This is a genomic window from Leptospira jelokensis, assembly GCF_004769635.1.
In the GTDB taxonomy this organism is placed as follows: domain Bacteria; phylum Spirochaetota; class Leptospiria; order Leptospirales; family Leptospiraceae; genus Leptospira_A; species Leptospira_A jelokensis.
On record NZ_RQGH01000011.1, the window covers coordinates 5,001 to 62,671 of the forward strand.

Below are 57,671 nucleotides of genomic sequence, written 5' to 3' on the forward strand. Positions count from 1 at the left end.
ACTTCTGTGGTTAAGTGAGACATACTTTCTGTATTTTCGACGGCTATATTTGAAATTGAGACTGCAACACCGGATATTTCTTCGATCGAAGCAGATACTTCTTCCGTTGCAGCGGATTGAGATTGCAGATTAAGTGCAAAATCGGAGGTAATTTGCTTCATCGCATTCGATTCTAGTGACAAATGACCGGCTGCAGATTTAATATGGTGAATCAATTCACTTTGAGCCTGAATCATTCTTTCGAATATTTGAAAGAATTCGGCGAGAATGTCTGACTTTTTGTATTGGATATGAACTTGGAAATTGCCCATGCCAACTTCCTTAAACGCTTCTTCTAATTTTGAGAAAATCGTTGTTATCCAATTGCTTTGAATGAGGCCAACTCCAATACTAATCGGTATGATGATGATTAAGGAAAATAGGATTTGAAGTAAAAGATGAACCTTCCATGAGTTTGCAAGGTAAAAAGTGAATAGCGAAACAACGGAACATAATATCCCGAAGCCCAGAAAAATAATGAGAAAGTAAATTCGAATTCGATTCCGCATACGATTGCGATATCTTACCAAAAACCAGAAGGATTAGGCGAGTAAAAAAAACCTATTTCGCTGCATTCATCCCAAATTTCTTTTTTTGATTCCGCTAAAAATTTTTGAGAAATGAAAACATTCAAATCTGGGATCACAGTAAAAAATTTACAAAATCTCCAAACATCTCTTCAACCTCCTACTGCATGATGCAACATATTGGTGATCGAGCTAACTTGTTACATTGTATCTGTAACTTGATTGCAAATAGCATTGACCACATCGTAACTTCGGAAGAAGTTTTTCCACAACCAAGTCCCCATATACAGAATCAATTCCAGTTATACGAGACAGAGCAAATTACTTGTAGTGAGTTCACTTAGGTAAGCTCAGTGCGAGTATCGAACTATGGGAATCTAGTTGGCGCAAGTGGCGACTAAATTTCTTTCTGAAGAGTTCCGTCCCCCGCCCAGATTAGGGAAGACGGGAGTGGCTCGAGGGCTCTGCAAAATCCCTTACTAAAAATCTCCCTTATCTAAAGTTGTTCCAACTTCTGTAATTTATCGCCCATCCATATCAGCTTTTGTTTTGACAATGTTTAAGGTTGATGTGTAGATTTTGGCAGAGTGAACCTTCTGCATCAAAAATTCATCGCAGCTATCCTGAATTTCTTTTTCCCTCCTTGGGGTTTTTATTTTTTAAATGACCGTTTCTATTTTTGGCGAAGCCTTCCCTTCTCATTACTTTATGGAGTTTTTGTTTCAAGCATTGCCTTTCTTTCCGTCCAAGTTTTCTCCGGAAAGGCAACGATTGTGATTCTAATATTTTTTGTTTTTTTCTGGAATATCTCTTGGGTTCGTTTAACTCTCTTTTCTTTTGATAAAAACCTTCAGTCGCAAGCCAAACAATTCCCAAATTCAATATGGTTTCTTCCGTTTATGATAATTTTGATTTTTTCAGTGCGATTTTTACTGAGGGAAAAATTAGAAAATTTGATTGCAAAGCCTATGATTGTATCAACGCACTCAATGGAGCCCAACATAAACTATAATGACATTGTTATAATGACTGAAATGTTTAATGAAACAAATCTAGAAAGAGGGGACATTGTTTCCTACCAATATGAAGAAGAAAATTATATTTCTCGTATCATTGGGATGCCAGGAGAAACGATAAAAATGTTTTCTTATTGGGATTATTTGTCAACTTATCAAGATTATAAGAATGGAGAGGAATTCTATAAGAAAAAGATCGGAACCAATGATTTCTCGGATTGGAAGGGCTATGGTATTTCATTATTCCATGAAAAGATAGGTAATAAAAATGTCTTAATCTTCGATAGCTACAGAAATCAAATTTTTGAGCCAAATGAAAATATAACCATTGGTTTGTATCAGTATTTTGTTTTGGGGGATGATCGAAGTTCTGATTCAAAAAGAAAGAATTCATCTGGCTTGATTGAAGATTCAATGATTAAGGAGAAGTTTCTATTTTCACTTATTTCCAATGACGCTCGAATGGAAGGAATTGTGATCTGTGAGAGTGATACAGATGTTATATGTAATTTCAAACGATACCTTCAGTCTTTTTTATTTTTAAGTAAGAGATGGTTGTTCGTTGGTTATGATAATAAAAATGAAATCGTAATCGAGGATTTTGATCAGATTAGGAAGGATCCAGCTACTATGGTGGTTGAGGATTTGCCAAAGAAAGGGAATATACCTACCAATGAAAGATTTTGTGTTCTAAGCCAGAATGGACTACGGTTACGAAAAGAACCGAATTTAGAGTCAGAGAAAATCGAGTTGATACCCTTCGAAGAAGAGTTACTCGTAACCAAACAGAAGGAAGAAAAAATCACTGTCGATGGGAAAGAAGGAAGTTGGGTGCAAGTCACTTACAAAGATAAGGTAGGTTGGGTATTTAATGGTTATTTGGATTGGCATTGCCACAAGCACCAAGATGTTAATCGTTCTAAAATTGATGAATGGGATGTGATTGGAGTTTGGCACACAGAGGAAAATAGAAATCATTACCTAAATTTGAAAGCAGATGGTCGATTTTTCGCAAGATTGTTTGGTGGTTGTGACAATGATGGATGCACGGTTTCTGAATTTTCGGGATTTTGGAAGATCAATGATCATTATGTGATTTTAAAATCAGATGGTGGCCCAACAAGCCTTCGGACCTATATTTATTGGATTGAAGAGGGCGTATTATGGACCGACATAGAGCACCATGGATTAAAAGAAAACTATGATAATGACATTGTGCCTATGTTCGTCAAAGAACGGTAAAGCTCTCTTTCGATTTGGGATACCAGAATTAAAAACCTAACTAAAGTTTGTCATTTAAAATGAATTCATGTTAGGATCTACAACTTTTTTTGTGGGATTTCTGACGAGTGTCCATGGGAATTTATCTCTCCTCTTCCTTTTACATTTCCATTCCCTCATCTAACGTATACTATATGTGAAAAATCGTATCATTTTTTAGGGCATTCGATTTTAATACTTATTTTTATCCAGAGGAATAGAAAATCAATTTACAAGCAGAATCTACCAATGTTAGGTTGCCATTATGTTTAGAATCAAATATTTCACCTTATTTACAGTGTTCTTTCTTTTGAGTCAGTGTAAATCACTTCAAACTCAAGATCCATTTTACAACTCGCCAACTCAGGTAAATTTATCGAGTGATTTTAAGATCAACTTGGTTGAATTAGGTTTCTATCGCAAAATCGGCGAAGATTGGTGGGGTGAAGATTTTTATGTGGCTACGTTTGAAGTAACAAACCTAACAAAAAACTTTCGATTTTTTAATATCTGTGAAGAAAAATTATCGGAACCTTATTTCGAAATTTCTGCAAAACGATCTAGTTTCGGTCGTTATTATGAAACTTCGCCCGCGCGATTTGAGAAATCAGATTTTGTGAATGGATTTCCCGAAATGAAGTTACTCGTCGAGATTACAAATCCTGAACTTGTTCCTCGGGCTACGTATGCTGGCAAAGCTGTTTTTCCCAAAGTGAATGGAAATACGTATGCTGCTGCAATGACTGCTTGCCATTATGGAATCCCAATGTCAAGGGATACAGATGCTGGCAATACCAAAACAGGATGGATCGGTCAAAATGGAGGGAAAGGTACGATCCGAGCAATTTATTCCGTTCCGGCTGGCGCTCGTTTGCTTAGGTTTGAACAACAGAAATATTTTACAGCAAATTTAGAAAGGTTTGAAAAACAAAAATAGAATCTGAATTGTTAGTAGTCCAACATTCAACTGAATGAAAGGCTACTAACTTTGATTATACTTTAGATTCGAAAATTCAAAATCTCTTTTATTTTGCGATGGGAACTGAGGACCACTCTGTTCCTTCCAAATCTAACTTAGTTTCTTTTTCGATTTCTGCTTTTAATTCTGGTGTTTGCACAATTTCTTTAAATCCAGAATAACCAGAAGTATCAGGTGTGCCGCCACCAAGCAATGCCGATGCGATCGCTCCCGCTACTTTGATACCCAAACTGGTTTTAAAACTACCAACGATGGATTCACCTACATTGTCCATATCTGGATCTTGTTCCAGTGGCGTTCCGTTGAATTCGATTCTGTACTTTCCTAACACTAAAACTTGATTTGGTTTCACAGTGAATTTTGATTTTTCAAGATTCGCTCGGTCAAACACGTGATAAAAATTGGCTTCAGGTTGGTTTTGGTTTCCTTTTTGGTGGATATGGGCACCAGCAAAGGCATAATCACCTGGCTCGATATTCAGATAATACAATCGAGATTGGGATGCGAAATTTGACTCCATTAACTTGAGTTCGCTGATTTTCTTTTTAGTTTTGTCAAATTTTACAAGCCAAACCCTTTGGGCACTTTGGTCTCCAAATAATAGTTTGGGAACTCCCATTTCAAATACGATAGCGGAAGATTTATTTGGATAGTTTGGTAAAATATCCGGTTTCGATCTGCAATTGAATATTGTAGCTGCAAGGGCAAGTGTAATTAAGATTCTCATTTGTTTCCTGTTTTTGGATTTTTATGATAAAATAATCTAATGGAAGTTAAATTGTCAACGAAAATATAGTTTGGTTATCGTAACTACAATTCACAGTGTATAATTTTTCTCGGAAACTACCTGGTTTCTTCCCTTTTTCTTTGCTTCATATAAATATTGGTCAGCAATGTTGATGATTGATTCGGGATTTTCTTCTTTTGAGCGGAGTAGGGAAATTCCAACACTTGTAGAACAATTCAGCTGTTTGTCTTTAAGAGAAAACGAAAGGGAATGGAACGTCTTACGAATTTTTTCCGCTACGACAATCGCGCCTTCTAAATCGGTGTTCGGTAGAAGAACGAGGAATTCTTCTCCACCCCATCGGGAAGGAAAATCTTGTTTTCGTAAAGATGATTTTAGAACTTTTGCAAATTCTACTAATACGAGATCACCGATTTCGTGCCCATAGGTATCATTGATGGATTTAAATAAATCTAAATCAAATAACAAAAATGCAATGGGATATGGATTTGAACTGCGGTGTTGCCTCGCCATTTCGATTTCCAAATTTGAAAAGAAAGATCTGCGATTGGAAATTCCTGTTAATGGGTCTGTCATCGCAATGGCCAATAATTTTTCGTTTACATCTGTTAACGAAGAAAACAATTTTGAGACAATTTGATTAACGATGAATGCACTTCCACCTAACAATAGAGATGAGATGAATATACTTAGTAAGGTTGGTTTTACAGGCGGCATGATGATGTTTACTAAAGGTAAAATTTCATAATAAACCAAAAATCCCATCGAGCTGAAGAGAACTGTTGCTAAAAATGCATTGTAGATACCATAGTTCCTATCTAGTGACATACTGCTAAGAGCGATGGATCCTAAGTAACCTAAGATAAAAAATGAAGTGATATGCCCTGTGCCATAAGCGAGGACGGTTAGCCAAATTAAATCAAATGTAGCCGGTACATACCCACTCCACCATACATCTTTTTCGATTAAAATATCAAAATGGATCAAAAGGAACCAAACACTTGAAAAAAACAAGTGTACGAGTCCAATGCCAACAATCCAGGGCAATTGAAATGAATAAAAGATAAGTACCATGATAAGGGTATAAATACATCGTGCTAAGTTAGCAGTTTGGAATTTTTCTGTTTCAGAAGTATTGGAAATTGATTTGGAACTGATTGTTAGATTGAGTTCTGGATTTTGTTTCATGGAATTAGGAGGACCATTTTTTTCCCATCGTCCATGTTAAGGACAAATACTCATTTGGAATTAGGGGAATTTGGGAAGTTAGATTCAGGATAAAAATATGCCCCACGACACTGAAGGAAAGGTGAAACAGGAAAGGGTGTCAACCAATTAAATGAAAGAGTAGTTTTAGAGTTGATCCTTTCCTTCGCAATTGGGAGTTCCAAACCTAAGGCAATTAGAAATGGACAACTGTTGAGGAATCACTAAAATTCTTGAATCAGTGGTTCAAATTTTTTAATACTTTCCCCTCCATAATGAAAAACGATAAATGATTTTTGGAAAAACGAAATCCAACACAACGTTTACCTAAATGATAAAAAAAGGGAACCCCTCTGCTCAATCGTTCTTCCATGTTAGGTGATATCGCCAAAATTTGTTCCCTTAATTTTGATAATACTTTTTTTTCCTTCTCTGGTAATTGATTTAAGTATCGCTCGACTTCGTTTGTATCTTTCATTGTTCGATTTTTATTATGAAAGAGAAATTTAAATTGGAGATTTTCTCATGATGGATTGGTTTTACCAAATGTAACTCTTTTTAAAAAATGCCAATCGATGATCAGGACAAGCAGAGAAACGATGGATAGTCCCAGTGCCCAAAAGAAAGATAAATAATCAGAAAGCACACCAAATCCAGGGATTCCTGGTTGAGCATTTCTGATTGCTGGCAAAACGAGAACTAGTAAGGCAAATAGGAATAATTCAGAAACATGTATTTCTTTTTGGTACAATAAGATTCGCGTTGTAATCAATATCGTAATCAATCCAATACAGAACATTGTCACCATGATGAAGACAGAGACAAATTGGTTGCTTTTTGTTCGTTCCACTTGGATGATGCGGTCTACATTCCCTGTGGATCGATCGACCCAAAAATCTTCTACTGGTTTATCAAAAAATTCCAGTTTATAACTGGCAATAGGTGATTGCATATTAAATACAATTGGGATTCCCATGTAATCTATTTCAGATGTTTTTTTGAAAAATCCCAAACTAATCGTGGATTGGAATTGATCAAAGGGATAGTCAGTAATCGTTCCAACTAAAGGTAAAGTGATTAAAATTTTACGGATTGGTTGCTTGGCTTTGAAGTTAAACTCTTCATTGCTACTGTAAGAAATTAATCTGAGATCTTCTTTCGGTGTGTCGGACCTTCGGTTGAAACTCAAATCCTCAGCCAAATAAATTCTTAACTCGACCTTCGCTTCCCTTTTGTCAATTTCAACAGATCTTACATCAGCATGGATTACGGAAGTTTTTACATGATCGATATCGACGTCCGTAAAAGATGCAAAGTCTGATTTATCTTTTATAAAATACCGTACGCTTGCAATGTAACTTCCAGTAATTAGAATTAAAATTAAAAAAATTAATTGGAATCGGTTAGATGAAACTAAACTTCTAAGCGAATTCATGATAAATTTGTCCATGCTAAGGATACTAATGTGAAAAGTGCTAAGAAGAAAATGAATCCGTAAAAGTAAATTTGAAACGTATACAAACGGATAATGCCTTCAAAAGATTTGATTAAATCTTCAAGTGTTAGGATTTCCTTACCTGAAGCTAATTTGAAAAGAAGTGATACCCTGACAGTAAGGTAACCTAAAATGATCTGCAATAATCCTTCAAAAATGTTCCCGTAATTGTCTTTGATCGTAACTAGTCCACCGATTAAGTAAATGACACCTAAAACAATTAGAATTTTCCCAAATAAACTCATCCTAGATGAGAGTTTATGCAGGATACGGTTAATATTGATTTCAGTTGTTTGTTGTTCCATTATTCTTTTTCCTTTTCTAATCTTTTACATGCTTGCACAAGTCCTTGTCCATTATTGCAAGCCAAGTCTAAATATTTGATTCCTTCATTTCGATCTCCTAAAAGTAGATTTGCCCGACCAATGGAATAAGAGTTTTGGTGGGAAACTACCATGTCTTTTTGTTGTGCATAAACTTCACTGTTTTCAGCCTCTAAGTGGTATTCCCTTGCTTTTTCGTAATTCCCTGCCAGTAAATAACTATCTCCAAGGTAAGATAACAACCGATATGTGGGTGTAAACTTTTCCTTACAACTCTCTAATAACTTGGTTCCTTTGACGGAATCTTCGTAGTAGGCATAATTAAATCCATACTCTATACAATAATCCAAACTATCTGGTTCCTTTTTGGCAGCTAATTCAAAACTTTTCAACATTTTGGGTGTAAGACTTTCCTTCCATTGGTCATAGTAACTCAATCCCAAAACGTAATCATATAAACCGATGTCACTTTTCTTTTGAGATAATTCGGTAGTTAACTTTTCAATTCTTTTCAGTTGGTCGCGACGGTATGAGGGGGAGTGGACCCAATACTCAAACAAACTATGTTTTGAAAGGATGTTATCTCCTTTTTCATGAGTTTCTAAACTCCTTTGGATCAAAGTAAATGCTTCGCTATCCAATGCAAATTTTGAATCAGGAAAATTGTTTGAATTTCTTAACTTCACTAAGGCTAAGCCGATAAAACATTCTTCACGATCGGACTGAAGTGAGATACAAGTTTTATAGGATTCCTCTGCGTTTGCGTAATCATTCGCATACAAACGCAAATTCCCTTCTAAAATAAAAAATTCCGCATTCCTTGGGTCTGAATTAAAGGAAGTATTTTCCATTCCAATCGCAATGTTATAATAATTGAGAGCCTTATCATATTTCTCATTCCAGATTTTTGAATATAAGTTGTAATCATTTTCCCAGAACTTAAATACCAATTCATCTAACTGGAATATGTCGTGGCCCATCCGTATATGAGATTCAAAAATTTTATTTTGAAATGGAAAATTTCCTGTTACATCGTTTTCAAATCCTTTTGTAAAGTATTGGATTGCAAGTTCGGGATTATTTTCTGTATCTAAATAAAATAGTCCAAGTTCCCAATTTTCTCGGACCAAACTTGGGGTGTTTTCAATTTGTTTGATGAGCTTTGATTCATATGATTTTTTTTGGAGGTAAATTCCTAAATCTTTTGCCCATCCAATTTTATCAAATACGCCAAACGAATGTTTGAGATCCAAATTCCCTAAACTCAAAAAAACGAGTATAAAAGCAAAGATTGCCTCTGAAATAAGAATCCGTATGTGTTTGTATTCTTTACTTAGAATTTTGAGTCCTAGTTTCATTTTTATCTCCTAATATCCTATGATTGTTTCGGCGTTCACTTCTTCCACTTTCCCAAATGATTTCATCATTTGGCGATTGATCTTTTTGGAATCACCTATCAATGAAATTTGAAACACACCAGAGGCACTTATGTTTTTGGTAAAGTTTAGAAAATCTTTCCAATTTTTGTTTTGAATGGATTCAAAAACCAAACGATCTAAATCTTCTTTGATGTTTAATCTCTGGGATCGAATGTATTCATCGATTAAGTACTTGTCTGATTTCGAAATCGTATTTGCTGCATTGATCATAGATAGTTTTGCTTCTTCAAATCGTTTTTCTGAAATGGATTCTAAACGTAGACTTTCCTTGGAATCTGATAAACAACTTTGTAATTTATCTACTTGGCAAGATAAACTCGCCATCCAGAGGATCGGATCGGTATGCGAGTCAGGGAAATCCAAAAAAAGATTTGCAGCGTAGGCATTTCCAGTCTGTTCACGCATTGCCATAAAATAAGGAGAAGCCAATCCATCATACAACGCATTGAATAAACCAATGTATGGAAAAGTATTTTTATCTTTTATGTCTATGGTTGCAAAATAATTTAACTCTGCATGTGGCCTTTTCCGATTGAGTACATAAAAGGTAGTTTCTTTGTTTGGTCTAAATTTCTTTTTTGAAAGGTTTGTGGGATCAATTGGCTTTATTTTATGGAGGTATTCGTTGAAGATACTATTTTCTAAAGTATCAAAGTTCATGTTCCCATAATAAGTGATTTTTGCTTTGTATTTAAGTAAGTCACCTAGTAAGTTGACTGCTTCTGAGGATTTAAAGGATTTTAAATCCTTGGGTGTGGCATAAAAGTAACGAAGGTTGTTTTTTCCATACAATGCATACTGGTGCAAAGCTAAATCGAGAGAAAACTCATCTTCTTTATGATTCTCTAATCGAACTATGTAATCACTCACTACATTTTCCCAAACTTCTTTGGAGGAGTTAACGGATTTGATCGAATGTTCTAATAATCGGAAAGAAGAAAGGAATTGTTCGTCTTCTCCTTCCATTGTGATTTCAAGTGTTTCTCCGTTTGTTAAGATAGATAAGGAGCTTCCTAGTAGGTAAAATTTTGTCGATAAGGCATTTGCGGTGTATAAATCAGTTCCTAGATGTTTCCAGTAATCGATTGAGATATCTAAGTAAGGGCTGATCCAGGCTCCTTTTTCGATGATCATTTTAAATTTAAATAATGAATTTTCTTTGTTCTTTTGGTATATAAATTGGTTTCCGTTTGGATAGGTTTTTGAAACAATTTGTTCGAAGTCCGCAAAGCTTGGAGACAATGAATGAGATGGTTCTGTAGAAAATTCCCTTTTGAATTTTGATTCCTCTTCTTTGCTAAATTCTAATTTTGAAATCAGAGGTTTATCGATAAAAGCATAATTCTCTTTCCCTTGTTTGGTTTCAATTGACACTATATTATTGTTCACATAGGTTTTTACAAACTCACTCAGATCGTCTTTTGTGATTTGGTTTAAAGATTCAAATTTTTTTTGTAGGTCTTGGTAATTCCAATTTGAGAGAAACATTTCAGACATCTCATGGATTCGGAATCCATTATGATCTTTGTATTTGATATGATTGAGTTTTTCGTTTTTTTGAATGGATTGGACTTGTTCATCCGTAAAATCTTTTGTTTCAATTTTTTTGAATGCCGCTAAGATTTCTAATTTTGTTTCATCAAGGGATTTGATTTTACTTGGTTCAATCCAAATATTGAGGATGAGGTAGTCTTTCCATTCCGTAATCGTGGTGGAAACAGAACTTACTTTCTGACTGTAGTACAAACTTTCATCCAGAAGTCCATTATGACCATTGGAAAGTAATAATGATAAAATATTGAGTTCAGATAACAATTTGGGTGAAGTTTTAGGAAGTTTGATTCCGAAGAGATAAATTTTCTTTTTAGATGGAACCCAAATCGTATTTTTAGATTCTTGTGGTTTATGTTCAGGGATTTGAAGTTTTGATTTCGTTTCTTTGGATGGCATACTACCAAAGGTTATTTTGATTTCATCCATCACTTCCTTTGGATTCAAATTTCCAGACATACAAATAGCCATTTTGGAAGGTGCATAGTTCTCTTGGAAAAATTGGTGGATTTTTTTTAGAGAAGGGTTCTTCAAATCCTCATCTTTTCCAATGGGTGTTTTTACACCATAGGGGTGATTGGGAAACATGATTTCGTGGTATTGTTTGAATAAATTAGAACGAAAATCCATAACTCGTAAATTTCGTTCTTCAAAAACCGATTCCAGTTCGGTATGGAAGGTTCGGAACACTGGGTCTCGGAATCGTTCCCACTCTAATTGAATGAAATTTTTGATTTGGTTTGCGGGAACTGTTGCAACATAGAATGTCCGATCATTGGAAGTGAACGCATTGGAATCTGTGATTCCCATTTTACTTTGTAATCTCGAAAATTCATTGGGTATGACAAACTGGCTCGCTTCAAACGATAGTTTGTCGATTTGTTCATAAATCTGTTTTCGTTTGCCTTTCTCTTTTGTTTGGCGATAAGTTTCGTATAAGGATTCAATCTGTTCTAAGTAGGGTTTTTCTTTTGAAAAATCACTGGTTCCTATTTTACTTGTTCCTTTAAACATCAAATGTTCTAAATAATGTGCAAGGCCAGTTGCATCCTCTGGATCATCTGCGGAGCCTGCATTGATGAGGATTGAAGTTTGTACTACTGGTTGTTTGGGATTTACACTTAAGTAAACGGACAATCCATTTTCTAGATGATACTCTTCAACGGGGAATGGTTCCGAAAAAAGTGAAACCAAGCTGTTGCAGTGGAGTTGCAATACTGACAAAGGTAAGATGAAGAGTCGAAATTTACTGAAACGGGAAATCATTTAGATATCAAAAATCTTCCCGCCGTTGATTTTCTTGCAAGAAAAAACTAGTGATTGACCATTTAACATATCGTTTATTTTAAATGCTGTTAGGGGAAAAATATGAGTTATGACGAAAATCTGAAAGGATTAAAAGGTTGGTTGGTTTTGGTAGGGATTGGGCTTGTCATTTTTCCGATCCGTTTGGGATACCTTTCTGGTCCTTTGTTTTATAATATGTTCACAGATGGAAGTTTTGAGTATTTGACAACACCTGGAACTGAATCATACCACCCTCTATGGAAACCACTTTTGTTTTTTGAAGCATCCTATAATGCGCTTCTATTGATCGCAAGTTTAGTGTTGTTGTTTTTGTTTGTGTCGAAACATTATTTATTTCCAAAAGGATACGCTTTGTTTTTGTTTTTACCAGTGGTGATTTTACCTTTGGACCTTTGGCTTGCATCACTCATTCCAATGGGAGATGATCCATTGGACCCTTCTACGCTTAAGGAAATGGTTCGTTCTGTGGTAGCCGCTTTGATATGGATTCCTTATATGTTCCTTTCCAAACGTGTGAAAGCCACATTCGTGGAAGGTAAATCGCAAACAGGTTCGATGGATTCAGAGCAAACCACAAACTAAATCAGTTTCTGTATCACAATTTACACTCCATCCTTTTTCATTTAAGGATGAGTGTGGACGTTTTCTTCGGAAAAAATAGCGAACAAGCATGTAGGGATTACGACAAATGCATTGATCCCTCCATGTAGATAGTGCATTATGATTTGCAAGTTATTGTGGTCTACATCAAACAAAGAAAATTCTTTTCCAACTGCGATGCAAAGTGAAAAGAGAATGGAAAAAAAATGAATCCATAAAAAGAATTTTGAGATACTCCGCTTCGGTTTTAAAACTTTTAAAATATAAAGTGCAATAACTGGGAAAAGGACCATATACCCAATCACACCAATTTTTTTAAAGGGTCCGGATTGATCGATTCCAATCGCTATCACAAGGAATAAACTTAAAACAAGTCCCACAAAGACGGTAAGAATTTGCAATTTACTATTTTTGATCGCAAGAGAACAGATCCCTGATAAAAATAACCATCCTATAAAACAACCATGAATGCTTGCGTAAAAACTCCAGGTTTTGTTGTAACCTAATAAGTATAAATCATTTGTGCCACATACAAACCATGTTGCTGAAACCAAACTAAATAGAAATGGAACGAGTCCTAACCAGTGTTTGTTTCGTAAAATATCTTTTTTATGGATTTTGAAATAGAGAAAGAATCCAAAGCTAGAATAGAATAACCATAAAACGGAAACTTGTGGCAATATTCCCCAAACGGAAAGGAAAACGGAAACAATGGCAGGGTAATAGATTTGTTTGTATATTTTTGAGTTTTTTAAAAAGAAATAATTGCTTACGTAAGGAGAAATCGTATAACCAAAACAAAGAACGATGGATAGATAGTCGATTGTTCCTAACATATGTTCTCCCAATGGACAAAAATCCGATTCAAACACAAGAAATATTTAGTTTCCATTCTTTCGGTCTGCCATTTTATCAAATCCCTTTTTATTTGTTTGGAAAACGAAGGTATAATAAAATAAAAGGGTTAGTCCACTCCGAATTTTTAATTCCTATGTCACTTGGATTGCCTTTGTTTTCCTGGAAACGTTACAAGATTTCCGGATTGGTTTTATTTGCTCTTTGGCAAACAGAAGAAGACTTAAATCAATTTCTATTGTCAAAAGAATCGAAATGGATGCAATGGGGATGGCACGTACGTTTACGAATGATTAGACGGTGGGGGAAAATCCAAGAACTTGCGGAAGCAACTGTGTTTGGACGTAATTCAAATCCCGATCAAACAACAGTATCAATCACACTTGCGCGATTGAAACTAACTGAACTCCTTAGGTTCACGAAATGGGGAAAACCTGTGGAATCCCAAATACAAAACCATCCAGGAAAACAAATGGCATTGGCTGCCTTTCGTCCTCCCAGGCATTTTTTGACCTTCAGCATATGGAAAACAGAAGCTGACATTGAGCAAATGGTGAATGGAAACGATCCTATAAGAGACGGGATAAAACACAGAGATGCCATGGCAGAACGGAAGAGAAAGGATTTTCACTTTGAGTTTACGACACTTCGATTCGAAATGTTAGGTGGTAATGGATTGGAACTGGGTATCAATTCAAAATCTGTTTAGAAATTTCAAGGATGGTTCAACTCATTTCAACTAAATGGTTTTCTTTATGGGCCATCGGAAACACAACGAACATAATCAAATGAGGATTTTGTTTGGCTTGAAATGGCAAGACCTGTACAGTAATTGATAAACCAACCATCTGTTAAACTAAAGGCACTGCCTGTCCAATAACGACAAACTTTTGAAGCATCGTAAGGGAATAAATCTGTATTAATTTTAAATCCACTAGAACTGCAACTACTTCCGTTATCATCGGAAATTGTAGTAGGACTGTTGGCACAAAATAAAGTAAGTTTCATTTCATTTTTTGTAGCAGGTCGCCATGATCTTCCAGCAAGTGTTAGACCATTACAGTAAGACCAAATCCCACTTGTTCCAAGACCGTTCAGTTGAAGGGTACCAGGGTCATTACAAGAATTATCGTTAGCACTACAAAAGCGAAGCGTACTTGGAATTGCAGGTGAACATGTATTTGATGAATTTTCCCAAATTTGACCTGATGCACATTTAGCAAAAAAAAGATTTGTAGACGAATACACTTGGCTTCCAAATGTTCCTGCATTTCCTTGAAATCGAATTGTTCCGTCATTCATATCCGTAAAATTTCCCCAAGGATAGATCACTTGAATCCCTACCGAGACGCTCCCTCGAGACCGTTCGGATTCTACCAATATGAAAGGGGTCACAAATTGTGTAACCAATGACTTTTCTTTGGTCTCAGTTGATTGGAAAATATGGTAATACAAAGGGGAACAATGGTAGAACATTAGAAGCAAACTGGTAAATACGATTCGAATTTTTTTGTGCATACTTGCTAACATTGATGGATCCAATCCAAAATTTGAATTTCTGAATTCCAGTCGATTGTTACCGATGGAAATCCTCGTACCCATATTCTATATCACTGAATTCCGAGAATCATAATTTGATTTGTAGCACCTCCTTAAACAGGGGGTTTTTGTTCGAAAGCCATTGGAATCAAATTTTGCTTAGAAAAGATAATTTAAAAATAAAATTAATTTACTTGTTAAGGATTCACATGTATTTCAGTTCTATATTTGCATTTATTTCAGATTTAGGAATTGATTTTGAATTTTAAAGTTTTAGTTTCCATTCTACTATTTTCAGTTTTGATTCAGCCCATAAGTGCCACAAATATCCTGTTGCGAAATGGGGAAACTATCAAAGGTAAGGTGGTAAGCCAAGATGACCTAACCATACAAATAGTTCCAGATGGCGGTAGTCCCAAATATTTAAAAAAATCAGAAGTGCTAAAAGTCGTTTATAAAGAAGTGTCTGAAATGGAATTGAAAAACATTCGATTGGAGGAAGAAAAGAAAATTAGATCTGCTAACAAACAGTCACCTTCAAAGGAAAATGAGAAATTTGCCAATACATCCGAAAAGAATCTCCAAACAATTACTTTAAATCTAAATCAAACTCAAATTTGTGAACCATATTCGATGAATTCCCAATGGTATTGGTTGTATGGAAATTTTAGAATGACCACAGAAGAAGATTGGAACCAAATCTTACCAAAAGATGGACGATCCGTAAAAATGAAGCAAACTTCAACTTGGAAAGATACACTCATCACCATTTTCATAGGATCTTTAACCTCTATAACACGACGGACTACACTTGTTGAGGTTTGTGATTCAATGAATTAATTGAGTCGGCAAAATTTCAAAGGAACATTTGGGAACAAAAACAAATGGCTTGTTTCTGTTCCCAAATGATTGATTATTTCTTTTTATACTCTAACAGAACCACCTTCGACTTGTATTCCTTGGATCGGACGAATTTAAGTTGCTGATCCGATTGAATGGAATCAAATAAGGGCACGCCTTTGGCTATGACCATAGGATTTACTTTAACGAACAAACGATCAATTTCGTGATGTTCCCAAAGCAATCCAGCAAGTTTTCCACCACCACACAAATAAATATTCCCTTTGTTTTTCTCTTCGCGTAACAGTTGCAAGGTAGACTTTATTTCCGTTGTCCGGAGGATATTGATGTTTTCTCCGAAATGGTTTTTTACCAAATGGTCACTGACTAAATAGTGGTCCATCCATGGGTATGCTTTTTCCCCAGGGGTCAGACCAAAATTGAATCCATATTCGTATGTTTTTTTGCCCATCAGAACATCCGAATATTGGAGTAAATCGTTTTTATATTCAGTTGCATGGTCGCCTTCAGATAAAAACAATGATGTGTTTGTGGAATGGCTATCAATATAACCATTGATGGAAGTGGCTACGTAATAATGTATCTCTCTCATAAATCACCTAATCAGATTTAGAAATTGTTCGTTGGAAAGTGTGAAATAACACTTTGTTTGGATTGTAGGTGGGTTAGGAGCGAGTTATTACCATTGTCATTCGTCAGAAAGAACTTTCTTCTGTCTGCCTCATCTGCTGTTTTTCATGATAAGGAAAATAAGGATTTTGTAAATTCTTTTTTATCAATGATTGCATACGAATCAATCTTATATTTTAGTTTGAAGAGTTTGTCTTTGCCGGTGGGCAACAGATAGCTACTAATTCCTCAAGGTGATTTAAAATGAATTTAAATTTTTGAATCGCGGCACTTGGATTGAGTTGGTAGTAAACATGTTTCCCGGATTTTTCTCTATGAAGGATTCCTACTTCTTGTAACAAGGAAAGGTGCCTTGAAATCACCGAACGATCGAAATGTAAATGTTTGGAAAGTTCCGATACGTCTGCACGACCATACCGTAATACTTGTTTTAATACTTCTATGCGACTTGGTTCAGACAAAGCCGTCAAAAATTTTGAATCTAAAACAGAATCTAAGGCTTCGATAGCGGATTCTCTTTTTTTTTCTGATGGTGTACGTGATTTTGCCACAATCATTCTAATCTAGAATTATGCGAGTAAGGGTCTAGTCTTTTTCCTTTTAGATTGACAATCTGTGTTTACATCAACTATGTGTATATGTGCACAAAGGTGCATACATACACATAGGAGCGGATTATGGAATTAAGAGACTTAAGTTTAGTATTTTTGGTAATGTTTGCAGGCCTTGCTTTTTTTGATGGTATAATATTACACTTGTGGAAGTTTAAACTCTACAAATACAATGATACCATTTATGAACACAAATTGCATACATATAGAGCAATTCTTTTCCCTATAGTGCTCGTTGGATTGTTTCTTTTGGATTTGTCGGGAATTCTATATTTACTAATCCTTTGCGTTGTATCTATTGATTTGTTGATCCAAGTTTTTGATATGTGGGAAGAAAAAGATGCCCGTAGTCGATTTGGTGGACTTAGTTCAGTTGAATATATCTTACATGTAACACTAACGTCTCTTCATTCATCAATGTTATTGCTGTATATACTTTCCAAACCTCTGAATTCAATGTCTTTTCAAATTATGGAAATCAGTATGACCAATGGGATTCAACATTTTGTTGCCACTAACATTCTGCCTGGTGCGATTCTTGTCGCAATCTTACATATCGTTTTATGCCACCCATATTTTCGAGAGCCAAATGTTTCCACAATGCTCAATACGATAGAAAGTAGTTCTGAATTGATGCTAAATGAGAATCCCAATTGATACATTGTTGACAAGGAAACAAAATTTTGCGATACTACGGATTCGTTTCCGATTTTGATTTAGAGTTTGGTTGTTGCATGTAGTGACGCAACAACCATTCAGTTTAATTGCCCGAGAGTTTTTGTGCTTCTTCACATTCAGGGATGGACACTTTTTCTTTGGCTCCTTTGAAACTGTCGCAGGTTAATTTTCCAAAGGCGCTAATGCATTTTTCAAAGGCTTCCACTTGGTCGGCGGTCACTTCTCTTTTTTCTTCGATTCTTTTTTTCTCCGCTTCTTTCATTTTCTCATCGAAGAAGGAGATACAATTTTCTTCCGATTGCATAAAAGGAGGGATCATATTGCGGTAAGCAGGAGGAATTTTTGCAAACTCGTCTTTTGTGCATTCAATCGTTTTGGAACACATTGTTTTTTGAAATTGTGGGACCAGTTCTTTGAGTTTGGCTTCTGGGGATTGTGAAATTTTGTTGCAATACCCGAGTGCAAAAAGGCAAGAAACAATTGTTAACGTTTGTAATGTTTTGGTCATAAAAACCTCTAGATGGTAGAATTTGACCAAACTTACAAGTTTTCAATGCTTATGGAAAGAATTATTTGTAAATTTGGTATTGTTCTTTAAAATCAATCTAAGATTTTTTGTTCCGATCCAAAAGGTAACGAAGTGCACCAGTGGACCAAAGCGCCCATAGAATTAACACTGGTTGGAAAAACAATCGAATCAATCTTTTCTGGTCGGTATCCAAACCAAAGGCACTGATTCCATTTGTGTATTGGGAGATATTACCTGGAAAAATTAAGATAAAGAAGATCGCAAGTAGGATTCCCACTTTGATTCTCTCTTTTGCCCAGAAGAGTAAAGAAAGACCGAAGGCAATTTCGACGACTCCTGACGAAAGGACAACAAAATCCATAAAAAATGGATCCTGTGGCAACCATCTCGGAACTTGAGCAAGAAATTCTTGCCTTTGGAATGTTAGGTGGCCAATCCCAGCCAATGTCATAAATAAACCCAAAATAATCCTGAGTACATTTTGTAATAAATGAGTTTGCATTTGTATTCTCCAGCTGATTAGACATTTAATTAATACAAAGAGTTTGAGGAAATTTCAATCGAGAGGATGTTATGTTATGAATTCTACCGATAACAGAGTGACATCATCTTCAAATTTTTGATTTGATTGGTGAGATTTTGCCATCTCCAGTAAGAGAGATAATGAGTTATCCTTTTTCCAAATCTCTGGATCACTTGCCCATTGGGAAAAACCAAGATCTCGGAATAAAATCTGATTTTCCGACCGAACATCAAAAAGTCCATCGGTGAACAAAAACAATTTGTCTCCCTTGGAAAAAGGAACGGATTCTCCCTTTCCTTCCCAATCCGAAAGGATGCCCAAAGGTTTTCCCGTTGCATTCAATCGTTTTAAGCCAGTATGGTTTCCAAAATAAAGGTCTTCATGCCCAGCCTTTGCATATAATATTTTTTGTTGAGCATGATCGACGATTGCTATGACAGCTGTAACAAAAAGTCCTGCTGTATTTCCAAATAAAAATGTATTCAATTCTTTTAGGCAGAGGACTGGATTGTTTTTGGTAAGGTTTGGCAATTGTAAAACAAAATGTAATATGGCAGCCACCATACCAGCGGCAAATCCATGACCTGAAACATCAGCTAAAAAGAAAAATGTTTTGTTTTCCTCTATTGATTGAACTGCATAATAATCGCCAGCAATACCATCGCTTGGTATGAATTCCAACTCCAGTTTGATTTTCTCTTGGTTGTAATGTGGTTCGGGAATCAATTTTTTTTGGATCCGAATCCCTCTTGCCAATTCCTCTCGTAAATAAAATTCTTTTTCTACCAATCTGAATGCATTTTTGACAACACTTAAAAGTTCAGATTCTAAAAATGGTTTTGCCAAATAAAAGTCAGCACCTTCGCCATGTAACGTTTGTCTTGTGGCCGTGTCTGCCTTCGCAGTTAGTAGTATCACTGGAAGGGAATGGTAATGTTCGCGTTTACGAATTTCTTGGATCAAATCAAGTCCACTTAATTTTGGCATCATTAGATCCGTGATGACTAAATCGGGAGATTCACGTAAGACGGCATCTAATCCTGCCTGTCCATCTTCTGACACTAACGCGTGATAACCGGCTCGCGTGAGGATTGATCCTAAATAAGAACGTAAGTCAGGGTTATCTTCTACAACGAGGATTTTGTAGGCCCTAGAGGATCGTTCCTCATTCTTTTTTAGGGTATGTGTTTCGGAATCTTCCGGGATGTATTCATGTTGGAATAAAAGAGATTTTTTCGCCTTCCAATCGGAATTCCCTTCGGTTGGGATTTCCGAAAGTTTGGGCAGAGTGAAATAAAAATGGGATCCCTTTCCAAATTCACTTTCCACTCCCACTTTGCCACCATGTAGTTCGACCAGTTCTTTTACGAGGGCAAGACCAAGTCCTGTCCCTTCTTGTTCACGAGTTAAGGATGCTTCACTGATACCAAAACGGGAAAACAAACGTTTCATTTGGCTTTCCTTCATTCCAATGCCAGTATCGTAGACTGAAACAATGGCTTCCTCATCCTTGTTTGTCAGTTCGAGCCGGATCGTTCCTCCCACTTCCGTGAACTTAATGGAGTTTGATAGATAATTGAAAATGCACTTGTCTAATTGTTCGGCGTCAGCATCTACATAGATAGGTGTTCCTTCCAATACCACTTCGAAGTGAATGTTTTTTCTTTTTACATATGCAGTAAAATTTTCTGCCACCAAACTTAAAAATTCGCCCAAAGGCAGTGGAGATTTTTTTAATTCCATACGCCCAGAGGTGATTTTCTGTAAGTCGAGGAGTTGGTTTACCAATCGAGTGAGCCTTCGCCCTTGGTTGACTACGACTTTGACTTCCGCGGGATTTAATCCTTCTCCCCTTAGGAGAGCGGACTCGGATGGACCAGAGATTAAGGTAAGAGGGGTTCGGAGTTCATGGGAGATGTTTTGGAAAAAAGCAGTTTGAGCTTTGTTTTCACGTTCTAACGAATCTTCTGCGATATTTGCAGCGAGTGTAAAATAATAGGCAAAACCTGCATGAAAGAGCGTGGAAAATACAATATTGGAAACATTGATGAGTGCTAGGAAATTGGGACTCCAGGCATAAATGGGAGGGTAGTTCATCGAGTAATAATAAGTGGAGGCAAATAAAAGGCAACCAACGACAATGCTTCCGAATTTCAGGATATTTTTACCTGGTGGTAATAGGAAAATTCCTGTGGCAAACAACATCATGTAATACTGGTAACCGGCACCCCAGCCAAAAAAATAGGTGGCGGTGAGTGCATGTAAAAATACTTCCAAAAAACATAAATACAAGGAGGTGAATAAATACCGTTTACGATTGATCCAAATGGTAAACGCAAACCATAGGACACTTCCTAGGTTAAAAACTGCCATTTCTGGAGCACCCACCATCCAGAAAAAAAAGATAAACGTAAAATGGATGAGTCCTGCTAACACATAAATGGAATTAGTTGCGACAAAATACCTTTGGTAACGAAGCTCCACCCCCTCTGGTGCATGGAATAAGGAGCGAACAAAGGTTAAAATTGAAATCATGTTGGAAGGAAAAGAATCAGACAAAACGAAAAAAGTCAAGGAATCCACTGGATATTTTCATCGCATCGCTTTTTACAGTCGGTGTAAAAATGTAATGTAAGTAGTAATGTATCCTCGAATTGGATTTTGGGAAGAGGGGAGACCCTGATGTTTACGCGAAGTGTAAGAATTTATAGCAGGTGGCAAAACAGTAAATCGAAGCTTAATTTCCATTCTTGAAGCTTAAAAATGGCAAACTCTAGGATCCATTGAATGATGAAAATTTCGTGAATTTAAATGAACGAAAAATAATTCGTCAGTATCGACAGTTTACATGAATTCGTTTTAGATTCAAAAGGGATGTGGAATTTATTTTGGTTTGGATTTGGAATCAACCAAAGTTTTTAATCAATGAGTCTAATCTCCATGTCTGGTTTACTAGCAGTCTTTCTTGTCCATCTTATTGTCTGTTCAATGATGGTAATATTGATTTGGGTGATCCAAATCCTTCACTATCCGTCTTTTTATTTTATCGAACCATCACAATTTTCTAAATTCCATTCTTTCCATTCCAATCGCATCACATGGCTAGTTGCTCCCATCATGGGAATCGAACTCTTCACTGCGATAGCACTCATCTACCATTTCTCAAATTCCATTCTGTTTCAAATCAATTTGGTTGGGGTATTGGTTTTGTGGGGTCTTACTTTTTTTGTGAGTGTGCCCATTCATAACAAACTTAAGTTTGGAAAAGAGGAACATCAAATCAAACGTCTGATACGAACCAATTGGTTTCGTACCATGTTATGGAGTTTCCGACTGATTCTACTCTTATGCAGTTATCATCTTCTTTTGGTTTAATACGAGTTGCCAGATTCTGTGTCCAATTTGACAAACCCTGCTCGGTATTTTCGGTTAACCGAAGTTATATTTCCAAAAGCATAAACAGCATTCCCGTGAGCGATCACTTGGTAAACTGTAGATCCCAAGGACAAGTTTGCATCCCATTCATTCATACTAAAATCATTTCGATTGAGTGAAAATAATCCATTCCGAACCTTTCCCCCAAAATTGGCAAAATTACCACCCAAATAAACTTTTGTTTGGTTTTGGTCTATGGAACGAACAAATTCTGAAGTACTCGGAAAAGTGGATGAAGGTGTGATCGTTTCCAAATCAGGTATTTGGTAAAATGTTAATCCAAATCCATTGTATGGTGCTGTCACTTGGTATTGTCCACTCATCATCAATCGGCCGTCTGAAATATAACTTCCATAAGCAGAAAATCCAGTAAAGGTTTGTGTATGTGTTCGGATGAAAGCACCAGTGTTTCGATTAACACTTGCTAGGAAGTTTGCCGCATTTGGAATCGTTGTAAATTGGCCTACCACATACAATTCATCACCTTGCAGTTGTAAAGAGCGAATTAGATTATTTGGGTTTGGGTTGAAACTAGAATCTAAGTTTCCTTCGATAGTATCAATTTTTACAAGCCTGTTGACCGAGGTAGAGTTCACTGTCGTAAAATTTCCTCCCACATACATTGCATCATTTTCAACTAACATTGCTTCAATGGAGGCGGCAGGAAAAATTGGATTCCATCCAAGTAAGGTTTTTGTTTCTAAATCAAAAGATGCCATGGTTTGGCGGGAAGTATTTGCAATCGTCGTAAACTGGCCATGAACGAATATTTTTTTACCGGAGACTGTAAGTTTTGAGATGAGATCATTTGGATTCGGATCCCAGTCTGTTGGAACTCCTGTTTCTGCATCCAGTTCTGCCAGATAATTCCTTTGTCTGGTATCAATTGCACCAAATCCTCCTCCTAAAAAGATCACATTTTCCTTTAATTTGATGGCAACTCCTTGAGAAAAAGAATTCGGATTTAAAAATTTTGGATCCCAAGTTGTGACTGTATCAGACTTTAAATCAAGTTGGAAAATATGGTTTCTTGGTTCGGAGCGAACGGATTCAAAAAAACCAAATGCATACAATTTCTCATCTACGATCGATAATTTATAAACAATTTGATAAGTCCCACCAATTGAATAATTATTTGTTAATAGATTTCCATTTAGATCTGTTTTGATGAGTCCTTCTCTTGGGCTTGTAATTTCCCCTCCGATGTACAATTCATCTTGGAAACATGCAATTGCATACACAGCTGTCCCACCGATGGTAAGGGAACTAAATGCTGGCAGAACAGTATTTGTTGCCAAATCAATGGCTGCTATTTTGGATCGGGTTACGGTGGAGGCATTTAATGAAGAAAAAAGGCCGCCAACGTAGAGGACTCCGTTCCGAATGAACATCGCATTGACGGTATCATTTGTATCCATAAAAGAATAAAATGTAGCTCCATTATCTTTGTGGAGTTTTCCTAAATTACCAGCTCCATTTGAGTTAACAGCTGTAAATCCACCACCAATGTAAATGAAAGTTCCATCTGTTTCCATACACCTTACATCGACACCGGAAACATTGGGAGCCCAATCATCCATAAGGCCAGTGATGGCATTCACAGATGCCACATGTTGTCTCAGTGTCGGTGTCGGGTAGTTTGTGAGAGCTCCAGTGGAAGTTTGAAAACTGCCTGAGAAAAAAATTCGACCTTCTAAGTACAATAAATCATAAAGAACAGCGGAGGTATCGTTTAACCTGGCATCAAATTCCAAATCCACTTGGCAGTTTGGTTTGATTTTTGCTATGTTTCGTCTCGGAAAACTTTGCACATGTGTAAAGTTTCCTAGGATGTATAAATTTCCATCGGGATCTGAAACTGCTTCACTGATGGTTCCAGAAGCCACGGAATTTTCATCATACAAGTTCAGTTGTGGGCAATAGGTTGAGCCAATCGGTTTTGCTGAATCACTCCAAACAAAAGCACCGCCACCTGTAGTTGCCGCAAGTTGTGTGAACAACCCACCAATATAAATTTTTCCATTGGCAACGGCAGCGCTATAGATATCGGATGGTGAACCTCCTAAAAAAGCACCATAACTTAAAAAATTGGTTTCAAATCGATCGAAATAGGGGATACAACTTGGAGAACGATCATTGGCGATGTTCTTCACAATCAGTAATTCTAAGAATGATTTAGAACTTGGGTCACAAGCATTATTGAGAGCCGGAGGTTTGCAGTCATAAACTGTGAAATAAAAAAGAATGAGATACAAAAATGAGAGGTATGATTTCATATAACCATAGGTTAGACAGTCTCACAAATTCTCTAGTCAAATACTTTTTATCGATTGCTTCTTATTGAAACGTTCTATAACATGATCCTACCTTTTTTGGAGGTTCTTTTGAGATGAACACAAAGGTTTTTTCCCTAATAGGCCTTATAATTGCATTCTCTTCCATTCAGGCAATCGACGAGGAAACAAGAACCAAAGCAAACCGACTATTGGAAAAAAAAGAGTATCTGTCTGCCTTTCGTCTCTCCGATTCGATCCTTGCAACCAATCCCAATGAAACATTTGCTTGGCGTTTGCGATTGGATGCTTCTGCGGCACTCTCGAACCAAAAAGGAAAATGGCCTAGGGAATGTTACCAAAGTGCCAAAAAACTGGGAGCCCTTGTTCCCGAGGAAGAGGTTACGATTACTGTCACAGCGATTTGGTGTTTGAATGATGACGGCCGTTACCAAGATATGGTTTCCCTGATTCCAATTGTGATCCCAGTATCCAGAAAAAAAATTGGAGATGGGAACTATGGACTCCTCATCAATATCTTAACAATCGCCTACATGAAGTTAAATGACAATCAGTCTGCACGTAATATTTTTTATACAGGTTTGTCTGAATTATCAGGCACTCCTTCTGCGATCCATACGAGTTATAATATAGGGGAACTTTTTTATGATCCAGAAATGACAATGGATGAAAGAGAAAAATGGCATGAACTATTCAAAAACAATTTATTCAAAGACCAAATCACAAACCCACTTATCCCTTCCATTGCTTGGAATACTTCGATATTAACGGATGAATACACCAAAAGAAAGAAATACAATTTTGCTTATGAAACAATTTCGATGATGTATCCCGAAATGGATATCCATGTTTCTAAATTTTGGAATTTTTTACGAGACCAATTATGGATCAAATACAAAGCCTTACAATTTAAAACAAAGAAAACCAAAGAAATTCCTCGTAAGAATCTAAAATTGGTCATTCTGATTGTTCCCAAAACAAGGTTAAAGGGGCCAATGCCTGCACCACTCACGCAGTACAATTTAGATTCAGACTTAGAAGAAAAATCAATTTCAGACTTGGTTGTGAGTACAGAGTATTTCCGTGATTCCTTTGCCGAGATAACCGATGGGATTTATTGGGACTTTGAGATCATTCGTACAAACTCAGAGATTCGTGATACGAATTTTATAAAAGATAATACTCGTTATATTATGCAACCTTCTATTACTTCTATCCAACCTCCACTTGAAGCAGATGTGCTCACAAAAATTAAGGCGGCTGATGGAGTTCTTTTGATTTGGCCAGGCACCAAACAACCGAGTGGGGTATTCATCACCAATGGGGGAGGAACGGAGTGGAATTTTGGAACGGAGGATGATCCTGAAATCCGCTTAACCATCATTTCTGATTCCAATAAAAAAATTGCCGATGGAAATCATGCAAACCATCCCATTTTCCTTTACCATGAATTGTTCCATGTATTGGAATGGGCTTACCACAAATCCAAATTCCCTAAAAAAGACCATCCGTATATGCGAAAAAAAGAATGGCCAAGTGATTACGTGGGAAATACTGAATGGGATTTTTATTCCGAAACCTTCCGGAAACGCCTCCTTGTCGAAGACAAAATGGAGCGAGTCTTTTGGTTCGGTCGAAAAGAAGGATTTTATGGAATCAAAATCAAAGAAGAAAATAAGCGGTGAAACGATTCCCTTGTTTTGGAACTGCGAAAGGGCCTTCATCCAAAAGGACAAACCAAAGTCCGGACTTAAGTTTTTGTTTGATAGGTTTGTAAAAGTTTTACTTTACATTTTTGATTGATTCCCATAAATTTTTCCAGGATGTCTCTCTTTCGCCTTACGTTTGTTTTTTTCCAAATCTTCCTATTTTTACCCTTATTTGCCAACCCAACTCCATCTCGATTTTCTACCATATTGAAAAATGATGTGGGGGAGTATCCACTTGGTTTCCATATGGAAATTTTGGAACTACCTCCCTCCAAAATTTTAAGTTTTCAGGAAGTGCAAAAATCCACTGACTTTAATGAAAGCCGGACGATCTCACCAAACTTTGGTTTTACTAAAAATGTTTATTGGGTGCGTTTTGAGCTTAAAAACAATTCAAACCAAAGGGATTGGTTCATTCATGTTTCCTATCCATTACTCGATAAAATTGATTTTTATGAATCTAAAGATAAGGATTGGAACCATGTGGTCACAGGGGATTCCTATTTGTTTCGAGAGAGACCATTGGAAGAAAAAAGTTTTATTTTCCCTATCAAACTATTGCCAAAAAAAAATAATACCTATTACTTCCGTTTTGAAAGTGAAGGTACAGTCCAATTCCCAATCACTGTTTATTCTCATGAAAGGTTTCTAAAACTCAAAGAAAAAGAAAACTTATCTCTTGGAATTTATTATGGCATCTTATTTGTTTTGGTGATTTATAATTTAATCCTTTTGTTTATGTTAAAGGATTTTGGGTATTTGTATTATTTGTTATACATCAGTTTTTATGGATTGTCACAATCGGTTTTGAATGGATTGGCATTTCAGATCTTCTGGCCAAATTCTCCCCATTGGGCCAATATCAGTTTACCCTTTGTGGGTGGGTTTTCTCTTTTTTGGGGTTTGCAATTCACTCGTAGTTTTTTAAACACAAAAAAGAATACACCTACTTGGGACAAAATCATTTTGTTTCTTATGGGGCTCATGTTACTACTTATGTTGTCCTCATTTGTTTTTTCTTACTACATTAACATCTATTTGTTGGCATCTCTTGTAATGTTTTTTGCGATTGTCGTATTTTTGGTAGCTGTTGTTTGTTGGGATAAGGGATACAAACCCGCCAGGTACTTTCTCATCGCTTGGGTCGCCTTATTGTTTGGAGTTGGGATTTATTCTTTAAAAGGTTTTGGTATTTTACCTGCCAATATTGTCACCGAGTATGGATTGCAGGCAGGTTCTGCAATTGAGATGTGTTTACTCTCACTCGGACTTGCTTACAAAATTAAATTGGTGAATTCCGATAAAAATAAAGCGGAAAGGAGGATGGTTGCTTACAAAGCAAAATTGCAAGATGCCAAATTGGTTTCGAGTCGGCTCGAAGTAGAATTATTAAAAAATAATATCCATCCCCATTTTCTTTTGAATTCGATCAATTCCACCATCATTTGGTTGGATGAGGATCCCGAGACAGCCAAATTATTGTTAACTTCTCTGTCGGATGAACTAAGGGCAATCCTAAAACTTTCAAACAAAAAAACCATTCCCATCAAGGAAGAAGTGGAAATTTGTAAACGATACTTAGAGATCATGAGTTTACGAAAAGAATCAAAATTTGAATTTTTAACCGAAGGAATCGGTTTAAAAGATGTGATCCCTCCAATTGTTTTGTTAACCCTTGTTGAGAATGGTGTGACCCATGGTTACCAGGGAAAAAATGCAGGTAGTTTTATCTTAAAGAAGAAGAAGGAAAAAAACAAAACAAAGTATATATTATTCAACGATGGTTTGCCAACTACAAAGTCGGATTCACTTGGGACAGGGATTAAATACATCAAATCGAGGTTACAGGAGGCGTTTCCAAACAAGTGGGAATTCACTTCCCGCTTGGTCATGGGTGGGTGGGAGAACACAATCATCGTTTTAGAGTGAGGTGCCATTCGCGGTGTTCCAGTGCCACTCGCACTTTTTTTTAAGCGAACGTAAATAGATTCGTTATCCTCTGCGTTGAGGATAACAAGATGAATACAAATTCAAAATGGCTCTTATCGGTTTTGGTTTTGGTTTCTGTTTACCAATTGAATGCACAAGCCAATGCTAAAAAGGAAGAAAAACAAACTTCTGTGCAAACGGAAAGTAAGCCAAACCAAACTCCAGAAGAGATTCAAAAAAATAATGCGGAATTGGAAAAATATTATGCAAAACTGAAATACCCACCAGGTTTTTATGAAGGTGCGTTTTTAATCAGTTTTATGGGTGGAGGGACATTGGCACCCAGTGGTACTTTTATTAGTCACGAAAAAAATTATGACAATGTGTTACAATACAAGGTAGTCAATAAAGAAGTTAGCCAAGACTATTATAACCAAGGCAATATTCGGAATGAAGAATCAGGATTGTATTTCAAACCTACCTATACACCAGGAGTTGCCTCTCAATTTGATTTTGAATATGGTTGGAAAGAAAAAATCGGATTAGGATTTACAGTTATGCAAAATTCCATGAAAGCGAAAAGGCAAGATGTAATTCCAGGTATCTCGTATTACAAAGAGTATGTGGATCCATTCCCTCGTGAAAGGACCATCTACCGTGGTAATTCAATGAGTTTTTTAGCAACCTACCATCCCATTCCAAGGAATTTTTTTGATCCTTACTTGGCAGCAAGAGCAGGGGTTGTTTCTTTTACGGGGGAAGCTCACTCAGGGATCACACATGACCGGTTTGTTTATAGCAACCAAATCACAAGTGGTATCGGTGGAATTGTCGGAGTTGGGGCAGGACTGAATATTTATTTAGGTCGCTATTTTGGAATCAAAGCGGAAGTTGATTATTACAGAGAGTTTTTAAAATCGGATCAGTTTTCGATGCGAACATTGAATTCTTACCAAGCTATGGTCGGAGTGTTTGTGAACTTATCCAATGTCCAGTACAAATTAGAACAATATTAAGGAAGTTCCATTGAGGATTTTGATTGTAGAAGATGAAACTGTGGCTGCAAGAGGCCTAACGAAAATTCTGCGGGAGATACTTGGGCCAAAGATTTCATCTCTACACATCGAAAGGACTTTGCTTGGTTCCCAATGTTTTGTAAAGGAAAACCCCATTGATCTTTTGTTTTTAGATCTTAATTTAGATGGTGACATTGGTTTTGATTTGTTAAAAGAAACATCTGCTGCTTCATTTTTTACCATCATTACATCTGGAAATGTTGCCGAAGCAATTCGTGCATTCGAATATGGTGTGTTGGATTTTGTTCCCAAACCCATTTCGAAAGAACGAATCAAAATGGCGTTAGATAAATTCCAATCAAACGTCCGCCAATCCAAAACCAAATACATCGGCATCAAACAAGAGGACCACTTACAATTGGTCGCAACAAAGGATATTCTTTACATCCAGTCCTTTGATAAAAGGATCAAAGTATTTAAGAAAAATGGAGAAAAGTTCATTCATTCTAAAAGTTTGGATTCGATTTCGAAAATATTGCCAAACCATTTTATCAGAATCCATCGATCCTATATTGTGAACAAAAAACAAATCAAATCCATCCAAACAGGGCGTGGTGGGTTTTACCAAGTGGAACTTTTGACTGGTGAGAATTTAAAGATGGGAAGGAATTATTATAAAAGCCTGAAGGCGACCATTTAAGGTAACATCTTAAAAAGCCACCTAAACTTTGTTAGAAAATTGGATTAAGAATGGGAAGTTTTTTTAGATTCTACATAAGTCTTAAACTGATTTAAAATTGACTGCCAACCTTCTCGTTGCATTTCCAATGGATTTTCATTTTCGGCATCAAAACAAACCACTACTTCTGTGGACTGATTTGACTCTTGCATATCAATTTTAACATTTCGATTGTCTCCTAAGGTGTAAACGAGGTGAGTCGGTTCTTTGACCTCATCGATCACAGCTTCAAAATCAAATCCAAAACTTCCATCTTTTGCTTCCATACGTGCTTTGTAGACTCCTCCTTTTTTAAGGTCTACAGAGGCAGATGGACAATGCCAAGAGGGATCAGCAAAATTCCAATGGATGATGTGTTCTGGAGATGTATACAATTTCCATACGGTATGGATGTTTTCTGGGATATTCGTTTGGATTGTGATTTCGTTAGGCATAGGAAATCTTTTATGACTGAAATTTACCTATCGTCAATGAAAAATTCTAACACAAGTAGGTGGATTTAGATCACAATTGATTCAGGATTTTTTAGAACATTTCGTACATCTTTTATCGTTCGTTTTCATTTGTCTTAAGAATAGGACCTTTCTCCTAACACCTTTATTTTTTTTGAAACCATTTTGGTAATCTTTTACCCCACCTAAATCAGAAAGGTGGTATCTTTTATGGTTCAAAAAGTTTTGTTTTCTCCGATTTACTTACGAATTCAGATTTTTTTTCTCTGTGGTTGTTTGGTATTCTGTTCCTCTAAAGAATCCACTCCCAATTCGCATATTTTTGCCAACTTACTTGCATTTGTTGGTTCCGCGATTGAAAATCCAAATGAAAAAGAGGAAAAAGAAGAAGAGAACCAAAAATACTTTGTGATCGATACGGTTTCACCTCGTGTGCTTTTAGAAAATACAGAATTTGTTTTGAAAGGAAAGTCCCTTAGTTCTGTGACTGAAATCGATTTATTAGGTGATGGTGCCAAAAAATATGTTTTCATTGTTGAACAATCTGATTCTAAAATTCTCCTCCATGTTTCGTATTGCCCAACTTTAGAATTAAACTTGATTAGAACAAATGAACCAGGTGTTGCAAATAAGTTACTAGTCCCGTGCTTAGGATCCTTTCGTTATTCTTTTCGGAATTTAATTCTGAATTTGGGAGAGGTTATCGAACCAATTCCACCAACAGAGTCGGTCAACTTACAAAGGTTACGTTCATTGGGAGAGGTTAGTTTTTCTGTGGATAAGACCTTTCCAACTGGTCTTCACTTGGATCAAAACACAGGAGAAATTTTTGGAACTCCAACGGAAACAACTGGTGATGCATTCCAAACATTTTCCATTGTCGCCCAATTGAAAGAGGACCCTCTTGTTAAGATCAATACCCAAATTTCAGTTCTGGTTGTGACAGAAGCAGAACGAGAAAATCGGATTTGCCGACCAGTTTCGACCACTTCCACTTGTCGTTACCCCGCGCCGTATTCGTGTGCCAACGCTGGCATCTGTTTTCAGGGGCAATTTTCCTGCCTAATGGACATTCGGTGTGGCCTCTAAAGGATCCTCTTTGTAAAAAAATGGGAACCAACCTTAGTTTTTGTTACCTGTATTGATTGAACTTGAGTAGGTACAAAATGCGTAAAATTTCATTGGTCATCGTTTCCATCATCCTTTGTTTGCAGTGCAGTCAGAAAGAAGAGAAGGGGCTCATCCCAGGGCAAAAGATTACTGGCAATGCCTTTTCCGATGTTCTTCTTTTTTTGGCTTTATCCAATTCACCCTGCCATTTCATCACAAATGAAAATGCAAGTCAGGTCATCCATTTGGGGGAAGGGAGTTTCTCGATTTGTAGTTCCGAGAAAGTCAGCGGTGCATTACAAGTGAAGGTATCTGGAAATTATGAAGTCACAGCAAACTTAGGAAGGCAAACCTTAACGTCTTCCAACTGTTCGTCGACTCGATTCGATGTTCATGTTGCATTAAAAGAAGACACTGTGGAACGATTTTCAACCAAAAATGCTCTTACTGAAACCATTTCCCTTTCGGAAGGGAAAACATATACAATGGTTCCCAGTGGACATGTTGATCCAAGTCTCTACCAGTGCCAAGGTAGAGCGGTCTCTTCTTCTGTCTCAGCTTACCGAGTTACCTTTCGGAAACTCTAAATGGTTCTCGTTGGTTTTTCATAGGACCTTTGGGGACGAGTCTCTCATCACGAATAGGTAGTTTCCGCAATTGCGGATACCTACCATCGCTTTCCCACCGTTAGGAGGTTATACTTCCTGGAGAATAAGTGGGGTTAAAAATCGTATGGTCCGAATCATCTTCTTGATTGGTTTCCTTTGCCTCCATTGTGTGAGCAAACAAAGGGTTCATGCATCATACAGATTAGAAGGAGCAGCAGATCCATTCAAGGTATCCGATGCAAAATTTTCAAAGAAGTATGGTTACAATTCAGAATGTTTGGTTTTAATGGAAGGTCCAGTGCCTAGCCGAATGGAACCTTGTGTCATAGGAGACATTCGTTCGGCATCCATGATGTATAAAGAAACCGAGGTTACGGTAATTGGTGATACAGCCCAATTTGAATGGCAGATGACTGGTGTTGTTTACTCTCCTTTTGTGAATGAAACCTATTACCAAAATGAGATTTTATACCGCGGTTCCTTTTTTAGAAGGCTTAGTTTTCGAGATGGGCAATATCCAAAAATGCGTTATCATCCATCATTTTTAGGAGGACCTTACCTTGTTTCCCCATACTACCGAAGCTATTATGGAGGTTATTACCGTTTTGGTAGGCAATGATTTCCGGTTGACGCTCCAAGGAAGTACTCTAATCTCATTTGGGTGAGAACTTGTATCAGTTTTAACGTATCGTTTCAACAAATTTTCCTTGGTTTCTACTTCATTGGATGGATGTCCATTGCAACTCCACTCGTTGCCAAAGAGAAACAGACTTTGTCGATTGGGTTTGGTTCTTGTTTGCACCAAGACAAAGAAAGTCCAATTTTTAACTCAATCCTTTCGCAAAAATTGGATTATCTTATTTTTCTTGGTGATATCGTTTATGCTGACCATTTGTCTGCGAAAGAGAAAATCCCAGCTTACGAGAAACAGTTCCAACGAAAAGAGTGGAAGTCCCTTCGCAAACAATCAAAATTTTTATTCACATGGGACGACCACGATTTTGGTATCAATGATAGTGGTGCCGAATATGCTGATCGGGAATTGTCGCGTCAGATTTTTTTATCCTACGTACAACCTCTTATGCCAAAAGACATCAAATTTGGAGCGAATGGCAACCAAGGGGTGTATTATTCCTATTGGATAGAATTCCAAAAAAAGAAAATCCATATCATTGTTCCCGATACAAGATACTTTCGATCTCCCTTACAAAGGAGTTACATGTCCTATCTCACTCGTAAAAGCCACTACAGACCATCATCTGACGAAAGTCAGACGATGCTTGGTGAAGAACAATGGGTTTGGTTGGAAAATGAATTGTCCAAACCATCCGATTTACTTGTTTTCGTTTCCAGTGTACAAGTGATTCCAACAGAACAACCATTTGAAAAATGGAATAATTTACCCATGGAACGGGAAAAATTAATCCAATCACTTCATAAAGCCAAATCAAAAGACATTGTGATCCTTTCAGGGGATCGTCATATTGCAGAGATCCACGAATACAAAACTCCAAACGAACGAACGCTAGTTGAAATTACATCCAGTTCACTAAACCTGCCTCTACCATTTTTATCTTTGGAATATGATTCTGAATGGAAACTTGGGAATGCATACCGAAAAGAAAACGTAGGTAGACTCGATATTTTTTTAGAAAATGGATCGTTACATTGGAAGTCCATGATCCAGGACATCGAAGGCAAACAAGTTTTGGAATACAAATTTAGTGAAGAAAAAAGCGTACAATAAAAACAAAACTGGAATTAGGAGGTCAAATTGAAACCAAAAGAAAAGATATTAGAAAGTTCATTTGCTTTGTTTCGTGAGAAAGGTTTCCAAGCCACAGGCATCGCTGAAATTTTGGAACGAGCAGGTGCGTATAAAAAAACACTTTATGATCATTTTAAATCCAAAGATGATATAGGATTTGAATATCTAAATTATTTATCAGAACAACAACGGATTGTAATGTTGAAGGTTTTGAGCAAAGCTAATGACATCACTGACTTCATTGATAAATGGGTGAACTTTATTGTTAGAAACCAAAGGAATACATCTAGAAAGGATTGTCCCATTGCACTTTTTTCTGGTGAAATTTCTCATTTACACCAATTCGATTCTTATCGAAACAATGCCGTGCAACATGTGTTAGAAACAGTTGAGGTTTGTATATTAAAGTTTGAACCCAATTTACGTCCTGATTTAGTGAAGTCGTTGAGTTATGAATTGTATATGAGTTACTTAGGTGGTCTACGATTGTATGCCCTCACCAAAGATCGAAAGGTCATCGAAAGGATGAAATCACAAATGATCCATTCAGCTCAAAGATTGATCAAATCATAATCGCGCATGTTGTTTGGATGGTTAAATTGGAATCCTTACCAACTTCCACTTGCGCCTCCACCACCAGACCTTCCTCCACCTCCAGAATATGAGGAACTAGAAGAGCGGTAACCAGATCCCGAAGAAGAACTAGAGCCAGAAGAGGATGGTGTGAAGAAATCTTTTGTGTTTCTGCCTACAATTTCGGCCCAACCGATCTTACGAAAAAATACCACGCATACATAACTGAAAACTGCGGAAGAAAAAAATAAAATGGTATGATAAATGTTGGGAGAATCCGGTAATAAAATCAATTTGCTTCTTATGATTTGGCCTATTACATAAAATATGCCGTAAAAAAATAAAATACCTTCACCACTGGCTAACCCAACCCATATCACAAAAAACAACGACATAAAGAAAAATTGGAATAAAAAATGTGGTTCCAATACCTGGGTTTGGTCTCTTTTTGCATCCGATGTTGGATCCAATTGATTTTCCTCTCCCAAAGTTTTTTGGTATTTGAGTCGGTCGAGGTAAGTGTCGATTCCTTCGGCACTTCGGATGCACATCCAATCTATATCTGCTGATTTTAAATCCGATGAGATTGCGGAACTAACGATTTCGGACAAAGTTTCCATAACAATTTGTTTTGGGATCGATTGGCCTAATACTTGTATATTTGAATTTTCATTTGTATAAACCATGAATTTCTTTTGGTTCAATGAAAAAAGTAAACTGATCCCAGAATTTTTTCCAAAAGCGGATTCGTGGAATTTTTTTGCTTCGGGAGTTAAATCAGTTTTTGTATCTAAAAATAAAATTTGGATTCCAACATTATATTCTGCTTCTAACTGATGAATCGTTTCAAGTGCTCTTTCATAGGAGAATTTTTCTAAAGCATCATAAGGATCAAATATACCACTACCTTTTTCGAATGTAAACTTTTGGTTGTGTTTGATATGATCCAACATATCGAGAAAGGCTCTGTATGTGTAATTTGTAAAATCCCCACTTGCTTTTTCTGCATACCGATTTAAAAAAATACTCCGTACTTTGTTTTGGCTAAGGGACCAATAGTATTCTGGGTCAACTTTGATTGTACCCATATAACCATTTTTGGGTGAAGTTAGAAATACTATGGATTTTTTGTTCGTTTTTTGTTGGTTTAAGTATAATTGGTTGGCCAAAGTTTCCAATCCTAATTGGTTTTCTGCGGGTACCACACAGAAATAAAAACTTATTTTTTTCTGTAGTGGTTTCACCTCTTTGATTAAAAAGGGAATCGTATCAGGATGTAAGTCGGATTGTAGGTCAGTAAATTCATTAGGGCAAAATTCATTGGTTAGTTTTGGGGAACCATACCGAAGTTGTTCTAAGATAGCATTTGTCCCCGAAAGCATTGCCAAAGATGGATTGCCTGATTTCATATTTGGAATGATTAGTTCGTCTATGATCCGTTTGGCGACTAAATCAGTGAGAACACCTTCAAGTCCATAACCAACTTCAATTCTAACTTTTCGATCATTTGGTGCTAGGAGTAACAAAATCCCATTGTCTTTATCTTTTTTACCCAATTGCCAAAATTCAAATACTGCACTCGCTTCTTTTTCAATCGTATCTTCCTGAAGTCTTTCTGTCACATAAACCACAACTTGGTTGGTAGTTATTTTTTCTTCCGAAAGTAATGTTGTTTCCAATTTTGACTTAACATCCAAAGGAAAGTAGTTGCTTGGATCGATCACAGGTCCTGTTAGTTTGGGATAGGGATCTTTTGTATTTTTACATACAGAAAAGAAAACTAAGGTCAAACAAATGAAAATTCGATTCATAGTAGGATTCCTTTATTTTTCTTTCGGAATTTCCTGTACGAATAACCAAATGATTCCATCTTTTACTTTGCCAAGGCCTAAATACAAATAATAAATGGGATACCCTAAGGGACCTGGTTTGTATTCTTTTTGGACCACGGGTTCCCATTTTTGCCTTACATGGACTGTAACAGATGATAGTTGGATTGCAGATGAAAGGTATTTGAGTTTCCCTTCCCATCGTTCAATGGATTCAGATACTTTGTTTAATTCAGCTTCAACTTTTAAAGTTTCTTCTAAGGTTTTGGCTGTTTTCAAAATTTCAAGCAGTCGTGTCCGCATCTTTTGGGCATTTTCCAAACGGATTTCTGTATCCAAATAGTCTTCTGTCACATCTTTTGCAGATACGTCTTCAGAGTAGTTATGAGATTCTTTTTTTAAGGTCTGTAAAAAGTTTTTTAAATTCTCTTGTGGGATTTTTAATTGAATCGTTCCTTGTGAGCTGTATTGGAGTGCGTAACCACCAAATGATTCTGCAAGTTTGATGATCTCTGTTACTTTTGGTTCAATTTCTTTGGATTGCAAATTGACGACTACAGTATACACCATCATTCTTTTGGGAGATTTTGAGTCTTGGGTTTTTGAATCTGACTTGGGTGCTTGGGAAACTCCCGAACTCATTTTTGCTTCTTCATAATTGTCTGCCATGTTTCGGGAGAGAACGGTTTCTCTTTCCATTCGATTCATATTAGAACATTGGATGATGGAGAAAAGGAAGGGTAGGAGGAGGAGTTTGGATGAGTGGAAAGGAATTGTTTTCATGGCTATAATTGGAAACTGAATCTAATGGATTCAGTTTCCAACTTCAAACCTTTTTTAAACTCCGATTTGGGATTCTAAAAAGCGTCCATAACCTCGTTCTTTTCCGAGGGAATTGACAGGTTTTCCCGAATCAACTGCCAATTTCCCATTGATGAATACTTTTTTGATTGTATCGTCATTACGTCGAACCCAACGTTTGAAATTTTCCATAAAAGGCATCGGTGCTTCCACATCCTTAGCAAGAGAATCGTCAAGTTTACTTGGATCAATTAATACCAAATCTGCTCGTTTCCCTTCTTTGATATAACCTGCATCAATCCCAAACCAATCTCCAATTTCACCGGTGAGACGATGAACAGCTCTTTCCATTGTCATAAAAGGTTTATTTTCTAATTCTGCATCCCTAACCAGTTTTAACATACGAAGTGGGAAATTATAATGAGCCATCCCACGTAAATGGGCACCCGCATCCGAGAAACCAATTAGGATATCGGGATAGGAAACGATTTTTTGTAATGGTTCCTTTCTGTGATTTGCCATGACTGTATACCACCGAACATCATTTCCATGTTCTGCCACTAAATCTAAGAACGCAGTGACTGAGTGGACCCCTCTTTCTTTTGCAACGTCATCAATTGATTTACCGATCAGAGATTTGTCTGGTGCATCAACAATTTTCGTTTCTCTGAAATTTCTGTGGAACACTCGCGGTAAAAACCAGTTGGTCCATTGCCTTTTGAACCAAGACCGATACTTAGGATCTTTCATAAGTTGTTTTCGTTCCAATTCATCTTCAATGTGATTGGCTTTCGCACCTGCTGCAAATTCTTCAAACACAACAACATCCATTCCGTCGGCATACAAATCAAATGGCTCGGGTAGAGCTTGGAACCTGAAATCAGATCGAAATATTTTATTTGTGATACGTCCGATCACTCCCAAGAGTTTGTACAAACCAGGATCAAATTTCACATCCATAAGGGAGATGATGGTAGTTTTTAAAGGTTTTCTAAAAATTCCAAACGCTTCTTTTAAAAACATAAGTACATTGATTTTAGTGGAAACATTGGGAACACCTTGGAAAATTTTTCCTCGTTTTCTAAGTGTTTTGTTTAAAAATTCGTATTCACTCCAATTGGCAAATGTGGAAGGAAGTGGTCTGGATCGAAATCTGGAACCATCCATTTTATCCCAAACAAGGGTATTGATTGATAATCCCATAAAACCAGCATCCAAAGCTTCTTCGAGGTGTTGGTTCATTTTTTCTAACTCTTGTTTGGTTGGTTTTTCTCCCTTGGTTAAGGATCTTTCCAATCCCATCACATGGGCCCGAATGGCAGAATGGCCCGCAAAGGAAGTGACGTTTGGTCCGAGCGGAAGTGAATTAAGATGTTTTTTGTATTCAATAGCCGAGTTCCAATTTTTTTTACTCTCTAATATCGATAATACATTTTTTCGTGGAATTGCTTCCACCCGACTAAACATGTCAGCAAGATCAGTAGGATCACCTAACGCCAAACTTAACGAACAACTGCCTAAGGAAATAGTAGTGATTCCGTGCCGAACCGACTCTGATAAATCAGGGGCCACTTCAATTTCTGCATCGTAATGCGTGTGGAAATCAATAAAACCTGGCGTGAGCCATTGGTTTTTTGCATCGATGACAGTTTCTCCCGGTTTAGGATTCAATTCAGTTTTGGAAATTGTTTCCACGATCCCGTCTTTGATCCGAACATCTCCAATGAACGATGGATTGGTGCTGCCATCAAAGATACGCGCTTGTTTGATAAGAGTCTCTGCCATGATACCTCCAGAAAAACCATTCGAAATTATGGCAGATTGACAAAGATTTGTCAATGATTCCCTATCAATTGCCTTAAGTTTCTCTGGACAAAAACCTTCTTTGTTCACTGATAAGAGAGGATTGATTGACTAAGTGCCACTAACTCTGCTTCGGTGATCTCACGGTTATTCTCCTTTGAAGAAATGGATTTTGCCAAAGAAAACAAATGGTGGATTTCTTCTCTTGAAACTTTGATTCCTTTTTGATTTAACAAAAATTCAATAGCTTTGTGACCCGATTGGTTGGTAAAGGAGATGGTTTCTTTATCCCTTCTACCAACAAATTCAGGAGAAAAGGTCCGATACGCACCTTTCGTTTGGTGTAAGGTTTTTGTGACACCATCTTGGTGGATTCCGGATCTATGAGAAAAAATATCTTCTCCAATGATTGGTGTTTTTTCCCCTATCGGAATTCCCGTAAGTTCTGAAATTCGTTTGGCAGTAGGGTAGATCCTTTGGAAGTTTAAATTCAACGATTCGCCATTTTGGTGTAAGGCGATAGCTGTTTCATACAAGTTGGTATTTCCAGCACGTTCCCCAAGTCCATTTAATGCCACTTCAATTTGATTTGCTCCTACATACACCGATTCCACAGAAGTGGCAGTTGCCATACCTAAATCATTATGTGTATGAATGGATAAAATCGCCTTATCTCCAATGTAGTCTTTGATTTCCTTCACCATATTCACAAAAATCATGGGCCTATACCGTTCGACTGTGTTTGGTAAGTTGATAATGTTTGCACCCGCTTCAATTGCCGTTTCAAATGCATATTTTGTAAAAGCGAAGTTTTCAATGGCATCACCAAAATGTTCGCCAGAAAATTGGATTTCCACATTGGGTCCAACGATGGACCTAGCAAAAGACACGGAAGACTTGATTTTTTGTAGCACTTCTTTTTCTGAAATCTTTAATACATGTTTGATGGAAAAATCACTCACTGGATAAACAATATGCATCCGTGGTTTGTCTGCATTTTGGATTGCTTCCCATGTAACAGCGATTTCTTTTTCATTGGCTCTTGATAAAGCTGCAATCGGTTTACCCTTTGGGGCACGTTTAGACAACACTTGGCATGTTTGAAATTCGGCTTCGTTTGAAGATGGAAAACCTACTTCGATGCCGTCCACATTCAAATCGACTAACAAATCAAAAACTTCGATTTTTTCATCAATGGTCCACGGTCGTTTTAAAGCTTGGTTCCCATCACGTAAAGTGACGTCTTGGATGTGAATGGTGTTTGGTTTCATTGTTCCTCCGAATCCGCAAAAAGTAACCACTTCCGACCGGGGGACCAAAAATAAAAAAGCCCACTTCCCGGTTGGGAGTGGGCTTTGTCACATAGCTCTCTCTCCCTCGAATTATAAAATCTCGAGGAGGAGTAGGAGCTGAATGTGTGCGAATGATTTCATTGTTATTGTTTAGACGATCCTAAAGCTAAGTTTTCGTCAATTTTTTTTTATCATCCCAGTTAGGGTGACAAGGCCAAACAAACTCCCAAATCCGATGGGGATGAGGAGGGTAAACGAAAGTTTGAAACCAATTCCTACAAAGATAGTAATGAAGATACTCAAGAGGAAAAATAAGGAGAAAATCGAACCCGAAATGGGAAGGTCTTTTCTCCCTTTGGCTAGGAAAAACACCGCAATGGATGGTCCCAAGGTATAGGAAAAAATGGTGAGTCCCATTTCTAGGATGCCCTTTTCCCAGGTCTCCACAAGGAAATATGGGATGAGGCTTGCAAAAAACAATAGAACACCGAAAAACAATGATAAGGTTCTTGGGCTAAACCATTTGTCCATTTCCCAATCCCTTGCCCAAGTGAGAGATAAGGAATTGATCGTTGAACTGAGTGTTGACATGGCACTAGCAAGGATTGCTGCCACAAGGATACCGAGCATTGGGGAAGGCACTTCGTTTATGATAAAATGGCTAAAAACTTTTTCTGCTGGAACCATCTTTCCTTCATAAAACAAATAAAGTAGGGATCCAATGCATAAAAAAAGTAAAAATTGGAAGAAAACGACAATCCCACTGCCAATCAAAATCTTTTGGCCAGAGAGTAAATTCTTTGTCGCAATCACTCGTTGTACCAACATCAAATCGGTTCCATGGGAGCCAACAGAGATAAAGGCACCACCTAGGATCGCAAACAAAATGAAGTAACTATTATCACCCGTTAGGTTGTAATCAAAGATAAATACCTTCCATTTTCCTAACGTTTCTAAATGTTGGATTTGATTTGTGATGGCGAATCCACCCAAGTTGATTTGGATCAGAACAAGTGCAAAAATTCCACCCAATAGATAAATGATCCACTGCAAAACATCAGTGAAAACAATTGCTCTAAATCCACCAAACACAGAATAAATGATGGTTACCACACTTAAAATTAAGAGAGCCAACATACCTAAGATCTCAGCAGAAATAGGAAATCCCATCCTTTCTAAAAGGAAGGCAATCGGTAAGGAACTTACATACAAACGAATTCCATCACCAAGTAATCTTGAAATGGTAAATACAAAGGATAAGGTTTTTTGAGGTGTCTTTCCAAATCGATTGCCTACATATTCATAAACCGAAATGGTATTACCCGAAAAATAAGAAGGGAGTAGATACAAAGCAACAATGGTCCTACCAATGATATAACCAATGGCAATTTCCAGAAATCGAAAATCTCCCTTATAGGAAAGGGAAGGAATACTTAAAAAAGTTAAACTAGAAGTTTCTGTGGCAACGAGTGAAATCATGAGAAATACCCAGTGGATTTCTTTTTTGGCTAAATAAAAATCCTCTTCTTTCTCTGTGTTTTTGGCAAAACGAAAACCAAAATAGAATACAAATAAAAAATAAAAACCTAAAACAATGACATCCCAAATCATAAATACCCTTATCATTTCATTCAGACTGTTAAACTAAAATTGGGATATTTCAAAAGAAGGCGAAGTAAATCGGATCTTGTGATGATTCCAATAGGTACATTATCGTCATTTACGATGGGTAAACAACCGATTCTTTCTTCTAATAAGAGTTTCGTTACCTGTCTTATCTCGGCTCCAGGTGGTCCAACTAACACGCGCTTTATCATAACGTCTGATACTGGCATTTCCCTCTCGTAGGATTTTGTTTTGTCCAGTAAATCTCTGTCGGAAACAAATCCGACAAGTTCTCCCGTCCTATCCGTTATGGGTAAATGGCGGATTCCTTTTTCTAACATAAAATCCAGACAGGACTCGATGGATTCCCCTTTCTCTTTGGTGAACACGGGACTTGTCATCATTTCGTGGAGGAAAAATACGGGTTTTTCCGTTGGAAGTGCCGCCTCCTTGTAGGCATCCCTCGGGTTTCTGTGAAGGAAAGATCCTGTAGGAGAGGTTTCAGGTTCCCCGTCCCCGATTTCGCTTGGCGTAGATTGGGCAGATGGATGGATTTTGGGAACACGGTCGGGGTGAGTGGCTGGTGGATTGGGGGAAATGCGCCCGTCATGGATCCAAAAGAACATAATTATGCCCTACCTTTCTGAAAAGTTTGTCAAAAATAAGAAAAAACTTGCAAAAAACGAACAGTGGTTTTTTATCCATCCTACATTTCCAGTAAAAAGCACCAAATGAAAAGGCAAAGACCATGAACCAAAACTACCAAATCCTCTACCAAGCATTGGAATCCGTTGCAGTGAACTTCCCAAACAAAGTATCGTTTCGCAAACGGAAGTCCACAACCGAATTTCCTGGAATCAGTTTTGGAGAATTGAAGCAGTTTGTCGACCACTTGACAGTTGGATTCATCGATCTAGGTGTTGGAGTTGGAGATCGAATCGGTTTTTTTTGTGATGCGTCTGTCAACTGGTTGCGTACAGACATTTCCATTTTGACTGCTGGGGCAGTTGTGGTCCCTCGGGGAACTGATATTGTCCGAGAAGAAATTTTATACATCCTGAATCATTCTGAAGCAAAGTTTCTTGTAGTACAAAAACCCAAAGACAAAAAAAGAGTCGAAGACTTGTTAGGTGAGCTTCCTCATTTGAAACAGATTTTTGTTTTGGAAAATGAACAAGGAGAGCTTATCAGCGGCAATGATTCAATTTTATCACTTGTCGAAAAAGGTAAACTGATCTGGCAATCGAATGGAAAACAGATTTTAGAAAACAGAATCAAACAAATTGATCCAGATGCACTTGCAACTCTCATTTATACATCGGGTACAACTGGGAATCCCAAGGGAGTGATGTTAACACAAAAAGGTTGGATCACTGCCATTCAAAATACCATCGCACGATTGGACATGAATTCAAATGACAATGCTGTGAGTTTATTGCCACCATGGCATGCGTTTGAAAGGGCCATTGAATATGCAGGGATATTTTTAGGATTGGATTTTTTAATTTCGAATATGACGAGCCTAAAAGATGACCTTCGTGATTTTCGTCCTACTATCTTTCCATCGGTTCCGAGGATTTGGGAATCAGTTTACAATGGGATTATGGCAAAGGTTGCCAAAGAAGGTGGATTCAAAGAGAAATTATTCCATTTTTTCTTAAAAGTGGGAGCAACATGGGCAAGATACTATGCTATGTTTATGGGATTTGAATTTGAAATCCAAAAACCAAATTTTTTGATTTCTCTATGTAAACGTAGTTATGCATTATTGATTTTAGTTTTACTTTCCCCACTCAAACTTCTGAGTGTTAAAATTTTTTCTACCATTCACAAAGCACTGGGTGGAAGGATTCGGATTTGTATTTCTGCCGGTTCCGCCTTACCAAGCGTAGTTGATGGATTTTTATCAGCAATCGGTTTGAAAGTTTTGGAAGGTTATGGCATGACAGAAACTTCTGCCGTAGTTTCCATTCGGTCCAACTCCAAACCAACAAAAGGAACCGTTGGCATTCCCATTGATGGTTATCAGATACGATTGAAAGATGACATGGGAAAAATCCTTACAAAAACAGGTGATAAAGGAACACTCTGGATCAAATCCAAACAAATTCTGAAAGGTTATTACAAAAGACCCGAACTCAACCAAGTTGTTTTTGATGCAGATGGATTTTTTGATACGGGGGATCTAATGATGATTTCTCATAGGAACGAACTCGTTTTTGCTGGCAGATCCAAAGATACAATTGCGTTGATTGGTGGAGAAAATGTTGAACCAATCCCAATCGAAGACAAACTTTTAACATCACCTTACATTGACCAGGTAATGGTCGTTGGTCATGATAAAAAAACATTAGCAGCCCTCATTGTGCCCAATTTTGAAGCTGTAGAAGCTAAAATTACAGGGATTTCTAAGGACAAATCTCAGGAATGGAATGCAAATCCTATGGTAAGAGATTTGTTTCGAAAAGAAATCTCAAAAATCATTTCACGCGAAAATGGATTTAAATCCTTTGAAATGATCCCAGCTAACAATTTCTATGTGGTTCCAAGACCATTTGATCCAGATGTAGAAATGACAAGAACTCTTAAAATGAAACGAAACATCATTTCAGATGTTTTCGCAAAACAAATTGAAGGAATTTACCAATGATCAATCCAAAACTAAATCCTTATCTAGGTGATGAGGAAAGGAGTTTTTATAACACAGTATACCAATTCTCAGAAGAAAAAGTATTCCCTACTTCAGAGGAGCGGGACGAAAAAGAAATTTGGTCTGACGATCTCTGGAAGGAGTTTTCGAAGGCAGGATTAACAGGGCTTACCATTCCACAAGAATATGGTGGGGAAGGGGCAAGTTGTTTATTGTGTTCGATTGCAACAGATGCATTTGCATCAGGTTCCCTTGACGGTGGGATCGGTTTGTCATGGGTTGCACATCTGGTGATTGGAACCATGCCCATTGTTTTCCAAGGAACAGAAGCACAAAAAACAAAGTATCTCACGAAACTTGCGACAGGTGAATGGATGGCAGGTTTTGCACTCACAGAACCTGCTTCTGGATCAGACGCTGCCTCACTCCTCACGAGAGCAGAAGAAGTAGAAGGTGGATGGAAATTAAATGGATCCAAAACATTTATCACCAATGGACCTGTTGGACAAGTTTTTGTTGTGATGGCGAGAACTTCTGAAAAAGGAAGAGGGCCGATGGGAATCTCTGCCTTTATTGTGGAGAGCCATACTCCTGGTTTCAAGGTGAGTAAAGTTTTAAAAAAACTAGGACATCATACTTCAATGACTGCTGAATTGGTATTTGAAGATATGATCATTCCAAAGGAAAATCTACTTGGACCACTAAACACTGGTTTTATGAGGATTGGGAAAGAAACTTTGGAATGGGAGCGAACTGTTTTCGTCGCAGGTCTTGCCGGTGCTATGGAGTTTTGTTTTCGGAAAGGCATACGATATGCAAATGAACGAATCCAATTTGGAAAATCCATTTCGAGTTTTTATGGGATGCAAGATATTTTAGTTAGGAATTGGGTTTACATCCAAGCTGCAAGAAGGTTGATATATTGGGTTGCAGAAAGAAAAGATAGAGGCATTCCCTCTCCTTTAGAAAGTAGTTTGGGTAAGTTGATTTCATCAGAACTTGCAGAAGATGTGGCAAAAGACACCGTACAACTCTTTGGCGGGTATGGGTACATGAAAGAGTATGCGGTGGAACGCTTTTACAGAGATGTAAAACTTGGAACCATTGGAGGTGGTACAAGCGAAATCCAAAGGTCCATTATCTCTTCTTTGTATTCTGGAAAAGAAAAATTCCAAAAGGAATTTGGAAAGATCGAGTCTCCCAAAAACCAAGCAGATCTGATCCAAAATTTACTATTCGAAATCATTTTGAAAATGGATGGAGAAACCAACCGTAAAAAACAACAGTCAATCGAATTTGCCTTTGCTGATGTTTTATCTGTGTTTGTGATCCTGTATTTATCCGAAATTGATACTCACAAAACAATAGAATCTTATCCAACGGAAGAAAAAATGATAGATCGGAAGTTACTTTCGTATTATCTTGTGGGGAAGTATTTGATGTCTATGAGCCGGCTAAATCCTTATGTTCCAAAAGAGCTCACTGAGCTTTGGTCCCTTTATCGAGAATTAGGGGCAAACATTGAGGAGACAGTCCATAGCCGTTTTGCGACCTTACAGGAGCTAACATAAATTGTGAAAGCAGCAGCCCGAATTGCGATCTTTTATTTGTTTTTCGGGTTTCTCTGGATTTACTTTTCAGATTACGCCATTTCACTCCTTTTCCAATCCGCAGAAGACACAAGAGAAATTCAAAGTTTTAAAGGTTGGGGATTTGTTTCTGTCTCAGCCTTTATCATTTATGTTTTACTTGTACGAGAACTCAAAAATCAAAAAAAAGTACTATCGGAGAAGTTTGAATCAGACCAACTCTTCCAAGTGATTTTAGAAAGGATTGAAGACGCGGTCATTGTTTTCAATTTGGACACCTGGAAAATTGACTTCCTTAGTGAACAAGTATGCCGGTTGTTTGATATCAAAACAGAGGATATTATCTCAAACCCTCAGCTTTTAATTGACCAAGTCCATGAAGGTGATCGAGCCAGAATGTCTCATATTTGGATGAACCAATTAAAAGAAAATCACACTGGTTTACTTTACCGCATCCAAATGAAGGACGGAAAAATCAAATGGGCATTGGAACATCGACTTTTCATCCCTTCCAAAGATGGAAGTCCGAATAAGGCTGTGGCTGTCATTTCAGATATGACAAGTTATATGGAAAACCAAACCAAACTGGAGCAATCACTTAAGGAAAACGAAACTTTACTAACAGAAGTTCACCATCGTGTGAAAAATAATTTAGCTGTCATCATATCTTTTTTACAATTACAAGTATACTCCTCTCCAAGAGAAACAGCCGACATATTGGAACAAAGTATTGTCCGAATCAAAGCCATTGCTCTTGTTCATGAAAAATTATACAGTGGCAAAAACCTATCAGGTTTAAGTTCAGTTGATTACATCACAAGCCTTGTGGAAAATATCAAACTGATGTACATGAGAGCTGATATTTCGATTGAATTGGATATCCAAAAAATGGAGTTTAACATCATTGATGCGATTCCTATGGGTCTTATGATCACAGAGATGTTAACAAATAGTTTCCGTCATGCTTTCAAAGTATCTAAACCAGAAGCTCAAATCAAAATTGAATTTGTTGTAAATGAAAATCATCAATTTGAACTAAAGTATCGAGACAATGGAGTTGGATTTCCAGAAGGTTTTGATTACCATAAAGCAGAAACCATTGGATTATCAGTGATATTTTCTTTATCAAGTCAATTGAATGGGAAAGAAGTAAGTTGTATCTCTAAACCCAATGAAGGTGTTTTTTATCATTTTTCTTTTTCACCTAAAAATACAAATTCAAAGTGATCAATTTGATTCATCGATAATTGCAGGTAAGTATGTACACAAAAGGAAAAAGTTTTTCAGAAATTCAATTAGGAGAAAAAGCTTCGTTTACGAAAACAATTTCAGAAACAGATGTTTATCTTTTCGCTGGTATCAGTGGTGATTTCAATCCATTACATGTAGATGAGGAATATGCAAAATCAACTGCTTTTGGAGCAAGAATCGCTCATGGAGGACTTGCTGCATCTTTACTTGCACCTGTACTCGGTATGAAATTACCAGGCCTTGGAACTGTTGCGTTGGAAACCACAACCAAGTTTCGAAAACCTGTGTATTTTGGAGATACGATCACATGTCTCGTGGAAGTTGTGGAAAAAGTAGAACGATTAAAAGCTGTTAAAATGAAAATTGTTTGGACCAACCAAAAAGGGGAAGTGGTCACGAAAGGTGAAACTTTGGTCATTCCTCCCGGTTAAGGAACTGGCCAACCAAACCAATTTCATCTTCTACAAACTCACGAATTTCTTCTAACTCGTCGGCATCCAAAATCTCTTCTAAAATTTCTTCTCCTGCTTCATCTTGTCCTAGTCGCATCACAATGTAACCAGGAACATCTGAATCGGGATCATCCATCTCCACGTTAACAAATTGGTACTCTTGTTCTGTTGTTGGTAAAAAAACTAAATAATCATTTCCCATTAAAGAAAAAGAATAAAACACTTCCCATTGGTAACTATTTCCTTTTTCATCCACCAAATCGATTTCTTCCGTTGTCCGATTCGGTAAAAAGTCATCTGCTTGGAATCCAAAATCTTTGATATCCATTATTGGAAAAATTCCCTTTCAAAAGGTAAACTGTGCTTTTTTTTGAAATTACATTCTTTACAGGCAGGAACCAAATTTGCTTTCACTGATTTTCCGCCTCGTATAAGTGGAATTAGATGGTCCATCGTCAATTCCTCAACCTTAAATTTTTTCCCACAGTAATGGCAGATTCCAGAGGCACGTTTATTTTTCCACCAAGCAGTGTTTTTTAGATCCTTTGCTTTTTTTCGTTCTCGTTTGATTTCTTCGTCGCTGATGTCGGAAAAAAATGGTTCGAGTGGCGGTTCCGTCATACATTAAAAAAATCTGTTTTTTTCTCTTCGTCAAGAAAAAGATGGAGGAATGGGACGACTCATTTACCTGGACAATTTACGTTCATTTGCGTTACTGCTTGGCATTGTTTTCCATTCTGCCATCGTGTATGCGGCAGAGATCCAGTATGCAATCCAAACAAAAGAAAGGAGTGAGATGCTTTCGTATTTTTGTTATTGGATCCATAGTTTTCGGATGCCAATGTTTTATATGATCTCAGGTTTTTTTTCTGCCATGGTTGTGGAAAAAAAAGGCACCGGCTTTTATTTGGAAGGTAGGTTACGAAGGGTTCTCATCCCAACCATTTTTGGACTTTTGTTTTTGGCTCCGATCCAATACTTTTTGATGGAAAAAACAAAAATCCCGAATATTAGCCTTATGGATTTTTTGACTCATTTTTTTACGAAAGAAAAATTCCAACATTCTCATATTTGGTTTTTAGTAGATCTATTTTGTTTTAGTATTTTGTATCTATTACTCCACAAATGGATTGATAAAATCATCCATTGGAAAGTTTGGAAGGATTTCCGGTTCCGATTTTTGATCCTTTTTTTGTTTTGTTTCTTATTTGTATTAGGTTCTCATACCCAATTCGGAAAAGGGGAATCTTATTTTGGAATATTTAAACTTACATTTCTGTATCAATTTTCTTTTTTTACTGCAGGAGTAATTTCATATTTTTGGAAAGAGATTTTTTTCCAAAGGTTTTCTTCACCTTACAAAGTGACTGCGATTTTTCTTTGGGCATTGGTGTTTTCTCTACTTTTGATGGATTTTGAAATAAACGATCCACTTTGGATTTATTTTTCCTACGCGAATCCGTGGTATCGAACCTTTCATATCTTTTTATGGGTCACTTCCCCTTATCTGTGGACTTTGTTTTTTGTGAATGCATTTATTCGATTTGGAAATGAAGAAGGGAAAGTAGGAAGTTATATCATCGAAGCGAGTTTGCCGATTTATCTCGTCCACCATCCCATCTCATTGGCGTATGCTTTTTTTGTGAAAGACCTTCCTTTCCCTTTATGGGAAAAATTTTTGTTTCACAATTTGGTAGTGTTGTGCCTTAGTTTTTTCCTCTATCATTATTTCATCCAAAAGTTCAAACCATTACGATTTTTGTTTGGATTGAAGCTACATTAGGTTTTGCTAATGGCTTGGATGGCAGAAGCAACTGCAGAGTCCATACTGCCTGTATGTAAGGCTAAATGTTCTCCCGCAAAAAACACTCTTTCAAAGGGATCATTCCAAACATCTTTGATCCCATAACTTCCTGGTGGGAATAGGGAAACAAAACCTGGTCTGCCTGTTGATTTTTGAAAGCTATGAAAATGGAATGGATTTTCAGAGATTAACTCAAAATTTCCCACCTCTTCTAAAGCCGACACCATAAGATTTTTTTTCTGACGATCGGTCCCTTTTTCAAAGAGTGAAGCTTTGTCCCCTGTGGAGATGGAGGTAAGGGCCGTTATGTTGGATCCCATTGCGAAGTCCGATACATACAATGTTTCTGCAGCCGTTGTGGTGTTTTGGAAAAAATTGGAAAGGTTGGCATTTGATTTCACAAAACATAAATTTTTAGAAATTTTTCCAGTTTGCATGCGAAGTGCCGAATAAATCAAATCTTTCGGTAAGGTTGGTGTCCATTTGATATCAAGTAATGCAGAAGTTGGAAGCGTACAAACTACCAAGTTGCCTTTGACTGTACGCCCTGATTGTAGCTCCACAGTCACTTGATTTTTTTGTTGTGAAACTTTGATTGCCGTTTCTCCAGTAAGTAACTCTTGTCCTTTCAATTGTGAGACTAGGGATTGGATGATTTGAAATGCCCCGCCCTTAACTTGGTATTTGGGTTTTAAGGCAGATTGCAGGGCAGATAAGTCGTCGAGAACCGACTCACTTGAGATTTGGTTTAAGTCGCCACCTAAAATGATCCGGTACAAATCATTCATGGATTGGATTTCCTCTTCTGATAAACCTTGGTAACGAGCGTAAGAAGAAAAATTGATTTTATCTAAACCTTGTTTTTGGTTCGCACCAAGTGATTTGTGTAAGTCGATCACTTTGTCGAGTGTGTCTATGGAGGTGCTTGAGATTTTATGGTATTCTTGGTTTGCCTTCGTGAGAGAAAATCGATCTGCGATATTGGAATTTACTAGTTCTAAACCAAGTTGTTTCACCAAACTTTTGATATCCGTTTGGTTTTCGCTAATCCATTCCCCACCTAAGTCTTGTACAATTCCCAATTCGGGGTTTTGGTATGTGGCAATCCTACCACCGAAATTTTCTCCTCGTTCAACAAGAGTTACATCATAACCCGTTTGTTTGAGTAAATAGGCTGAATAAAGGCCAGCAAGTCCTCCTCCGAGGATGATGGCTCGTTTGCCTCCAGTTGGCCTTGGTTTTGTCTCGGCGGTCACAACTCCTGTGGATTGTCCGAAGTATTTTTTGGGGAAGAGCAGGCTCGCTCCTGCAGCAGTGAGAGTCAAATTTTTGAGGAAGGTTTTTCGATTCATAGAACTTTCCCCTATTTTAGCACTCAAAACAAAAAAGGCTAGAAAAATTACAAAAATAGAATCTATTGACTTTGGCTTTTTATGCGAAATACAAAAACTCCTTTCAAAATATACAATCCATTCTTTGTCCTCACTCTTTTCTTTGCCCTTTTTTATCCCCAAAAGTACCATGCAAATCCAATCATCCAATTAAAATCGGAGATGTTTGGAGAAGCGATTTGGAACCAAGTTTTGGTTTTGGAAGACCCCAACCATTCTCTACTACCAGAGGACGTAATTTCTGGTAAAAAGGATCTGGAGTTTAAGGTTCTGGGTTCTCCCAATTTAGGATTTTCACAGTCCATCTTTTGGGTGCGAATGGAAGTGGCAAACCCAACGAATCGCTTACTTCGTTGGAATTTATTATTTGATTTCCCACTTATCGACGAGATCCAAATCTTTGGTGATCCGTTGCCTAAGGATGCAAAACGAATCCTTGGAGATTCCATTGCCTTTGCAGAGAGAAATATAGATTACCGTAATCCTGTTTTTCCTTTGGAATCAGCTGCCAACTCAAAATATGTTTATTATCTGAAAATCCAATCAGAATCGACGATCCCTCTCACACTCAGTTTATGGACGGAAAGGGAATTTAATGAGAAACTTTCCAAAGAACAAATGATTTTTGGGGTTTTTTATGGAATTTTGTTTGTGATGATTGCATATAACTTCTTCATCTACATTTTCACGTATGAAAAAAGTTATTTATTATACCTTTTCTTTATCAGTTCTATATTTTTCTTTCACTTGGTAAACAACGGTTTTGCCTTCCAATACTTTTGGCCGAATTGGGTGTTTTGGGCAAATTATTCATTACCTTTTTTCATTTGTTTGTCATGTATCACTGGTGTCATCTTCACGAATAATTATCTAAGTTTAAAAAAACATTTACCAAAAATTTCCAAGTTAATTTGGGTTTGGGTGGGGATTTTAGTACTGTTTTCTTGTATTACTTTTTTCTTAAGTTACAGGATTGCCATGGTAACCTCAATCCTATTAACGGTTCCTACTGCCTTATTACTCGTTTATAGTGGTACTAATACATACATTGCCAACGTGAGAACTGCCCGTTATTATCTAATTTCTTGGGCTTTCTTTTTGTTAGGTGTTTTGCTTTACTCATTAAAAAGTTTGGGATTTTTATCTGACAACAACATCACAAGGTGGACAATCCAAATTGGTACTGCCCTACAAACCATTTTGTTGTCACTTGGTCTTGCTGACAGAATCAATTTTTTAACAAGAAGCCTTAGAGAAAACTTAAGAGATTTATCTAACGCCAAAATCAAAATCGAGGAATCAGAAAAACGATTTCGCGAAATCTTCCAAGGTTCTGATGAAGTGATCCTAATGATGAATGAAGATTTCCAAATCATCAATGCCAATCGGTCTTTATCCAAACACCTGGGTTACCGCCTAGATGATTTAAAAAATAAAAAAATTACAGAAATCTTATATACGGGTCGTGACCAAAAATCCGATTACAATGTGATGTTTGTGAATGACAAACTCACTGACTTAAAGATGACAGGTTCTGCCATTAATTTCAAAACGGAACTTTCTCAAAAGTATGTAAAAGAACCCAAAGAGATGGTTTGTCGGATCCAATACATTGATTTTGAGGAAACAAGAGAAGTCCTTATGACCTTATCTCCTGAATATGAAGACACCATCATCCAATTGATTGAATCCGAAAAAATTGAAATTTCCATGAACAATTACTTACGAAACGCAGAACTTGTTTCTCAAAAGATCACTGCCCAATTATCAAAATACCTTACAACCATCGAACAAACAGAAATTCGTTCTTCTGTCCGTGAGATCATCATCAATGCAGTGGAACATGGAAATTTGAATATTAGTTTTGATGAAAAGTCGAATGCCCTTTTAGAAGGAAATTATTTAGAGTTTTTACAAAAACGCCAAGAAGACCCGAGATACCGTCAGAAAAAGGTAAAAATTGAATATTCCTTCAGTCATGAATTTGTGGCTTACCGAATCACCGATGAGGGAAAGGGGTTTGATCATAAAAAACACATGGAAAAATCCATTGATGCCATGAATGAAGCTCATATACAACATGGTCGCGGAATTTTAATGACTAAGTCAGTATTTGATCGAATTGAATACAATGAAAAAGGAAATCAGGTGAGTTTGATAAAATTTTTAAACCGTGATTAATTCCTCTGCCAATCTAACACCCACCATTCGTTCCATTCTTTGGAGTAGAGGAGTTTGCCTGGCAAATGGCTTTGTAATAAACTTAAAAAATCATCTTTTTTCTCAGTGATGATCCCGGAAAAAATAATCCTCGGAGCATTGATTTTTGCCAAATGACGGATGTTTTGCGATAGTACAGCAAAGGTGATATTAGCAATCGCCAAATCATAGTATTCGTTACTTAGTTTAGGATTGTCGATCCCTGACTCTTCTACACGAAACTGAAAACCCTTTGGGTAGTCGTTTTCTGTCCAATTGGACCAGGCAGCTTTTACGGCATTTGGGTCAATGTCCAAAGCAAAAATTTTAGAAACACCAAACTTAGCAAGGCCAATGGAAAGGATTCCAGATCCAGTTCCCACATCGCAGGCTGATGCAAACGGAAAACTACCTTCCGCATACAAACTATCCAAATGTTCTAAGATCAGTTTGGTGGTCTCATGGTGTCCTGTGCCAAACGCAACACCTGGATTGATAAAAAGTGGAATCCCACCTGTTGGTTCCCAAAGAGCAATGGAGTTAGGTTCTTTTTTTTCCCAAGTTGGGATTACCCAAAGTTTGTTTCCAATGGGAAAAGGTTTGTAATATTCTTTGTAGGCTTCTTCGTAATCTCTAGTTTCAATGATCCGAGATTCCGAATTGGAGTTGTTAGGTGCATGGAGTTTTAAAAAAATTAAAATTTTTAATTCTTTTTCAACTTCATCTGTTTGTAAATAAATTCGAATGTTAGTGTTGTCACGGATTAGGCCTTGTTCTTTTTCTTTGGGAGCTTCCCCATCAAAAAGAATTTCATAATACCCTGCGCATTGTAAAGAATCAAGGAGTTCGTAAAAAACATCGGATAATTCTTTTGGTAAATTGACTTTGAGTTCTCTATATTCCAAAGTTAACCTATTTCATCCGTATAATCCATGACTAGATACATAAGTGTTTCTTGGTCCGTAGGATTGGAGTATTCGTGTGAGACATCGGCTTTAAAGAATACTGAATCTTTTGGTTCGAGTTCGACCACCTTTTCTCCCACACGCAAACGAAGTTTGCCAGAAACCACAACAAGGTTTTCTGTTGTTCCTGTTTTGTGTGGTTCGGCGACTTCATGTCCACCTGGTTTTAAAATGAGTTCGTAGAATTCTGTTTTGCGGTTCCCGAGGAAAGGGAAGAGGGCTCGACTGGCAAAAACCTTCGAGTTGGAATACAATACTTTTGAGTTTTCCGCTTTGAGGATATGGATTCCATCTTGGTTTTTTTCTTTGAGCAATTCCGAGAAGGGGACATTCAACCCATTGGCAATTTTCCATAAAACAGAAATGGTTGGCACGGATTTTCCTTGTTCGATTTGGGACAACATCGCTCGGCTCACACCACAACGGTTTGCGAGTTTGTCCAAAGAAAATCCTTTGGTATGACGGATGAGTTTCAGGTTTTCTTTGACAACATCTGTTATATAGTCGCCTGATTCTGAAATTAGCGGATCTAATCCGTCACTTGTTTGTTCTACTTTACTAACCATTGTCCAAGCGTTCAATATAACAGAGGTACTGTCAAGAAACTAACGTTTGGGCCTTTCTTTTTTCTCTTCAATCACAAAGACGGGTGGGAGTTTCATCCCTTGTGGGAATTTTTTTTGGACTTCCTTGGCAGGCCCTCGGAAGGAAGTTTCGTGGGCAAACGAGATTCCAAGGGAAAGGAAAATCCTACGGTCATGGGGAAGGATTTTTGCGAGAGTCTCCAAACAATGTTTGGCACGGTAAGGAGTTTCATAAAATGCCAATGTGATCCCTAGGCCTAAGTATTGTTTTAACGTCCTTTCCCTTTCTTTTTCCTCTCTCGGCAAAAATCCAAGGAACAAAAATGGAGAAGTGGCAAAACCAGAACTTGTGAGGGCAGAAACGAGAGCGGTTGGTCCTGGAGCAGAACGAACTTCCACACCCATTTCCCACGCCAAGGGAACAAGCCATTTCCCTGGGTCTTCTAGGCCAGGGCTACCAGAGTCGGAAATGAGGCATGTCCTTTTTGTCATGGCCAACTTCATTCCAATTTCATCCATCTCGGCTCTCGTGGTATGTTCATTTAAAAGATCAAAGGGTTTTGTGATCCCTAACTTTTTTAAAAGGGTAGAAGTGGTCCTTTGTTCTTCTCCCAAAATCCAGTCTGCTTCTTCTAGCAATTGTTTTGTGCGAGGCGGGAGATCTAAATCATTTCCAATGGAATTGGATACTAAATACAATCGGTTCATTTGGTAAGAGTTGGGAAGGCAAAATATGGTTGGATGAGAATCCCTTGGGAAGAACAAACCTTTACAAATTCGGGATCACCTTTGTCGATTGCCACACCAAATTCTTTTGCTTTGGTTAACATCGGATAGTCGTTAAATGAATCACCGAATACCAAGTCTGGGTATTCGCCGATCCTCTCTTCGATAGCCTTCACTTTCCCTTCACCATAGGTATAGGGTTCTATGAGTTCGTGAGTGTATTTGTTATTTTCATCTAACGCTTGTCTCATGCCAATCACATGGGATTCCTTGACTGGAAAATGGTGGGCGATCGCAGAAATTCCAGGTTCGGGAGAAGCTGTCACAATGTACACTTGCCAATTGTAATGGTTTAAGTATTGGATGAGGTCCTTCATTTCCACCTGTGGGAAAACACCTGTCTCTTTATCTGGTTGGTTTACGAGGTTCCAAGCACGCTCTGAGACTTCAAAATAATCAGCTTTCGTGAGTCCTTGGAAGAGAAAGGAAGTCCAACGATACCCTCGTTCAATCCCAAATTCTTTTAATTGGTAGGCATACTCTTCCCAAACCAAATGTTCTTTTTCTGCAAAACTAAGTTGGGTATGGTCTTTCCAAAGATCTTTATCCCGAAAAAAAGGAGAAAGGTCTTTTGGTAAAAAGACAAGCCCTTCTTTGATCAGTTGGTCCATGATCTTTTCGCCAAAGTCATTTCGGATGAGCGTATTATCAAAATCGAAACAGGCGATGCCTGTTTTTTTCGGGATGAGTGATGTCAGACGTTCATAAATTTCATCCGTCCAACTATTCTTTGTAAGTTGTGTCACAACTTCTTAGTCTGCAAATCCGACTAGGTTTGTGGCAACCCCTTCTTCAAAGGGAGTGAGAAAGTTTTCCGGGTTTAAATACACATTGTGAAATCGAACTTCGAAGTGGACATGGGGTCCTGTTGATTTTCCTGTGTTTCCAGAAAATGCAATGATCTGTCCCTTTTTCACGACATCACCAGGTTTTACGAGTAACTCTTGGTTGTGTCCATACACAGTATGGAAGTGGTTCATGTCATGGTGGTAAATTTTGACAGCAAGACCATAATCACCACCTCTCCCTGCTTCTTCGACCACACCGTCTGCTGCCGCAAGGACAATGGAATTTTTAGGAATGGCGATGTCGAGGCCAGTGTGCCAAGTGTTCCAACGCCTTCCAATCCGAGAGGAAATCCGGGATTTGTTATTGGGGAGTACGGGCCAAATGAATTGGTCAATTGGTGATTCAATGGTTTCGCGAAAGAGTTCCTTTTCTTGGAGGTTACGCATGTATTCTGAAGAATACGGGAAAAAAATGGATCGTTTCAAACGTTTGAGGTCGGCATCCGTCAGGTGGTTGATTTCCATCACCTCTTGGGCCAGCACTCCAAACTCAGAAGCCTTTTCCAGGAGGGACTTTTTCTCAGCGTTTAAGTCCACCCAAAGACCCCATTGGTCGTTGTAACGTTGGAAGACATGGTTGTCCAAAAAAACAGGACCGTTTTTTTGTTTTTGGTAAGCCGCATAGGCCGAGTAGGTCACGACAAAGAGGATTAGGACCAGTATGATATAGTAACTGCGGTTTCGCTTCATCTCATTTCGCCTCAAAAACTATGGTGCAATGCCAAATTCTCACGGCCCCTCGCCGGGTCAAGGCGAAGAGGCTGGAATCCTGCCTCAAACATGGCTTTTATGTGACATAAGAAAGTTACCTGGATCGGTGTCATTTCCTTTTCTAGGTGGGTTGGTGGGCATTAACGTTGTTAAATAGAATTCGGGAATGGTGTAATATAGGAAAAATCTACAAAGGAAGGAGGGTGTGGGAAAAAAGGACCGATCGGGTTTTCGGTCCTTTTCATTGGATTCGTTTAAGAAGTGACCTGTGTCTTTTGTTGGCCCGTACGGTAGAGATAAATCCCTGCGATCACAAGAGATACGATGCCAATGGCATAATAGGCCCAGTTGACATCGAAGTAACCTAGTACTAAGAATCCAAATAACAACCTTGTGATCTCGAGAGCCCCTGCCCAAGTTTTGTTTTCAATCAATGCATTGATCGAAACCAGGGAAAGTGTCACCCAAATCGTGACCAGGATTTGTGAGACCAAACTGAATTTGGGAACAAAGAGCAAAAAGGCAAAGGACAATAATAAAACGAGGACAAACCAAGTGGTTGTATAGGTTTTCACTTCCGATGCTGGCTTTGGGTCATACTTTTGGAAGGTTGTGGGACTTACTTCCGGGATCGGCAAAAATCCAGCTGGTTGGTTTCCTTGCCTTGGGATCCAACCGGGAGGTTTGAAGAACACAAGGATTTTGTCTAAGAAATATTCGGCTTGGAAGGACTGTTTCAAAAGTTCCCAGTAATAATGGAA

The 57,671-nt window shown here is 37.6% G+C and carries 54 protein-coding genes (2 of these 54 cut by a window edge); 22 read left to right on the forward strand and 32 right to left on the reverse strand.

Annotation, left to right across the window (positions count from 1 at the left end; all coding sequences use genetic code 11):
* On the reverse strand, positions 1 to 548 hold the 5' portion of the coding sequence (locus tag EHQ62_RS04520) for a methyl-accepting chemotaxis protein (protein ID WP_135641040.1). Its footprint begins 1,141 nt before the window's first position; the window shows 548 of its 1,689 coding nt (coding positions 1–548); it begins with the start codon at positions 546 to 548; its stop codon lies off the left edge, out of view.
* A 917-nt stretch (positions 549 to 1,465) separates the two neighbouring features.
* Between EHQ62_RS04520 and lepB the strand changes: the two genes are divergently transcribed.
* A complete protein-coding gene (lepB, locus tag EHQ62_RS04525; protein ID WP_135641041.1) occupies positions 1,466 to 2,824 on the forward strand; it encodes a signal peptidase I in 1,359 nt (452 codons plus the stop codon).
* A 283-nt stretch (positions 2,825 to 3,107) separates the two neighbouring features.
* Positions 3,108 to 3,779 carry a hypothetical protein gene (locus EHQ62_RS04530; RefSeq protein WP_135641042.1) on the forward strand — a complete coding sequence of 224 codons (672 nt, stop codon included), beginning with the start codon at positions 3,108 to 3,110 and terminating at the stop codon, positions 3,777 to 3,779.
* 88 nt (positions 3,780 to 3,867) lie between these two features.
* Here EHQ62_RS04530 and EHQ62_RS04535 read toward each other — a convergent pair whose 3' ends face one another.
* The 7 genes from EHQ62_RS04535 to EHQ62_RS04565 form a co-directional block, all read right to left on the reverse strand.
* On the reverse strand, positions 3,868 to 4,548 hold the full coding sequence (locus EHQ62_RS04535) for a hypothetical protein (protein WP_135641043.1): 681 nt from the start codon (positions 4,546 to 4,548) through the stop codon (positions 3,868 to 3,870).
* Positions 4,549 to 4,638: 90 nt separating this feature from the next.
* Positions 4,639 to 5,757: a GGDEF domain-containing protein gene (locus tag EHQ62_RS04540; protein ID WP_208720621.1), complete on the reverse strand. Its 1,119-nt coding sequence runs from the start codon at positions 5,755 to 5,757 to the stop codon at positions 4,639 to 4,641.
* A 256-nt stretch (positions 5,758 to 6,013) separates the two neighbouring features.
* Positions 6,014 to 6,253, reverse strand: a complete 240-nt coding sequence (locus EHQ62_RS04545) for a DUF1801 domain-containing protein (RefSeq protein ID WP_135641044.1) — start codon at positions 6,251 to 6,253, stop codon at positions 6,014 to 6,016.
* A gap of 45 nt (positions 6,254 to 6,298) precedes the next feature.
* Positions 6,299 to 7,210, reverse strand: a complete 912-nt coding sequence (locus tag EHQ62_RS04550) for a DUF4436 family protein (RefSeq protein ID WP_135641045.1) — start codon at positions 7,208 to 7,210, stop codon at positions 6,299 to 6,301.
* Complete coding sequence (locus EHQ62_RS04555; protein WP_135641046.1) at positions 7,207 to 7,575, reverse strand: hypothetical protein; 369 nt, start codon at positions 7,573 to 7,575, stop codon at positions 7,207 to 7,209. The genes EHQ62_RS04550 and EHQ62_RS04555 overlap by 4 nt, the downstream gene beginning before the upstream one ends.
* Positions 7,575 to 8,951: a tetratricopeptide repeat protein gene (locus tag EHQ62_RS04560; protein WP_135641047.1), complete on the reverse strand. Its 1,377-nt coding sequence runs from the start codon at positions 8,949 to 8,951 to the stop codon at positions 7,575 to 7,577. The genes EHQ62_RS04555 and EHQ62_RS04560 overlap by 1 nt, the downstream gene beginning before the upstream one ends.
* Before the next feature lie 9 nt (positions 8,952 to 8,960).
* Positions 8,961 to 11,849: a M16 family metallopeptidase gene (locus EHQ62_RS04565; protein ID WP_135641048.1), complete on the reverse strand. Its 2,889-nt coding sequence runs from the start codon at positions 11,847 to 11,849 to the stop codon at positions 8,961 to 8,963.
* A gap of 102 nt (positions 11,850 to 11,951) precedes the next feature.
* Between EHQ62_RS04565 and EHQ62_RS04570 the strand changes: the two genes are divergently transcribed.
* The gene (locus EHQ62_RS04570) at positions 11,952 to 12,473 is read left to right on the forward strand and encodes a DUF2569 domain-containing protein (protein ID WP_135641049.1); all 522 of its coding nucleotides are present in this window, start codon (positions 11,952 to 11,954) and stop codon (positions 12,471 to 12,473) included.
* A 41-nt stretch (positions 12,474 to 12,514) separates the two neighbouring features.
* On the opposite strand, the gene EHQ62_RS04575 is transcribed toward EHQ62_RS04570, so the two are convergent.
* Complete coding sequence (locus tag EHQ62_RS04575; RefSeq protein WP_135641050.1) at positions 12,515 to 13,327, reverse strand: hypothetical protein; 813 nt, start codon at positions 13,325 to 13,327, stop codon at positions 12,515 to 12,517.
* 11 nt (positions 13,328 to 13,338) lie between these two features.
* Here EHQ62_RS04575 and EHQ62_RS04580 point away from each other — a divergent pair, with 11 nt between their 5' ends.
* Positions 13,339 to 14,055, forward strand: coding sequence for a hypothetical protein (locus EHQ62_RS04580; protein WP_135641051.1), 717 nt, complete (start codon positions 13,339 to 13,341; stop codon positions 14,053 to 14,055).
* Positions 14,056 to 14,099: 44 nt separating this feature from the next.
* Here EHQ62_RS04580 and EHQ62_RS04585 read toward each other — a convergent pair whose 3' ends face one another.
* Complete coding sequence (locus tag EHQ62_RS04585) at positions 14,100 to 14,648, reverse strand: DUF1566 domain-containing protein (RefSeq protein ID WP_135641052.1); 549 nt, start codon at positions 14,646 to 14,648, stop codon at positions 14,100 to 14,102.
* A 495-nt stretch (positions 14,649 to 15,143) separates the two neighbouring features.
* On the opposite strand from EHQ62_RS04585, the gene EHQ62_RS04590 reads away from it, so the two are divergent.
* Positions 15,144 to 15,725 carry an LA_0442/LA_0875 N-terminal domain-containing protein gene (locus EHQ62_RS04590; RefSeq protein ID WP_135641053.1) on the forward strand — a complete coding sequence of 194 codons (582 nt, stop codon included), beginning with the start codon at positions 15,144 to 15,146 and terminating at the stop codon, positions 15,723 to 15,725.
* Between the two features lie 73 nt (positions 15,726 to 15,798).
* On the opposite strand, the gene EHQ62_RS04595 is transcribed toward EHQ62_RS04590, so the two are convergent.
* Together EHQ62_RS04595 and EHQ62_RS04600 are read right to left on the reverse strand one after the other, a co-directional pair.
* A complete protein-coding gene (locus tag EHQ62_RS04595; RefSeq protein ID WP_135641054.1) occupies positions 15,799 to 16,338 on the reverse strand; it encodes a dihydrofolate reductase family protein in 540 nt (179 codons plus the stop codon).
* 214 nt (positions 16,339 to 16,552) lie between these two features.
* Positions 16,553 to 16,927 carry an ArsR/SmtB family transcription factor gene (locus EHQ62_RS04600; RefSeq protein ID WP_425269523.1) on the reverse strand — a complete coding sequence of 125 codons (375 nt, stop codon included), beginning with the start codon at positions 16,925 to 16,927 and terminating at the stop codon, positions 16,553 to 16,555.
* A gap of 126 nt (positions 16,928 to 17,053) precedes the next feature.
* On the opposite strand from EHQ62_RS04600, the gene EHQ62_RS04605 reads away from it, so the two are divergent.
* Complete coding sequence (locus EHQ62_RS04605) at positions 17,054 to 17,644, forward strand: hypothetical protein (RefSeq protein WP_135641055.1); 591 nt, start codon at positions 17,054 to 17,056, stop codon at positions 17,642 to 17,644.
* A 103-nt stretch (positions 17,645 to 17,747) separates the two neighbouring features.
* Here EHQ62_RS04605 and EHQ62_RS04610 read toward each other — a convergent pair whose 3' ends face one another.
* The 3 genes from EHQ62_RS04610 to EHQ62_RS04620 all read right to left on the reverse strand — a co-directional run bounded on the left by EHQ62_RS04610 (position 17,748) and on the right by EHQ62_RS04620 (position 21,252).
* Positions 17,748 to 18,173 (reverse strand): LA_2478/LA_2722/LA_4182 family protein, encoded by a 426-nt coding sequence (locus EHQ62_RS04610; RefSeq protein ID WP_135641056.1) that lies wholly within the window; start codon positions 18,171 to 18,173, stop codon positions 17,748 to 17,750.
* 97 nt (positions 18,174 to 18,270) lie between these two features.
* A complete protein-coding gene (locus EHQ62_RS04615) occupies positions 18,271 to 18,696 on the reverse strand; it encodes a DoxX family protein (RefSeq protein WP_135641057.1) in 426 nt (141 codons plus the stop codon).
* Between the two features lie 69 nt (positions 18,697 to 18,765).
* On the reverse strand, positions 18,766 to 21,252 hold the full coding sequence (locus EHQ62_RS04620) for a SpoIIE family protein phosphatase (RefSeq protein ID WP_135641058.1): 2,487 nt from the start codon (positions 21,250 to 21,252) through the stop codon (positions 18,766 to 18,768).
* A gap of 405 nt (positions 21,253 to 21,657) precedes the next feature.
* Here EHQ62_RS04620 and EHQ62_RS04625 point away from each other — a divergent pair, with 405 nt between their 5' ends.
* The gene (locus EHQ62_RS04625; RefSeq protein ID WP_135641059.1) at positions 21,658 to 22,092 is read left to right on the forward strand and encodes a hypothetical protein; all 435 of its coding nucleotides are present in this window, start codon (positions 21,658 to 21,660) and stop codon (positions 22,090 to 22,092) included.
* Here the strand turns inward: EHQ62_RS04625 and EHQ62_RS04630 are convergent.
* A complete protein-coding gene (locus EHQ62_RS04630; protein ID WP_135641060.1) occupies positions 22,089 to 24,428 on the reverse strand; it encodes a hypothetical protein in 2,340 nt (779 codons plus the stop codon). The two genes, EHQ62_RS04625 and EHQ62_RS04630, sit on opposite strands and share 4 nt — an antisense overlap.
* A gap of 113 nt (positions 24,429 to 24,541) precedes the next feature.
* On the opposite strand from EHQ62_RS04630, the gene EHQ62_RS04635 reads away from it, so the two are divergent.
* The 4 genes from EHQ62_RS04635 (at position 24,542) to EHQ62_RS04650 (ending at position 29,800) form a co-directional block, all read left to right on the forward strand.
* Positions 24,542 to 26,131 (forward strand): hypothetical protein, encoded by a 1,590-nt coding sequence (locus tag EHQ62_RS04635; RefSeq protein ID WP_135641061.1) that lies wholly within the window; start codon positions 24,542 to 24,544, stop codon positions 26,129 to 26,131.
* A 270-nt stretch (positions 26,132 to 26,401) separates the two neighbouring features.
* Complete coding sequence (locus tag EHQ62_RS04640; protein WP_244241666.1) at positions 26,402 to 28,084, forward strand: 7TM diverse intracellular signaling domain-containing protein; 1,683 nt, start codon at positions 26,402 to 26,404, stop codon at positions 28,082 to 28,084.
* Between the two features lie 89 nt (positions 28,085 to 28,173).
* Positions 28,174 to 29,100 (forward strand): hypothetical protein, encoded by a 927-nt coding sequence (locus tag EHQ62_RS04645; protein ID WP_135641063.1) that lies wholly within the window; start codon positions 28,174 to 28,176, stop codon positions 29,098 to 29,100.
* 19 nt (positions 29,101 to 29,119) lie between these two features.
* On the forward strand, positions 29,120 to 29,800 hold the full coding sequence (locus tag EHQ62_RS04650; RefSeq protein WP_244241639.1) for a response regulator transcription factor: 681 nt from the start codon (positions 29,120 to 29,122) through the stop codon (positions 29,798 to 29,800).
* Between the two features lie 44 nt (positions 29,801 to 29,844).
* Here EHQ62_RS04650 and EHQ62_RS04655 read toward each other — a convergent pair whose 3' ends face one another.
* Entirely contained in the window at positions 29,845 to 30,273 is a 429-nt protein-coding gene (locus EHQ62_RS04655) for an SRPBCC domain-containing protein (protein ID WP_135641065.1), read from the reverse strand.
* A gap of 228 nt (positions 30,274 to 30,501) precedes the next feature.
* Here EHQ62_RS04655 and EHQ62_RS04660 point away from each other — a divergent pair, with 228 nt between their 5' ends.
* From EHQ62_RS04660 to EHQ62_RS04680, 5 genes are all read left to right on the forward strand, one after another.
* Positions 30,502 to 31,380 carry an Ig domain-containing protein gene (locus EHQ62_RS04660; RefSeq protein ID WP_135641066.1) on the forward strand — a complete coding sequence of 293 codons (879 nt, stop codon included), beginning with the start codon at positions 30,502 to 30,504 and terminating at the stop codon, positions 31,378 to 31,380.
* 77 nt (positions 31,381 to 31,457) lie between these two features.
* Positions 31,458 to 31,988, forward strand: a complete 531-nt coding sequence (locus tag EHQ62_RS04665; RefSeq protein WP_135641067.1) for a hypothetical protein — start codon at positions 31,458 to 31,460, stop codon at positions 31,986 to 31,988.
* Positions 31,989 to 32,133: 145 nt separating this feature from the next.
* Positions 32,134 to 32,628, forward strand: a complete 495-nt coding sequence (locus tag EHQ62_RS04670; RefSeq protein WP_135641068.1) for a hypothetical protein — start codon at positions 32,134 to 32,136, stop codon at positions 32,626 to 32,628.
* A gap of 111 nt (positions 32,629 to 32,739) precedes the next feature.
* The gene (locus EHQ62_RS04675) at positions 32,740 to 33,756 is read left to right on the forward strand and encodes an alkaline phosphatase D family protein (protein WP_135641069.1); all 1,017 of its coding nucleotides are present in this window, start codon (positions 32,740 to 32,742) and stop codon (positions 33,754 to 33,756) included.
* 27 nt (positions 33,757 to 33,783) lie between these two features.
* A complete protein-coding gene (locus EHQ62_RS04680) occupies positions 33,784 to 34,350 on the forward strand; it encodes a TetR/AcrR family transcriptional regulator (RefSeq protein WP_135641070.1) in 567 nt (188 codons plus the stop codon).
* A 35-nt stretch (positions 34,351 to 34,385) separates the two neighbouring features.
* Here EHQ62_RS04680 and EHQ62_RS04685 read toward each other — a convergent pair whose 3' ends face one another.
* The 6 genes from EHQ62_RS04685 to EHQ62_RS04710 form a co-directional block, all read right to left on the reverse strand.
* Positions 34,386 to 36,161 (reverse strand): TPM domain-containing protein, encoded by a 1,776-nt coding sequence (locus EHQ62_RS04685; RefSeq protein ID WP_135641071.1) that lies wholly within the window; start codon positions 36,159 to 36,161, stop codon positions 34,386 to 34,388.
* A 12-nt stretch (positions 36,162 to 36,173) separates the two neighbouring features.
* A complete protein-coding gene (locus EHQ62_RS04690; protein WP_425269525.1) occupies positions 36,174 to 36,821 on the reverse strand; it encodes a DUF4349 domain-containing protein in 648 nt (215 codons plus the stop codon).
* Between the two features lie 195 nt (positions 36,822 to 37,016).
* Positions 37,017 to 38,765 (reverse strand): N-acyl-D-amino-acid deacylase family protein, encoded by a 1,749-nt coding sequence (locus EHQ62_RS04695; RefSeq protein ID WP_135641073.1) that lies wholly within the window; start codon positions 38,763 to 38,765, stop codon positions 37,017 to 37,019.
* A 104-nt stretch (positions 38,766 to 38,869) separates the two neighbouring features.
* The gene (leuA2, locus tag EHQ62_RS04700) at positions 38,870 to 40,054 is read right to left on the reverse strand and encodes a 2-isopropylmalate synthase LeuA2 (protein ID WP_135641074.1); all 1,185 of its coding nucleotides are present in this window, start codon (positions 40,052 to 40,054) and stop codon (positions 38,870 to 38,872) included.
* A gap of 198 nt (positions 40,055 to 40,252) precedes the next feature.
* Positions 40,253 to 41,686 (reverse strand): sodium:solute symporter, encoded by a 1,434-nt coding sequence (locus EHQ62_RS04705; protein WP_135641075.1) that lies wholly within the window; start codon positions 41,684 to 41,686, stop codon positions 40,253 to 40,255.
* A gap of 20 nt (positions 41,687 to 41,706) precedes the next feature.
* Positions 41,707 to 42,306: a CBS domain-containing protein gene (locus EHQ62_RS04710; protein ID WP_135641076.1), complete on the reverse strand. Its 600-nt coding sequence runs from the start codon at positions 42,304 to 42,306 to the stop codon at positions 41,707 to 41,709.
* A 122-nt stretch (positions 42,307 to 42,428) separates the two neighbouring features.
* Here EHQ62_RS04710 and EHQ62_RS04715 point away from each other — a divergent pair, with 122 nt between their 5' ends.
* The 4 genes from EHQ62_RS04715 to EHQ62_RS04730 are packed head-to-tail and all read left to right on the forward strand — an operon-like array spanning position 42,429 to position 47,601.
* Entirely contained in the window at positions 42,429 to 44,330 is a 1,902-nt protein-coding gene (locus EHQ62_RS04715) for an AMP-dependent synthetase/ligase (protein ID WP_135641077.1), read from the forward strand.
* On the forward strand, positions 44,327 to 45,901 hold the full coding sequence (locus EHQ62_RS04720) for an acyl-CoA dehydrogenase family protein (RefSeq protein WP_135641078.1): 1,575 nt from the start codon (positions 44,327 to 44,329) through the stop codon (positions 45,899 to 45,901). The genes EHQ62_RS04715 and EHQ62_RS04720 overlap by 4 nt, the downstream gene beginning before the upstream one ends.
* A 3-nt stretch (positions 45,902 to 45,904) precedes the next feature.
* Positions 45,905 to 47,146, forward strand: coding sequence for a sensor histidine kinase (locus EHQ62_RS04725; RefSeq protein WP_135641079.1), 1,242 nt, complete (start codon positions 45,905 to 45,907; stop codon positions 47,144 to 47,146).
* 32 nt (positions 47,147 to 47,178) lie between these two features.
* On the forward strand, positions 47,179 to 47,601 hold the full coding sequence (locus EHQ62_RS04730; RefSeq protein ID WP_135641080.1) for a MaoC family dehydratase: 423 nt from the start codon (positions 47,179 to 47,181) through the stop codon (positions 47,599 to 47,601).
* On the opposite strand, the gene EHQ62_RS04735 is transcribed toward EHQ62_RS04730, so the two are convergent.
* Both EHQ62_RS04735 and EHQ62_RS04740 read right to left on the reverse strand, forming a co-directional pair.
* Positions 47,585 to 47,950, reverse strand: coding sequence for a DUF1292 domain-containing protein (locus tag EHQ62_RS04735; protein ID WP_135641081.1), 366 nt, complete (start codon positions 47,948 to 47,950; stop codon positions 47,585 to 47,587). The genes EHQ62_RS04730 and EHQ62_RS04735 overlap by 17 nt on opposite strands.
* Positions 47,950 to 48,243: an HNH endonuclease gene (locus tag EHQ62_RS04740; protein ID WP_135641082.1), complete on the reverse strand. Its 294-nt coding sequence runs from the start codon at positions 48,241 to 48,243 to the stop codon at positions 47,950 to 47,952. The genes EHQ62_RS04735 and EHQ62_RS04740 overlap by 1 nt, the downstream gene beginning before the upstream one ends.
* A 49-nt stretch (positions 48,244 to 48,292) precedes the next feature.
* Here EHQ62_RS04740 and EHQ62_RS04745 point away from each other — a divergent pair, with 49 nt between their 5' ends.
* Entirely contained in the window at positions 48,293 to 49,405 is a 1,113-nt protein-coding gene (locus EHQ62_RS04745) for an acyltransferase family protein (protein ID WP_135641083.1), read from the forward strand.
* Here the strand turns inward: EHQ62_RS04745 and EHQ62_RS04750 are convergent.
* Positions 49,402 to 50,778 carry a flavin monoamine oxidase family protein gene (locus EHQ62_RS04750; protein ID WP_135641084.1) on the reverse strand — a complete coding sequence of 459 codons (1,377 nt, stop codon included), beginning with the start codon at positions 50,776 to 50,778 and terminating at the stop codon, positions 49,402 to 49,404. The genes EHQ62_RS04745 and EHQ62_RS04750 overlap by 4 nt on opposite strands.
* A gap of 81 nt (positions 50,779 to 50,859) precedes the next feature.
* Between EHQ62_RS04750 and EHQ62_RS04755 the strand changes: the two genes are divergently transcribed.
* Positions 50,860 to 52,998, forward strand: a complete 2,139-nt coding sequence (locus tag EHQ62_RS04755; RefSeq protein ID WP_135641085.1) for a 7TM diverse intracellular signaling domain-containing protein — start codon at positions 50,860 to 50,862, stop codon at positions 52,996 to 52,998.
* Here the strand turns inward: EHQ62_RS04755 and EHQ62_RS04760 are convergent.
* The 6 genes from EHQ62_RS04760 to EHQ62_RS04785 all read right to left on the reverse strand — a co-directional run.
* Complete coding sequence (locus EHQ62_RS04760) at positions 52,995 to 53,921, reverse strand: 50S ribosomal protein L11 methyltransferase (RefSeq protein ID WP_135641086.1); 927 nt, start codon at positions 53,919 to 53,921, stop codon at positions 52,995 to 52,997. The two genes, EHQ62_RS04755 and EHQ62_RS04760, sit on opposite strands and share 4 nt — an antisense overlap.
* A gap of 2 nt (positions 53,922 to 53,923) precedes the next feature.
* Positions 53,924 to 54,547, reverse strand: coding sequence for a helix-turn-helix domain-containing protein (locus EHQ62_RS04765; protein ID WP_100727632.1), 624 nt, complete (start codon positions 54,545 to 54,547; stop codon positions 53,924 to 53,926).
* Between the two features lie 39 nt (positions 54,548 to 54,586).
* Positions 54,587 to 55,273 (reverse strand): 16S rRNA (cytidine(1402)-2'-O)-methyltransferase, encoded by a 687-nt coding sequence (gene rsmI, locus EHQ62_RS04770; RefSeq protein ID WP_135641087.1) that lies wholly within the window; start codon positions 55,271 to 55,273, stop codon positions 54,587 to 54,589.
* Positions 55,270 to 56,097, reverse strand: coding sequence for an HAD family hydrolase (locus EHQ62_RS04775; RefSeq protein WP_135641088.1), 828 nt, complete (start codon positions 56,095 to 56,097; stop codon positions 55,270 to 55,272). The genes rsmI and EHQ62_RS04775 overlap by 4 nt, the downstream gene beginning before the upstream one ends.
* A gap of 6 nt (positions 56,098 to 56,103) precedes the next feature.
* The gene (locus tag EHQ62_RS04780; protein WP_135641089.1) at positions 56,104 to 56,889 is read right to left on the reverse strand and encodes a M23 family metallopeptidase; all 786 of its coding nucleotides are present in this window, start codon (positions 56,887 to 56,889) and stop codon (positions 56,104 to 56,106) included.
* 275 nt (positions 56,890 to 57,164) lie between these two features.
* Positions 57,165 to 57,671, reverse strand: partial view of a sterol desaturase family protein gene (locus EHQ62_RS04785; RefSeq protein WP_135641090.1) — the 3' portion only. The gene runs 738 nt beyond the window's last position; 507 of the gene's 1,245 nt are visible here — the last part of the coding sequence; its start codon lies off the right edge, out of view; it ends in the stop codon at positions 57,165 to 57,167.

What these genes read in the sequence shown, in the direction of transcription:
- lepB (WP_135641041.1), top strand. Translation starts at nt 1,466, where the DNA reads ATGATAATTTTGATTTTTTCAGTGCGATTTTTACTGAGGGAAAAATTA.
- EHQ62_RS04530 (WP_135641042.1), top strand. Translation starts at nt 3,108, where the DNA reads ATGTTTAGAATCAAATATTTCACCTTATTTACAGTGTTCTTTCTTTTG.
- EHQ62_RS04535 (WP_135641043.1), bottom strand. Translation starts at nt 4,548, where the DNA reads ATGAGAATCTTAATTACACTTGCCCTTGCAGCTACAATATTCAATTGC.
- EHQ62_RS04540 (WP_208720621.1), bottom strand. Translation starts at nt 5,757, where the DNA reads ATGAAACAAAATCCAGAACTCAATCTAACAATCAGTTCCAAATCAATT.
- EHQ62_RS04545 (WP_135641044.1), bottom strand. Translation starts at nt 6,253, where the DNA reads ATGAAAGATACAAACGAAGTCGAGCGATACTTAAATCAATTACCAGAG.
- EHQ62_RS04550 (WP_135641045.1), bottom strand. Translation starts at nt 7,210, where the DNA reads ATGAATTCGCTTAGAAGTTTAGTTTCATCTAACCGATTCCAATTAATT.
- EHQ62_RS04555 (WP_135641046.1), bottom strand. Translation starts at nt 7,575, where the DNA reads ATGGAACAACAAACAACTGAAATCAATATTAACCGTATCCTGCATAAA.
- EHQ62_RS04560 (WP_135641047.1), bottom strand. Translation starts at nt 8,951, where the DNA reads ATGAAACTAGGACTCAAAATTCTAAGTAAAGAATACAAACACATACGG.
- EHQ62_RS04565 (WP_135641048.1), bottom strand. Translation starts at nt 11,849, where the DNA reads ATGATTTCCCGTTTCAGTAAATTTCGACTCTTCATCTTACCTTTGTCA.
- EHQ62_RS04570 (WP_135641049.1), top strand. Translation starts at nt 11,952, where the DNA reads ATGAGTTATGACGAAAATCTGAAAGGATTAAAAGGTTGGTTGGTTTTG.
- EHQ62_RS04575 (WP_135641050.1), bottom strand. Translation starts at nt 13,327, where the DNA reads ATGTTAGGAACAATCGACTATCTATCCATCGTTCTTTGTTTTGGTTAT.
- EHQ62_RS04580 (WP_135641051.1), top strand. Translation starts at nt 13,339, where the DNA reads ATGGACAAAAATCCGATTCAAACACAAGAAATATTTAGTTTCCATTCT.
- EHQ62_RS04585 (WP_135641052.1), bottom strand. Translation starts at nt 14,648, where the DNA reads ATGAATGACGGAACAATTCGATTTCAAGGAAATGCAGGAACATTTGGA.
- EHQ62_RS04595 (WP_135641054.1), bottom strand. Translation starts at nt 16,338, where the DNA reads ATGAGAGAGATACATTATTACGTAGCCACTTCCATCAATGGTTATATT.
- EHQ62_RS04605 (WP_135641055.1), top strand. Translation starts at nt 17,054, where the DNA reads ATGGAATTAAGAGACTTAAGTTTAGTATTTTTGGTAATGTTTGCAGGC.
- EHQ62_RS04610 (WP_135641056.1), bottom strand. Translation starts at nt 18,173, where the DNA reads ATGACCAAAACATTACAAACGTTAACAATTGTTTCTTGCCTTTTTGCA.
- EHQ62_RS04615 (WP_135641057.1), bottom strand. Translation starts at nt 18,696, where the DNA reads ATGCAAACTCATTTATTACAAAATGTACTCAGGATTATTTTGGGTTTA.
- EHQ62_RS04620 (WP_135641058.1), bottom strand. Translation starts at nt 21,252, where the DNA reads ATGATTTCAATTTTAACCTTTGTTCGCTCCTTATTCCATGCACCAGAG.
- EHQ62_RS04625 (WP_135641059.1), top strand. Translation starts at nt 21,658, where the DNA reads ATGTCTGGTTTACTAGCAGTCTTTCTTGTCCATCTTATTGTCTGTTCA.
- EHQ62_RS04630 (WP_135641060.1), bottom strand. Translation starts at nt 24,428, where the DNA reads ATGAAATCATACCTCTCATTTTTGTATCTCATTCTTTTTTATTTCACA.
- EHQ62_RS04635 (WP_135641061.1), top strand. Translation starts at nt 24,542, where the DNA reads ATGAACACAAAGGTTTTTTCCCTAATAGGCCTTATAATTGCATTCTCT.
- EHQ62_RS04640 (WP_244241666.1), top strand. Translation starts at nt 26,402, where the DNA reads ATGGAAATTTTGGAACTACCTCCCTCCAAAATTTTAAGTTTTCAGGAA.
- EHQ62_RS04645 (WP_135641063.1), top strand. Translation starts at nt 28,174, where the DNA reads ATGAATACAAATTCAAAATGGCTCTTATCGGTTTTGGTTTTGGTTTCT.
- EHQ62_RS04655 (WP_135641065.1), bottom strand. Translation starts at nt 30,273, where the DNA reads ATGCCTAACGAAATCACAATCCAAACGAATATCCCAGAAAACATCCAT.
- EHQ62_RS04660 (WP_135641066.1), top strand. Translation starts at nt 30,502, where the DNA reads ATGGTTCAAAAAGTTTTGTTTTCTCCGATTTACTTACGAATTCAGATT.
- EHQ62_RS04665 (WP_135641067.1), top strand. Translation starts at nt 31,458, where the DNA reads ATGCGTAAAATTTCATTGGTCATCGTTTCCATCATCCTTTGTTTGCAG.
- EHQ62_RS04670 (WP_135641068.1), top strand. Translation starts at nt 32,134, where the DNA reads ATGGTCCGAATCATCTTCTTGATTGGTTTCCTTTGCCTCCATTGTGTG.
- EHQ62_RS04675 (WP_135641069.1), top strand. Translation starts at nt 32,740, where the DNA reads ATGTCCATTGCAACTCCACTCGTTGCCAAAGAGAAACAGACTTTGTCG.
- EHQ62_RS04685 (WP_135641071.1), bottom strand. Translation starts at nt 36,161, where the DNA reads ATGAATCGAATTTTCATTTGTTTGACCTTAGTTTTCTTTTCTGTATGT.
- EHQ62_RS04690 (WP_425269525.1), bottom strand. Translation starts at nt 36,821, where the DNA reads ATGAGTTCGGGAGTTTCCCAAGCACCCAAGTCAGATTCAAAAACCCAA.
- EHQ62_RS04695 (WP_135641073.1), bottom strand. Translation starts at nt 38,765, where the DNA reads ATGGCAGAGACTCTTATCAAACAAGCGCGTATCTTTGATGGCAGCACC.
- leuA2 (WP_135641074.1), bottom strand. Translation starts at nt 40,054, where the DNA reads ATGAAACCAAACACCATTCACATCCAAGACGTCACTTTACGTGATGGG.
- EHQ62_RS04705 (WP_135641075.1), bottom strand. Translation starts at nt 41,686, where the DNA reads ATGATTTGGGATGTCATTGTTTTAGGTTTTTATTTTTTATTTGTATTC.
- EHQ62_RS04710 (WP_135641076.1), bottom strand. Translation starts at nt 42,306, where the DNA reads ATGTTCTTTTGGATCCATGACGGGCGCATTTCCCCCAATCCACCAGCC.
- EHQ62_RS04715 (WP_135641077.1), top strand. Translation starts at nt 42,429, where the DNA reads ATGAACCAAAACTACCAAATCCTCTACCAAGCATTGGAATCCGTTGCA.
- EHQ62_RS04720 (WP_135641078.1), top strand. Translation starts at nt 44,327, where the DNA reads ATGATCAATCCAAAACTAAATCCTTATCTAGGTGATGAGGAAAGGAGT.
- EHQ62_RS04730 (WP_135641080.1), top strand. Translation starts at nt 47,179, where the DNA reads ATGTACACAAAAGGAAAAAGTTTTTCAGAAATTCAATTAGGAGAAAAA.
- EHQ62_RS04735 (WP_135641081.1), bottom strand. Translation starts at nt 47,950, where the DNA reads ATGGATATCAAAGATTTTGGATTCCAAGCAGATGACTTTTTACCGAAT.
- EHQ62_RS04740 (WP_135641082.1), bottom strand. Translation starts at nt 48,243, where the DNA reads ATGACGGAACCGCCACTCGAACCATTTTTTTCCGACATCAGCGACGAA.
- EHQ62_RS04745 (WP_135641083.1), top strand. Translation starts at nt 48,293, where the DNA reads ATGGGACGACTCATTTACCTGGACAATTTACGTTCATTTGCGTTACTG.
- EHQ62_RS04750 (WP_135641084.1), bottom strand. Translation starts at nt 50,778, where the DNA reads ATGAATCGAAAAACCTTCCTCAAAAATTTGACTCTCACTGCTGCAGGA.
- EHQ62_RS04755 (WP_135641085.1), top strand. Translation starts at nt 50,860, where the DNA reads ATGCGAAATACAAAAACTCCTTTCAAAATATACAATCCATTCTTTGTC.
- EHQ62_RS04765 (WP_100727632.1), bottom strand. Translation starts at nt 54,547, where the DNA reads ATGGTTAGTAAAGTAGAACAAACAAGTGACGGATTAGATCCGCTAATT.
- rsmI (WP_135641087.1), bottom strand. Translation starts at nt 55,273, where the DNA reads ATGAACCGATTGTATTTAGTATCCAATTCCATTGGAAATGATTTAGAT.
- EHQ62_RS04780 (WP_135641089.1), bottom strand. Translation starts at nt 56,889, where the DNA reads ATGAAGCGAAACCGCAGTTACTATATCATACTGGTCCTAATCCTCTTT.